Origin of the sequence: Xenorhabdus aichiensis (assembly GCF_028598775.1) — a bacterium.
Lineage (GTDB): Bacteria > Pseudomonadota > Gammaproteobacteria > Enterobacterales > Enterobacteriaceae > Xenorhabdus > Xenorhabdus bovienii.
Map to the genome: position 1 here is coordinate 1 of NZ_JAQRFO010000033.1, position 51970 is coordinate 51970.

Here is a 51970-nt window from a genome sequence, read left to right on the forward strand (position 1 = left end):
ATTTCAATTAGTTTCCAATTACATTCTATGAATATCTTTTTTCCATCCTTTAAGATTGCAAGCTGGATGCATCATCTCTTTGAGGTTTAACAAAGTCAATACAATGAGATTACAAATAATTTACTTTATGATGTTTTTCACAATTTATAAAAGAGGTTTCATTTACAATTTATGCATAGTTTATGCATAAAAAATAATTAAAAAGAGACATAAATGAGGAGATAATAGGAATCAACCTGAATTGTTCAATAACTATTCATTTATCATGTAAGTATTTTACGATCACAATTTCAAAAAAAGTTTGCAAATGGCCATTTTACTTTAAAATTCAACAATACCTTTAAAAATCAATGCATTAATAAATATCATCCTGAAAAATCCAGATTCCAGAGACAAAAACTACGATAAAAGCGGCACAAAGGTTCAGCAATTTGCCTTTAGGTCATTAGTTAGCTAGAGATCTATCCCTGTAAGCGTAATGTTGTACACAGATTGTCCGCAGAAATCGGAGCATGCACGTAGGTAATCAAGAATTAATACGTGAGTAGGGTTCGCTGCGCACCTCCTTTCGAACCGCATTGAAGTACGTTCAAAAGCTATCGCTTTAATCTGAATACAGCCCAAATTCAAAATACCTAATAAAATATCCCTAACGGGATAGGCTTTATACCTAATAGACTTCAAGATTAAAGTTATTTCTAACAGATTATAAATTCTGTTTCCCATGCTGTTTGTATTTCTTACTATGCTATAGATTTTAACTAATAAAAATTATAATTTATGATTAAATATATTTTTTAACTATCATATAAAATAAGGATTTTAATATCAATATATATCATAGAACAATAGGAAGAAAGAAAAATTAATTAGAAGAAATACAACAAATAAAAATAGATTTTACTGAGGATAAATACTATGAAAATTTCAAAGAGAGAATGTATGTCTGGTATTATATCTTTTGATATTAGAATATCAACCTGAGAAATTATTACATTAATAAATTGTATGAATGATTTATTAAGCTATTGTTCTAATGGACAAGTAAATGAAAAAATATTACATAAATACAGAGATAGCTTATTTGATTTGTTAAATTCTAAACAGTCTAATTAAAAAATAACTTTAATAAACATAAACTTAATATTTTTCAAAAAGGTAGAAAATGATTAATCAAGAATTGATAAATTATTTACATTCAGCCTATCCTGAATTAACAATTGATACTAGTTATATTAAAGGTTATTCTGAAGACGAAATACCTAAACTAGAACGTCTTTATGATATTAAAATTAAAGGTCAATTATATGATTTTTTAATTTATATGGGGCGTTGTAGTGGAGGGTTATTTGGAGATTCTCCTTTGAATTTTTACCAAGAACAGGATACTGTTCGAGGTGAAGTGATATTTCAATCTTGTCAGCGGCAAGAGTTAGCAAAAATTCAACGTCATGATTTAATGGCTCAAAAACCATTTTTTATCTCAATAGAAAGTTATACTCAATTTTATTTTTTACTAACTAAATCAGATAATCCTGATTTAGTTTATTGTTTTGATGAAAATGAAGAAGTAGTTGAAGATACGGGCTTAACATTTAATGAATACTTAAGAAGTGTTGTAGATTATGATACCCGTAATGCCGCATGTAAAATACCATTTGACCGTTCAGGTGATTTACTTATTCTCTAATTTTTAGTATTAAATTTTAAAGACTTAAACTTAAATGTTGAAGTTTTTTTGTTGTCATCCTTAAACCACCTCCTATGGAGGTGGTGATCGTTCCTATAAGGCAATGCCCATCACGCCAGAACAAATTGAAATATGTGAATTTGGCTCAGTACCGGGATGTCCGGTGCAAGAAAACGTCGAAAACACTCTGCCGGGCGCTAACGGGAAACTGGCAGCCTGAACATTGTTACGCCAAATTCGTGGCTAATCACACACGATTTTGCCCTTTCTCTTAAGCCAACTTAGACAGGTTCTCGTTGTCTACTTTAATTACAGATGCTATAACCTACCCATCCATTTACCCACAGAGAAGAAAAGGAGGTTAATTATGATGTTAAGTGATGTGATTGAATATTCACATTTCTTTGGTAATCGTCAGCACTCAGGCTTATCCACTAACGCATTGCGTTAATCCTGCCTGAGCGAAGTTTTTACCAATTTAATATCCCTTCCTCAGCTTACAGGGTTATCGCGTTTTATGACCCAAGGCGTTATCACGCCTAAAATTTGAGTAAGCTATGAGTACATTATTATCAACCCAAAATCTGTCATTCCATCACGGTCACACTCCACTGTTAGCCGATATTTCTATCGCCATTAATAAAGGCGAGAAAATCGGTCTGATCGGGTATAACGGTTGTGGAAAAAGTACGCTACTGAAATTACTTTCTGCCCAATTATCACCGAATGAGGGAACCGTAACACTGGCAAATCACTGCATTCTGGCCTACATCGAACAGCATTTACCGGCTACATTGCACAGTATGACGCTGATTGAGGCTGTGTTGGATAAACTGCCCGCAGAACAACGAATTGAGGACAATTGGCGGGCAGAAATTTTGTTAAGTGAAATGGGGTTTCAGCCGGAGCAGCACAATCTGGCGATCTCAGCACTTAGTGGCGGTCAGCATACGCGCTTATTATTGGCGCGGGCGCTTATCATTAATCCAGATTTATTATTGCTGGATGAACCAAGTAACCATCTCGATTTGCCGACAATTCTCTGGCTGGAGCAATTTCTAACACAGTGGTGCGGCAGTTTTATTCTAGTTTCTCATGACAATACGCTGTTGGATCACTTAACGAATTGCACCTGGATATTACGCGACGGTAATGTGTCTCTCTATCGTCTTCCGTGCTCACAAGCCCGTGAAGCGCAGACAGCACAAGATCTCAGTGACGAACACCGCCATAACGCGCAGCAAAAAGAGATTGATCGCATCGCGCACAGTGCCAAGCGTCTGGCTATCTGGGGCAAAGTGTACGATAACGAAGCGCTTTCCCGTAAAGCCAAACAAATGGAGAAACACGTCGATCGCCTGCAGGACTGTCAGGTTGAACTGGCCGTTAGCAGCCAATGGCGGTTGAAACTGACCGGTGATGCTTTACGTGCAGATCGCCTGTGTGCGTTCAATCAACTGACAGTGAGCCCTGCACCGTCCTGCCCACCACTATATATGACGGATAATTTGTCCGTGAAAAGCGGTGATCGCATTGCAATTATGGGTGCGAACGGAACCGGAAAATCATCTCTGTTAAGAATGATTTTGGCACAATCGCAATCTCAGGCTCTGACGCTGCCGGATAGTCCTCTTGTACTGCATCCGCGTGTCAATCTTGGGTATTACGACCAGAAACTGGCACAGTTGTCCGATAGTGATACGCTGTCTGATGCCTTAAAACCGTTTGCTGCGCTGATAGACAAACAGCGGAAAATGGCGTTGATCAGCGCTGGGTTTCCGTATTTGCGCCATCAACAAACTGTTGCATCACTGAGCGGTGGTGAACGCGCCAGACTGTTATTCATCGGCCTGAGTTTGGCGAAATATTCATTATTGATGCTGGATGAACCGACCAACCATTTGGATATGGACGGTAAAAATACGCTTCGCGATGAAATCCGGCTGTTCGCTGGTGGATTATTGCTGGTCAGCCATGATCGTGAATTGATTGAGCAAAGCTGTAACCGTTATTGGTATATTGATGGCCAGCGTTTAACGGAATACCACGATTTGGATGCGGTATATCAGAAAATCCGTCACGCCAATAGCAATACACAAACGGACAGCGCATCCGTATCTACGTTTTCTCTCGTACCATCATCGGAAATGCTCTCTGATGATGACGAAATGAAACTGGCAGAGCTAATTTCATTAGAGGAAAAACTGGCGACGGATTTGCAACGCAAGGCCGCACACCAGAAACCGATATTGCAACAGCAATGGCGCGAGAAAATAGCCCAGTTGCGTCAACAATTGTCGTTGGATTGACATATATCTGTTTTGATCATTCATAGGGAGCCAAATGGCTCCCTGTTTTATTTTCAACTTAAAACCACGCCTACAGGACGTGGTTTTAAGTTGAAAATAAACATCCTGCAAACCAACCCGCCGGATGTTTATAATAATCACTTCAATACCAGCGAAATATCTTCATACCCAACACAAATGTCACAATCCCAATCAAACTCAAGATAATCGCTGCGGGTACGACCTGCAATAGATCACCGCCTTCAATAAATACTTTGCGCATATTGTCGGCCAGAATGGTTAATGGCAGGTATTCAATAATATTCGCCATCCACTGCGGGAAGTTTTTGTAACTGAAAAAGATCCCTGACAACAAAATCTGAATCAAAATGGAGACTTCCAACAATCCATTCGCGGTTTGGGCTTTGCGGGCGCGGGATGCCACCAGCACTGCCACACCGGAAAAGCAAATATTCCCCGTGAGCATCAAGAGCAGGAAGGCGTAAAACGAGCCTTGTATTTCTACATCAAAATAGAGGTCTGCAAACAGGTAGATGATTAATATCTCGGTAATGCTGATCAAAAGGCAGGAGAGGATATGTGCCAGCAGGAATGTGGATTTGCGCATCGGGGTAATGCACATCTGACGAGTAACCCGTGTGATGCGCTTTTCCGCCAGCGCCCAGCCAACCGCAATCAGGCAAGTCTCCATAATCGCCATTGCCAGTAAGCCCGGTACTAGGAAATCCACATAGCGTAGTCCCGGTGTTTCCAGTATAAACAGGTTCTTTTCAGCCTCTATTCCCTCCTGCTGGTTAAGCAGGTAATAGGTCAGTAAGGCGTCACTGTTCTGTGGATCAAGGTAGTGGACGCGTTTTTTCTCTTTATCCTGTTCAATGAACATCTGGATATCCCCTCGTTTCAGCCCGCGTACAACGGCCTCATGATCGGGATAGTAGGTGATGTTGTACCGAACTTTGACCAGCCTTTCACGCTTGATCTCTTCTTTATTGATAATGCCTGAGATCATGTGCTCCTGCGCAGTAAGCTGCTCTCCCCACTGTTTGACTTGCTGCTGTTCTACGGCTTCCACAGGCAGCACGATGCCGATTTCTCTTTCGGGAATATCCTGAGAGGAGAACGAAACCCCTAGTAGCCAGACCAGCAATAGAGGAAAACCAAACGACCAGAACAAAATTTCCGGCTCACGGATATATTGCCGGAATTGAGTTTTCATCAAGTTGAGCAGTGCACTATTCATGTAACCTTCTCCCGGCCAAAGTCATGAACAGGTCATCCAGCGTTTTCTTCCTGACCATCAGTTCAATGATGTCAACCTCGACTTGTTTGGCAAACTCAAAAAGATGAGCAACAAAACTAGTGGAATCTTCAATCAGCATACAGATCTTATCTTTCCTTTCATCGTACTCATAGTTTAAGACTTGAGCATGTTGACTCAGTGCCTGCAGGCGGTCAGGAAAATGGGTACGGAATTCAATGAGATCGCCATCGCAGTGTTTTTTCAACAACTCATCTATACTGCCCTGTGTGATAATTTCTCCCTTATTCATGATACAAATGCGATCACAGAGATATTCAGCTTCCTCCATATAATGGGTAGTTAAGATCATAGTTGAGTGCTTTTCACGGTTGAGTTTACGCAGGATATCCCAAGTATCATGACGAATGCGCGGGTCAAGCCCGGTAGTGGGTTCGTCCAGGATCAGGATTTCCGGCTCATTGATGATGGCCACACCCAATGCGAGACGCTGACGCTGACCACCGGATAACCCCTCCACATAGGTTTTGCGTTTTTCTTCCAGCTCGACCAGTTCCATAACCTCCTGCGCTCGTTTGCGTGAACAACCATAAAAGCTGCCAAACAGGTTAAGTGTTTCTTCTACACTGAGCTTATCGATAAACAGGGTCTGCTGTAAGACGCCGCTGAGGTGCTGACGCAGGTAAGGTGCATCCTGCTGCCAGGTTTTGCCTAATACCCGAACCGAGCCTGAATCCGGCGTTTTCAGCCCTTCCAGTATTTCGACCAGTGTCGTTTTACCCGCCCCATTCGGACCAAGCAGACCAAGGAATTCTCCACGATAGACATCCAGAGAAATTCCTTTTAGCGCTTGATAGTCCTTGTAGTGCTTCTTGACCTGTTCAAACTCAATCACTTTCTCGTTGTGTTGAATACCCATAAAATTCTCTGTATCTCATTTGGTGATAAGTTGTGCTCTCACTAAAGAGTGTGACATAAATATTGGTAACGTCATTTTCCCATCGTGTGAACTTCAAAAGTACTGGCGTCAAGCAGTGTCCAAATGTCATTTTCTGTCGAGTTATTTTTTGTCAAATCAAGATGATGTTTCTCAGCACGAAGCAATCTCATGGCACTCAGTCGCATCGCGCTGGTATGGGATATTTCAACGCCTTTCGAGACACCGGCAGTCTTAGATACGTAGACGATACAAGCCAATGGGTCAGAATGAATACTCACATCCGGGTTATGTAATGGCATGGTCTGGATAAAGGCTTTTTCGCTGTCAATGCAGAGGTAATCTACCTTACTTTCATCAAACAGTGATTGATACTGCAAGACGCCAATGACAAGCTCGATACCCGCATCTTCAATGTAAAAACCGATTCGCTCCGCTCCATGGGTGCTGTTAATGGGCAGGTAAGCCAGTCCCGCTTTCAGGATTGCCAAAATGGATACCAGCATCTCTTCATCATGTTCCAGACAGATGCCGATAACGGGTGAAAAGGCGTCCGTTTCCCCCATCTGCTGCTTGATTTGCAGGATATAATGCGCCAGTTGATTGGCTCTCTGATTAAGCTGCTCATAAGTCAGCCCCAGCCCGTTCTCAGTATTCAGCACAATAGTCTGTGGATAGCGCTGTACCTTCTGCTCAAACGCCTGATGCAGTGTCTGAGTCAATCTCAACTGTTTTTGCTCCAGGGGGGCTTTGGGTTGAAATGTATGTTTTTGCATATGCATACGACCTCCGGCAAATTTCATTGTTATACCTTTCATCTTTCAAGTTACGGCTTTGTTGGCTGCAACTTGAAATCTATTAGGTATGGAGTGAGTTTGATTCAGCATCAGGACGACGTTCCCAAACAATACGATCATGATGGCTAATGCACCTGCTCCCCCTTTCAACGAGGTGAAACAGGCGGCAGTAGCCATCTTCCTTCAACAATGCAGAGTTGCGTTATGCATTACTTCCTAACACATCGTTGTTCAAAACAAAGGGATCAGCATCTTTCAGAAATGGGAAACGTTCCCTGACACCCTGCACATGGGAGAGTGACAGCTGCACGGTTTTCACCACTTCGTGATTCATTTCGTGCAGCAGTACTTCACCCAGTGGATCGATCAACATAGTGTGACCGTCATAGTCTAGTTGGTTGCCATCCTGCCCAACACGGTTAACCCCGATAATGTAGCTCTGGTTTTCAATGGCGCGCGCCTGAAGGAGCGAGCACCAGTGAGCCGAACGTCTTGCTGGCCAGCTGGCGATGTAGATCGCCGCATCATAATGACCATTGACGTTACGCGACCAGACGGGGAAACGCAGGTCATAACAGATAAAGGCAGCGATTTTCCAACCCTTGAAATTCATCACCAGCGGGGCATTGCCTGCGGTGTATTCGTGATCTTCCTGGGCGAAAGTAAAGAGATGCTTTTTGTCATAATGAGCGACAGAGCCATCGGGATTAACCCACAGCAGACGGTTATAAAAGCGCTGGTTTTCCGTGATAATCATGCTGCCGACAATGGCACAATCTTTCTTGGCAGCCATCGCTTTCATCCACTGAATACTTGGCCCTGTCATTGTCTCAGCAATAGCCTGAGGCTTCATGCTGAAACCCGTGGTAAACATCTCCGGTAAGATAATCAGATCACTACCCGTGATCTGATCGATGTGCTGTTCGATATGTTCACGGTTTTGTTCTGCATTTTCCCAAACCAAATCGGTTTGAACCAACGTCACCTTAAGATTTTGTTCAATCATTGAAAGCTCCGATTCAACACATATTTCTGTCATTACTTGTCTTTTATTCGATTGTTTTATAAACAATCCTTGAAGAAGATCAGGATCCAGATGCAGCCATACCGCATCGTATATCCTCATTACAAATCAGCATCAAACAGTTGTTCCAGATAGCTCCCCCGTACAGATGCTTCCCGTATTTCAGCCCTTTCTCCCTGCTGTTGTGGCGACGCAATAAACTCACATTCGATCAGGTAATTGAAGTAATGGAAAAGTAGCGTTCTATCCGACAGGGAGCACTGAATTCCACTGCCACTGAGTAATTCAATTGTCAGTTGTGTGGAATATTTGGCTTTTTCGGTCAGTTCCATACCGGAGTAAAATAGCCCCAGCAGATCGGTAAAGACCGAGCGATAAGGCTGGTCATAACGGTACAGGCGGTTTTGTGCCAGCGCTTCCATGTAATCATTCATGTTAATGGTATCAATACGATAACCAAAATCGCGCAGGAAAGAGACGATGTCATTGAACGTAACCGGGTTAGGATTAGTCAGGTTAAGCGTCTTCCCATTAAATTTCTCGATATTGAAAATGGCATACAGCGAGGCTTTCGCCACGTAATCCACAGGGGTGATATCAAAATCGTCCTGTGCATTGAACGTCAGCCCAGTTTCCACCAATGCCTTAACCATTTCGTAATAGATGCCCTTGACCTTGGTATGCGCTAATGGGTAACGCCCATTCGTACTTTCTCCCCAAATGTTGCCCGGACGCACAATCACCCACTTCAGTCCTTTTTTTCCGGCACTGTGAATAATTTTTTCGGACTCAAATTTGGAGCGCTCGTAATCCATATCATCAAATCGTTGCCCCACGTCCAGATCAGTTTCATGCAGGACAAAACCGTCCTTATACAGGCAATCCCCCGCCATGCTGAAACTGGAAGCATGCAACATCGCTACATTGCCCTGGAGACAGAAATCAATCACATGCTGTGTACCCTGCACGTTAACAGGCGCAATCTTTTTATAAGATGCCACAAGGCTAACGTTAGCAGCGCAATGAATGACCCGGTCAACTTTGTCAGCCAGTTCGCAGTAAAGCTCTTGTGTCAGCCCCAATCTTTTTTTAGAGACATCCCCCAGTACCGGAATAATCCGATGATGAGTGTTCTCACTTTGTTTTTCCTGATCGTAAGCAAACAAGATACCTTTCAGACGTTCTATTGCCTGCTGGCTGTTTTCTGCCCGTATCAGACAGTAAACCTCAATATCCGTCGTCGTCAGAATTTCCAGAAGGATCCTTCCCCCCATCACGCCAGTTGCACCGGTAAGCAAGATACTACTGACGTCCTTTTTATTATGGTCGAACATATTTATCCCCTAAAAGTCATCACATAGCGGCGAAAGTATGAGATCAGGCAGCAAAGCACCTGATCTTACTAACATTTTATTCCCCTACGCGGCTATAACGTTCCGACACGCATTCCGCCATCCAATGGGATCACTGCGGAATTGAGGTAGTTAGTTTTGCAACTCGCCAAAAATCCCACAACTTCAGCCACGTCATCTGGCGTTCCCCAACGCCCGACCGGAACAATGGAACGTACAACCTTATCCTCTCCCGCCGACTCCATCGAGCCTGATTCCACAAACTGCTCCAACATGTCGGTTTTACAGACCCCTGGAGCAACGGCTGTCACACTGATATTCAGTGGACCCAATTCACGCCCCCAGGATTCTGTCGCGGAGATCAGACCCGCTTTTGAAGCGCCATAAGCAGAACTACCTGCCGCTCCCCAAATGCCAGCAACCGAGGCAATGTTGATGATGCGCCCATATTTCAGGCGCGCCATGTAGCGAACAAAAATTGATGTGCTGTTGAAGGCACCTATCAAATTGACGTTTATAACCTTGGTTGTCTCACTAAACCCTTGGCCAGAAAGACAGAATGCTCGATTAATAATGCCGGCGTTGTTCACCAGCACTGTAATGGTGTCACCGAATGTTTCAACAATCTGTTGCGCCGCCTGTTCTACCGAGGCTAAGTCAGTTACATCCATTTCAAAGGTTGCAAGGGATTCAGGGTGTCCGAGACGCTCCTTCAGGAGCGCCAGTTTTTGGCTACTGACATCCGTTGCCGCCACCAGATAACCAATATCCAGCAACACCTTGCTAATCGCTGTGCCGAATCCCCCCGCTGCCCCAGTGACGACAGCAATTTGTCGGCTCATGCATCAATTCCTTCTTTGAATGCGATATCAATGACTTTGCGAGCATTTACCATCGCATCAAAGATCCTCTCTTCAAAGAAACGCACGTCATCCTGTGACATCAACAGGTTAGAGTACATGCGAGACAATGGTGAGAACTGAATGCCATAGCGTTTGGAAATTTCACGAATGATGATGTCGCAGAATTTGACTTTATCGCTGTAGCCTTCCGTAGAACTAACAGGTGTGCTTTGGGAGTGATAAACCAGCGCGGTTGGCATTCCTTGTACGACCAGTGGCAGGTCAACCGCTTTGGCCGCTTTCACGAACACGTCGGAGATCTGACGCATGATATTCCCCATACGGTCATAGCAGCCGGGATCTCGTTCAATCAAATCAAAGGTCGTCTGAATTGCCGCCAGACCCAGTGGGTAACCGTTGAAGGTGCCTGCATGGATCACTTTCCCGCGGGTGTACAGGTTCATGATGTCACTACGACCGACAATGGCAGAGATTGGCATAGAGCCGCCGCCAAGGGCTTTCCCAAAGGTCGCCAGATGTGGCGTCACACCCAGTAGTTTTTGTGCTCCCCCCAGTCCCAAACGAACACCCGTAATGATTTCATCGAAAATCAGCACAATGTTGTGTTTTTCACACAATGCTTTGGTTTTTTCCAGATAGCCTTCTTCTGGGAAGATCCCGCCACCATTGATGCAGAGAGGTTCCATCAGAACAGCGCCGATTTCATTGTGATAACGGTCAATAGTCGCCGTCAGAACATCAATGTCATTCCAGGGCAACATGAACGTTTGTTCTACCATGATTTTGGGGTCACGTCCCAGTGTATCCAGCAGGTCCCCATTGAACTGCTCTGGCACGGGGTAAGTGAGATCCTGCTTTTTACGCCAGCCCATGATATTGTCGGCATTACCGTGGTAATGGCCGTGGAAGCGGATGAAGCGATTTTTGCCCGTAAAGGCACGGGCAAGACGCAGCGCATTCTGTACCGCTTCTGTCCCGCTCAGGCAGAAACGCACCATTTCTGCACAGGGAATATGTTTAACCAACGTTTCGCAAACACCCACTTCCAGATCGCAGGTATCAACCGAAGTCACTTTACCCATGTATTCGATCAGGGATTGGTTATAAGCCTCATTGTGGTGTCCAACCAGCAATGCACCAAATTTACAGAACAGATCGAGATGTTCATTACCATCCAAATCCCACACACGGGAATTGCGCCCACGGTTGAAAGGGATCACCAGCGGGCGCTCAGGATCACCAAAGTTGTAGTGCGTACCACCAGGCATCAGCTCCCAACATTTTTTGTAAAAGTCCTTTGAATTATCCAATACGAGTTTTGTTGAAGCGTCCATAGGTTCTTTACTCCTCACCTGTGATTTTTGAATTGACATTAAGTTAAGATGACGATCATCAACCTGACTGTGGTCAGCAAGATCGTCGTTAGATTGTTCATGACTAAATTCATTTGGCTGGGAATTTTCCCCGCCCGTGTAGAAATGCAACGGTAGATGCCGTTTAATCTGCTCAGGCACAGCAATATTGAATAATTCAAGTAGGGTAATGCGAGTGAGATAGGCCGCTCCCTTCATCAGCAATTGGGCAATTTCGCTGACATGCCTGTTTTCCACTGCTTCAAAAGGCGTTCCTTGCAGCCATTCGTTCATGGCACCCATCGCCGCACCACACCAGATCTGGTAATCTAGATTGCGTACTGGATCACCTGTGATCGCCCAGCGGGATGATTGGCCGAGATACCATTGGAACACCAACGCCATCTTTGTCTTCGGCTGTTTTTCCGCTTTAGTAATGATGTCCAGTTGGTTAATACTCTGGAAATAGGCAATAGTTTCCTGCCAGATTTCTGTCAGTGGTTTGTGGAATATCTGTTTCTCCAGCAGAGCGATTTCCTGTACAGGCAGGGTGTCCAGACTGTCGTGCTGTTTATACAGATTGTACAATTTTTGTGCTCGCACAGCATACATACTGCCCTGTTTCAGTACCTGTACTTTTGCCCCCAGTTCAAACATGTCCGCTGAGGGTGCAGTGGCAACATCATTAATTTGAGCCTGCCCCAGCATTTTTTTCACCGCGCGGGATGTGCCGGCTTCCACACAAGCCTGATTGATCGAGCCAGTGACAACATAAGCCGCGCCCAGAGCAAAAGCGGCCAGAATGGCATGAGGTGTTCCCAGACCGCCCGCCGCGCCGATCCGCACCTGATAGTCATGTTGAGTTTCGTCTGCGATTTCATCCCGTAGCTGGACGACTGAGCGGAAAATGCAGGCGAGCACACCCTGATCAGTATGACCCCCTGAATCCCCTTCTACCGTGATATCATCTGCCATCGGTATTTGGCGAGCCAGTTCTGCCTGCTCAGGTGTGATAAGCTCCTCTACCAGTAATTTTTGCAAAATCTTTTCCGGCGCTGGCCGCAGGAAATTCTGAGCGACTTCGCGACGGGAAACTTTGGCAATCAGGTGATGATGACGCAAGATAGTGCCATCAGGTTGTTGTACCAGACCACTAACGCGGTAATAGACCAGCGCCGAGCTAAGGTTGATGTAGGCCGAAGCTTCAATCACCCGCACCTGATTTTCCATACACAGGCGTACACAGGCCATTTCCCATTCAGGATTACCGGGGTTATGCAGCAGGTTGACGCCGAATGGACCTTCGGGCAATGTCTGCCGGATACGGGCAATCGCCTCAGCAATCCGTGGAATACGCAAGCCACCTGAACCAAAAATTCCAAGAATGCGCTGTTTTCCCAGCGCAATAACCATTTCTTCAGAGTGGATGCCATTTGCCATCGCACCCGCGTAATAGGCATAATTCACGCCATAATCCGCCATGAAACCCGCATCTCCCAAACTGCCTGCCGTCACTGCTGGCAGGCGACCAAGCAGAGTCGTCTGTTCTGCTATTGTGTCATCTGGCAATAACAGTGATATTGATTCACCCACCTTCACAACACGCAGTTCAGTCGCCAGCTCCTGCAAGTGGGAGATCCCTATCGTTAGCGGTAACGCTGTCAGTTGATGGCTCGATTTATTCACAGATAAGCGCTGACTCATTTTAAAGCTTCCTGTTTCAGTTCTGCCGCAATGATCTGGTGTGGCTTGCGTCGCACGTATCTCACGCCCATGTTGTCACTCACGCCAACCACATTGCCGCGATAGAGCGTCTCCGCAATAAAAAACAAAGTAATAGACTCCAGCTTGTCATCAGAATAGATGGCATCAATGGATTTACAGGTCAGCCGGAACTGCACCACATCCCGTTCGCATTTCACTTCACCACGGAATTTAGCACCGGATGTATGTTCAGTCAGCGTATGCACTTCCAGATCAGGCTGTGAGTTCAATCCGAGATAGAGCAGATAGAACTTCATCAATTGTTCAGAGCCTTCTACCAGTAAAGTCCCCGGCATAACCGGATCATTCTTGAAGTGAGCTTTGAATGCCCAATGTGCGGGATCGATATCTAATTCCGCCACAATCTGCCCCAAACCGAATGCGCCACCCACCGTATCGACACTCAAGATCCGGCTTAACATGCGGGTATCCGGGACGCATAATTTGCCTTCCCTGTTATATTGATACTGCGACCCGAAACAGGCAGCGAGATCACCATTCATGACGTTAGTGATGTCCCGCTCATTGAATGTTGTCCGATCACAGTGCAGCAACGGTGTAAAGGGTTTTGCTGGTATGCTATTTTTGCCTTTGGCGAAATATGCGCTGGTATCAAAATTACCTGCGTTCTCAATTTCTTTGCGGCCAAAGAAACCGGAGTTGGCCACCAGCCGGAACACCAGACGTTCCTCCACATAGCAAAGATATTCATAAGCGACTAAAGTCAAGCCGCCGACCCGCACAACAGAGGTGATATTGACGCGTCCACGCAACACATCTCCCGTTTTCGGCATCTCGCTGTAAATCGTGGTATTGCAGTCCACCGCACGGTAACAGCGCTGTCCTTTGAACATCAGGTCACAGCCAATCACCGTAAACGCCACGATCATCGCATGGGACGATTCCAGCGCGACGAACGATGGTACACGGCCATTCACGGCATACCACGCATCTTCAGGCACGTCGTATTCCCATTCGATATAGCAGGGTTCTAACTTGCCTTTGACGGCAGAAAGTGCCGTAATGCGCGAAACAAACATGAAAGGGGGTGATGGCATACGCGTACGTATCTGGTAGCTATCGACTTCTGCATAATCAGCACCCAAAACTTTTTCTACACTGCCGTCTGTCAATTCCAGAACTTGCTGCTCGTCGAAAACGGCGGATGAGGTTGTCACTCTCTTTTTCGTCGATGCAACCAATGCGGATTCTGTGGTTTTAGACTGAATTAAGGGCAGCTCTGCCAAATGCTGTTTAAGCAACTGATAATACGTCTGCTCCAATTGCAGGTAATGCAGTTGAGTATGGGCATTGCGTATGAAGTGATTAAGTTCCATCGGCAATGACATATTCAGGGTTGATACTTCGGGAGATACCACTTTTGTTTCGGCATCTGCCGGTGTCACCGCCATATTGACATGCACAGCCGCAGCCAGTGACGCAAAACGAGCCAATGTCTGTTCATTGAGGATTAACTCTTCAACGGTTTTTTCTCTTGCGGTATACGATAGAACTTTTAAGCCTGCCTGATTTGACTCTGGACGACTCGTTGGGCGAGCGCGCTTTCCGCTCTGTGGTTCACTTAAGATCACATGACTGTAAGCCCGGTCAATACCCAAGTGACTGATTGCTGCACGACGGGGACCTTTTTCCGGTGCAGGCCAGGATTGGGTATGAGCCGGCAGTTGGAATTTCCCTTCTGCATAATGCGCCAATTCCTGATGCTGCGGATAATCTGGCAGTACCGGTAAGTATCGCTGTGTAAGCTGTAACGCGGATTTGATGATTCCAAGCAGGCCCGTGGTCATAAACAGATGTCCGTAGTTGGCCTTAACGGTGCCGATGGTGGCGGTCAGTTGTCTGTTTTGTGAAGCATAAACCCGACCTAATGCAGACATTTCAGCGGCGATCTCGCCTGGTTTCCCACCCGCATACAGTTCAATGTAATCAATCTGATCGGCTGTACAACCTGCCGCTTCTAATCCGGATCTAGCCGCCGCCAGAATCGCGTCTTCGTTTCCTCTGAAATCAATAGAGTGATCAGGCATATAGGTGATGCTGAGCCCATCCAGTACAGCATAAGCAGGCGTATTATCACGAATAGCATCCTGTTCGCGCTTAAGGATAATCACACCACCCGCATCGCCAACGATTTGGTTACCGTGATTAGATTGATGATCCCACAGCACATTTTCCAGACTGCCGCCAAAACTGCTGCTGGCAATCATGACGGCATCAACATGCTGTCTGCTCAACATGAACTGAGCCAGTTCCAGTGCCTTGAACGGGGAATTTTCTTCTCCATAGAGCGTAAACGCCGGGCCATTCAACTTCAAATGAGCCGCCAGACGGCTTGCTACAATATTACCTATACCGCCAGTAATACCTTCAGGATAAGGTTTAGGAAACAGACCATCTTTGACAATTTCCTGCAAGGCTACGGTATCTTCTTCTGACAGATGAATACCTCTGCTGGCCAAACTCTGGCTAAGTTGCCAACTAATTTCATTACGTGCCTGATAGCGCAAAGAGCTATAGTCCACGCCTCCTGCTACAATGACGGCGATATTGCGCTTACTGCCATCCAGCGTATAACCCGCATCAATAAAGGCACGTTCCGCGATGGGCAACAAGAACATATGGCAGCTTAAATGCGCACCTACCACATTGGGCGGCAATTTGAAGTGCTTGCAGTCAAATTCAAACGTTTCAATATAAGAGCCTAAAGGCGGCTGGCTGATCCCCTGCATTGCCAAGACATCGTGACGCTTTTCCATGCCAATCCAGCGGGTTTTCGGCAGTGGGTAAAAATGCTGTATCCCTTGCTGCAATGTCTGATCCAGCGTTTTGCCATCTTCGGTTTTCGCCATATGCACACCAATACCGACGATAGACAGACGCTCAATTTTCTGACGGTTCTCCAACTTCACCTGTGTGCATGCCGCCCGCCGTTCAGGTGTATCTTCACCAATGACCATGTGCGCATTAACCCCACCAAAACCAAAGGCGTTAATGCCGGCACGCTTAGGTCTATTGCTGACAGGCCAGGGCTTGGCTTCCCGCACGACGTGATCAATGTTCAGCAGCCCTTTTTGTGTCAAAACCAATTGTTCGACACGCGGGGTAGCAGGGATCATATTATGCTGCATGGCCAACAGCACTTTCAGTAACCCCCCCATACCTGACGCGGTGAGCATATGGCCATTGATCGCTTTGTTGGCACCAATCAATGGTATTGTTCCACGTTCACCAAAGAAGGATTCAATTGTCGAGAGTTCGACCTGATCACCAATGGTCGTACCGGTCGCATGACATTCAACATAATCAACACGCTGCGGATTATCCCGATAGGCGCGCTCCAGAGCGATGCGCTGCCCCTGTATATCTGGTACCAATAAGTGTTTGGCACCCGCATCGTTGGACAACCCGATCGATTCAATGACACCATAAATCTTGTCATTATCACGTATCGCATCAGAGTAGCGTTTTATGGCAACAATGCCGCTTCCCTCACCCGCTTTCACCCCTTTGGATGATCTGTCAAAAGGAATGGATTCCCCTTTTGCAGGGAATACCTGCAACATATTGAAACCATGATCGATATAGATATGGTCTGTATGACAAATCGCCCCGACCAGCATCATGTCAACCTTGTGGCTGAAGAGATAATCTATTCCCAGTTTGATGGCATACAGTGCTGATGCACAGGCAGCGTCAAGACAATAGCGAGGACCCGATAATCCCAGAGCCAACGCTGCAATCGTAGCATTATGCCCACCCGTAATTAAATTCTGGTCAGAATAATTTGCGGGTGGCCAAACCGAATCAAAATGAAAATCAGGTCGCCCAATTAATTTTTGAATATAAGGCTGTAATATTTTTTGATAAAAAGGACTCATTAATCGTTTGGTTGAATGAGTCGGCATACCAATATTACCGAGAATTAATCCGGTTTTTTCTAATACTTTTTTATTCTGACGATAGCCACTGTCATTCAATGCCTGCTCCGCAGAATAAATAGTCCATTTAAATAAATTATCCAGCGAATTTAATTCTTCTTCCGGTAAGTGATATCCTTTTCCGTCAAAATAAAAATCCCGGACATGTCCATTCTTGACATAATTGATTGTATCCGGTTTACCTGCAACCGGAGAATAATAACAGTCCAGATCAACGCCCAGTTCCAGAGCAGATAAGGGTGTGGTGCAATCCTTTTCCCGCAGCAAGTTATCCCAATATTTATTAAGGGTATCTGCACCGGGAAATAAGCACCCCATCCCAATAATCGCAATATTTTCCATCAAGGAGAGACTCCTGAATATGACAGAGTTCCCCTGAGCGAATACTTTCGCTCAGGTATATTATCAATCTGCTTTCTAATTATAACGATTAATTATTTTCGCTATTCACCCTGTTCGATAGTTGACTGAGGAAAGATAATTTCCTCTATTCAACAAACACGGTAAATTTTGCATTATGAAACCGACTATAAATATAGCCTTGTTCATCATAAAAAATAATATCTGTTATTATTTCCGTTGATATTTGGTTCTTGATTTCAATTGACGCGTAGAATTCTTGACCAAATTTCAACTCAGCATATTGTTCTATTTTTTCAATTGCATTGGGTAAACACATTTCATTTCGTTGCAGCAACCACATTGCAGGCAATTGAAAAGCAATATCGTTAATGAACAAATTAAATAAACGGGTCGAGAACTGCCCCTGCATTTCAAGCTGTACCGGCATAACACAGCACTTCAATGTAATATGATCATCATCAACATGGACGACTTTCTGGACACCATGGAATGATTCCCCATGGAACAGCATGCCCTCTCCCCCGACACCGCCATAGAATGGCAACGTCTGCGGAACCTCAGCGTTCAGATCGATACCGACTGCTTCATGCTTCGCTTCACGGCTTTGCAGGCTCAGGATCAAGGTCGCCTGATAATGTTTCATTCGTTTACTGGTAATGACAACATTCAGTGCCAACCGCCCATCACCCGATTCATCAAATGTACTCGGAACCCATGCCACACAGTAAGATTCAGCCAGCGCGTTATCAAAGACAATACCTTTCAGAACTTTGAAATGAGTGATGGTTTCCAGTTGATAACCAGGGAAACGATCTTCACAGATCCGCGCCATCCAGGCAATCGCCGCCGTCATGGGCAATACGGATTTACCCTCGATAACATGGTGATACAAGAACGGGTTCTTATCGAGACTCAATTGACGGTCAACCTGCTCTCCGATACCCAACACCTTAACTGTCTTCTCAGCCTTGTAGTTTGCCCCGCCAATCGTGATCTGGAGTGAACCGGGATCCCGGAACTCACGCACAAAACGTTGAGTGCCTTCTTCGAGCGGAATAATCGCCATGTTCTGTGCGTCATATGCCCGTTTGAGAACATCACTGACCATACCGCCATCCCACGGTCCCCAGTTCACTGAACGGATTATCTGACTGTTTTTACCTTTGAAAGGCAGGTAGATAAATTTATTCAGTGTTTCGTTCGCCAACGAGTAGTCGGCCTGCCCGGCATTGCCAAAGAAACCGGAAACCGATGAGAACAACATAATATGGCGCAGGGATGTAAAGTCTAATTCGCGGCACAGATTTTCCAGCCCTTTGACCTTGGCATTAAAGACCGAATGTAAATCTGCCAGTGTTTTCTTTTCAATTCGCTTATCCGCCAGATTGCCGGCACCATGAATCAGACCCGTTATCTGCCCAAGTTGCTGCTGTGCTTTGGTCAGTGCGATTTTCACCTGTTTTGGATCAGTGATATCGCAGTGCAGGTACATGACCCGTCCCCCAGCCTGTCTGATTGCCTGCAATGTGCCATTGATTTCATCAATATGCGTCAAGCGGCTCAACATCCCATTAATCTTAACGGGTGTAAGCTGAACGCCCTGCGCTTTCAGGTAAGCCATGGCCGCAGTTTTGCGCTCATCCTGCGTAATTTTGCCTTCTGCCCATTTCGGCAATGGCTCGGTCATATCCGTACGCCCAAGCAGAATGAAAGTGGCCTGACTCTGTTTCGCCAATTCAATAACGCATTGTGCAGTAATGCCGCGAGCACCTCCTGTTACAACCAGCACATCACTCGCGTTGACCTGATTGACAGATGTCGCTGACAATACATTTTCTTCTGTCAGTGCCAATGTCATACGCTCGCCATTCACGCCCCGTCCCACTTCCCCCATATCAGTCCGGCTATCTTGAAGCTCTTCTACCACCATCTTCGCCGCATCGCTGTCTTTGACTCTGGCATCAATATCGACTGTTCGGCAGAAGACATTTTTCCATTCAATATTCAGAGACTTAGTCAGCCCTGTGAGCCCAGCCGAAACGATAGACAGGTGTTCCCGTCCAGAGGTGAGTAACTCACCATCACCGCGCATGATAACCATGAAATAACCGGTCTTCTGTTCATCATGGTTAAGGCTTCCTTGCAGACGTTTTGCCAGCAGGAACGTGGTTTCAACTGAGCGGTAATCCTGTTCATTAAACACATCAGCTAACGCCTTAACGCTCTGCTTAGGTGTCTGCAAGTAAATAACGCCCTCAATCGTGCCATGTTGCTGCTCAATGTCTGCCAAAGCCATGTCCAGCGCTGCTTCGTCCCTCATTACAGCTTGGTTTTTCTCCAGCATCAGAACAGCAACCTGCTGTCCCTGTTGCCTGAGTGCGTTCACTACGTCATCCACGGTGGTTGTCCCCTCATCAACGACCAGCCAGCGTTTAGGAGATGAAAACACCCCCTGTAGACGATCTGGCATAGGCAGGGGTTGTTTCACCACGGCAAAACGCGAAACGGGTGAGCCGGCAAAAGACTCTTCTTCATTTAAGACAATTTCATTCTTTAGTGCAGGCTGAACCACAGAAGGTACAATCAGTTGCGGTTCAGCTAATGGCTTTTTTACGCTGTCAACCTCAGGTGAAGTTACTGTTGATGTGAAAAATCCGAGAGACTGTAATTTGCCTGTTGCTCCCCCGCTATCAGGGACAATGTTGCTTTTGGTGTTTGCGTGTTCACGGGTTTCGACTGATGGCAGTGATTGCTCTGCCACGACTTCATCACCCCCGTTGCCGAGCAAGCCATTCATGACGTCGTCAAGCATTTGCTTAAAGAACACGCCCATCTTGCTGATATTACTCAAGGAATCGACTTCGAAGTTTTCCAGATCTTTATTTCTTGAAGCTTCATTGTAAAGACCCACGTTCGCAGAGAACGCGTCAAACATCGCACCAAAGATTTCCAGCCGCTTAATGGAGTCAATGCCCAAATCAGCTTCCAGATCCATTTCTGGCGTGATCATATCCTGCGGATAACCGGTTCTGTCACTGACGATGGAGATCAATTGGTTGACAATCTTCTCTTCAGTGATTTGTGACAAGAGCTGGAACTGTTTTTCTACTTCGGGATCAAGGATTTTCGCCTTTGTCTCAATCACTACAGGTGTAGGCTGACTGACAGGTGTTTCATTCACTATTGGCTTAACAGGTTCCTCTACCACTGATGGCATGACAGGCATTTCTGGCACCATTGAACGCACTGGCTCAATTTCCTTTATCGTGTCCACAGGCTTGGATCCCTTTACAGGAGCCGTGTCAACCTTCACCGCTGGGGCAGTTGTCGGAATCGGAGTGGGAATTGGCGCTGGCGTTGATACTGGAGCAGGCTCTATTGTCGCCGAAGCGGTCACTTTGGCCAGAGCGGAATAATCCACCACAGGCGATGACATACGGTGAGTAGGTACTATCATCGGTGCCACTTGCCCGGACTGGAACAAGCTCTGCTGAGCCATGAAATAGTGTTCATGGTTGGAATGATATAGTTCAAGGTTCTTGTCCAGTAATTGAACACTTTGACTCAGACTGGATAACATGCTCGGCAGGTTCTGATGATCCTTACAGGTTTCCAGCAGGGTATATTGTTTATCCAACAACATCCCCAGCAGTTGAATATAGTCTTTCTGGTTAGCTTGAAATTGTTGGTGAAGCTGGCTCATAACCTGTTGAGCCTGCAACAGTCCATTTAACATGTTTACATCTACGTTTTCACTCAACTGGTTGTTCTGTTCCATCGTGCTCTCTCGTCTTTGAATGATTGTCAGCATATTTTGTTGAATAAATTGGGCAGAAATTGTTTTGTTTTCGGCGATTTTTTCGACTTTATTTTCAACTTTTTCTACCACAACTTCTTTTGTTGGATGTACTTCTTGTGTTGGTTTGACTTCTTTGCCTGAATGCTCTTCTTTGATGTTGACTTCTTTTTGGGAATGCAAAGGCATAACCGGAGCCATCGGTACAGGTGCAGATTCAGCGATAAATTGCTCGACAATCGCGCTGTCGCCATCACGTAGCGCACGTTGGCGTCGTGCCTTATTTTTCTGGGACAGGTAGAAACCCCCGCTCATTCTGAACGTCAGACGTTTGCTTTTGTCTTCCGCTATCGGTTGAGGGCGTATGTGCTGATTTATTTCTCTGAGTTTGACACCTTCCGCCAGCAATTTGGCTTGAGCACGGGCAAACTGTAACCGATCTTCCCCTTTGTCATTGGGATTAACGGAAATAACCTCGTGTTCTTTGTCTTTCAGGATATCGGCCACCAGTTTGCCCAAGACCCCTTTAGGCCCTACTTCGACAAACAACCGACCACCCTGCTGGTAAATGGCTTCAATGGTTTGGCGGAATTGCACTGGCTTGATCAATTGTTCCGCCAACAATTCCCGAATCGTCTGCGGAGAATTTCCATACGGTTCCGCTGTTGCACTGGAGAACAGTCTGCATTGCGGTGACTGGAAATTGATACCCGCCAGACATTCACGATAAGGCTGATAAGCCGGCTGGATAAATGCGGTATGGAAAGCGGCTGAAACCGGCAGAATACGACAATGCACATCACGTTTTTTCAACTCATCATGGAGCTGGTGAATCAGGGAAGTCACACCGCCGAATACCACCTGCTGCTGAGAGTTGTCATTGGCAATGATAATGCCGGTATAGCGTTCCAGAATCTGTGCGCGTTGTGCAGGGTTGAGCGACGCGGCCAGCATTGCGCCGGCATCAGTATCTGCCCCACGGTGATCGCTGGCAGATGCAGCCGCCCAGCCCCTGGCAAGAGAAACGCGGTGGAAATCCTTATCGGAAAGCACCCCTGCCGCCCAGAGTGCCGTGACTTCACCATAACTGTGTCCGGCAACAAAATCAGGGGCGAATCCCATCCCTTTCAAAATGTTGAAATAACCTGCACTGATAGCGCCCAATGCTGGCTGGGCATTAGCCGTGTCCATCAGCCGTTGTTGCTGTACCTGACGCTCGTCATCTGAAAATGTCGGGACGGGATAAATCACCGGCGATAGTTCATGCCCTAATTCATTGATGGACACATCATCCAGTGTTTCCAGCGATTGCCGCATTTCGGGGTAATCGTTGGCAACGTCGCGCGCCATGTTGACATACTGCGACCCCTGACCGGGGAACAGAGCGACAATTTTGCCATCCAGCATTTTTCCTTGGGGCTGGTAATAGATCCCGCGCGGATGTTCCCAACCATGAGCACTATTCTGCTGCAACTGTTTGATGGCAATCGACAACAAGGCAACTGTCTGTTCTGCGGATTGAGAGACAAACAGCACTCTGGCCTGTTGCGGCTGTAAGCTGTCAATGTCCTGCTGCTCAAGATACTGGCGGATGGCGATATCAGGCAAGTTACCACTGAAATGGATCAGAGCTTCTTCACACTGTACAAGCAATTCCGCCGGATTATGACCTTTAAACAGCATGATCCAAGGTGACTCATTCAGCCGATAACGTCCATGCGTATGTTTTTCATACTCTTCGAGAATGACATGGAAATTGGTGCCACCGAAACCAAAGGCACTCAATGCTGCACGACGCGGTGCACTGCTGAATGAACGCAACCACGGCCTGGCTTCGCTGTTGACATAAAACGGGCTGTTTTCTGCTTTCAGCAAGTTTGTCGGCTTACCCACATTGATAGTGGGAGGCAGGACTTTATGATGCAGTGCCAACGCGACCTTCATCATAGACGCAGCGCCTGCGGCACAACGAGTATGGCCGATCTGGGACTTGATGCTGCCAATTGCCACCGATTTTGCAGGCACCTGGTATTCACCAAACACAGTGTGTAAGCTTTTTAGTTCGGTATCATCGCCTGATGCCGTACCCGTGCCATGCGCCTCAACCAATTGAATATCATTGGGTGAGAGCCCTGCGCTGGCATAAGCCCGCCTCAACGCTTTGGCCTGTCCTTCCAGACGAGGGGCAAAAATACTCTTGGCTCTGCCGTCACTGGAAGCTTCAATGGACTTAATAACAGCATAAATTCTGTCACCATCCAGTTCTGCATCTTCGAGACGTTTCAGTACCAACATTCCCACGCCATCACCAAGCATCATGCCATCAGCACTCTGATCGAAGGGACGGGATAAATTACTTTTTGACAATGCCGGCGTCTTACTGAAGCACAGGAATGAAAAAATGGAGTTCTCCAAATTGACACCCCCCGTCAACACGGCATCACAACTACCAGAATGCAGTTCACCGATAGCGGCCTTGATTGCCGCAAGACTACTGGCACAGGCAGCATCTACCATATAAGACGTGCCACCGAGATCAAAATAACTGGCAATCCGGCCACAGGCGACGTTACCCAAAAACCCCGGGAAACTGTCTTCAGTCCATTCAAGGTACATGCCATGCATCCGTTCGATGATGTCATTTGTCACTTTTTCTGACAGGCCGGATTTGACCATAATTTCACGCAGATAAGGTGCCTGCTGACGTGAAGCCAGTGAAAATGACGTGTTGCCATTTCCTGCACCGCCTAAAATGACGCCGATACGATCACGGTCTACCCTGCTATTCTCCTGTCCAACCAAGCCCGCATCCAGCATGGCCTGTTTAGCAACATAGAGTGCAAATAACTGTGCCGTACTAATTGAGTCAATAATCGCGGGTGGAATTTTGAACTCTACCGGATCGAAGTCAATCGGAGGCACAAAGCCAGCACGATGGCCATAGGTTTTATCTGCCACTGCCGGGTTGGCATCGTAAAAATCCTCTTTTTTCCAATATTCATCTTCTAACATGGTAGAGATATCAGTCAGCGAGTCCTTTTTGCTGATGATATTTTCCCAGAATTTATACAAATCCGGTGCATCAGGAAAATGACTGGCCATACCAACGATCGCAATATCCCCACGAACTTTCCTATCATGCAAAAAATATGTCTCAGACATACATTCCTCGTGTATTGAATAAAACAACCCCGTAATCAGCATATATTTTATATACTGAGTTGAGTGTTTTCACTGCCATACTCAACCAGAAAAAAATTCTGTACCTACCCAATACATTCTCGATATATGATCGAGCCATATATTAGCCAAAGTAGATTATCGAAATATTCTTACAAGAATATTACGTCTATTTTTCTGGGATAATTTTTTTATTCTTTTTTTCCGTAGCACAGTATTTTGAACTGTTATAGCTACTTTTTCACTGTCTGTTATAGCTATTTTTATACTGCCAGCAACTTCAATTATCTTTATCTAAAAACAATATATTTTCTTTGATATCGATCATTGTTCGTTGTTATTCAATAAAAAAGCCCATTACAAAATAATATAGACCACTCCGACTGATTAAAATACCATTAGTGAAACAATAACGCTCATAAATAAATTACAACAAAAAATCAATAGGATAATAATTCAAAACTAATATAACAACGTTATGTGAAAATAAACAAAATAAAAAACCACTAACAAACCATGACAAAAATCTTATTTTTGATAATAAGGAGTAAAAAGGTAGGATTAATAAAATATGAAACGCCAGCACACAGAGGGTAATCAGTCCCCATACCTGATAAAAACCTCGATAACTTCCCTTAAATTCAATTAATGCTATAACATTATTTAACAGGGTCTGATTAAGGTGTTTCGAAGAAAAGGCCTTGATGTTATCATAAATTATTTCAACAGAAATTCTAATGCAAAAAATAAATAAAAACAAGATCAGATAATCACCAATAAATGGAGTATCCCCCCATATATTTATCAGGAAAAAATAAATTCCACCAACAATAGCAATATTAATAATAATATGCCAAATAGCATTAGCGTAACTTATCATGGTTAGACCTCTTTTGAGGTTAAATGCAATCATAAAGCTTTTTCCTTGTTACAATCTTAACAACGGTGATCATCTTATATTTGTCATTTACCATGTTACAAAATTGATTATGAAAATCATTCAGAACATAAAATTTTGGCATTTTTCCTTAACGCTATATTGGTATACCTCTAATTTATTTTTCTTTCAATTCGTTAAAAAAAACCACCTGGATCGTATGTATTTTTTATTTTTTTTAAAAAACAATCAGTTAATAACAAGCCATTAATATATAAAATCGCAATTACTGGTAAACTAGCAAAAAAAAGAATATTAAACCATTACAATACAGAAGATTAGATAATTATTGTCGATAATTTATTTTAACAGACCCGTAAGAAAACATTATATCAGATGTATGATTTTATAAATTATTTCAATATTCCATTATCATAGTTACCTTATCATATCTACCTTATCATCTTCACCATGAATACATCAATTAGGATCATTTAGTAATGAAAACTTGATATGTCATAATTTGCAATTAGTGCTTTAGTCATACCTATTAATTTAATTTACTTAGGATTATAATTTGATTAAGCTCTATATTGTATATAATAACTTTTATATGTAATCACCGAAAATAACAATATTTTCTAATCTAGAAAGGATATTTTTTTTCAAACAGCAGACTAAACTGTTTTATTCATTTTTATTCACTCACATATATTAATTAGTCAGCTATAACCCGAATATTTATAAGGAATATCACAATAATGGTCTCATTAGCCGATCTACTACAAAAAATCCTGATGTTAAACAGACAGACGAGTCATTGAGTATGTGCTGACGATTAATGTCTAATTTTCAGCAAAATTGAATGACACCATTCCAAGTTCATCAATCATAGTGCCAACTAAATCTAATGTCGCTAACTTGCAAAAGAGACAAATAAAAAGCTCCTCGTAAAGAGGAGCTTGCATATTAAGGGGTAATGAAAATTATTATGTCATCAATTTTCAGGCAGTTCCGTCTGTCTGTTACGCGCTAGCCACAAAGACAGGGCTTTCAGAGAATCCGGCGTAAATTCATCACAACGGGCAGTAATTTCTTCTGGCGACAACCAGTAAACAGCCGAGACTTCTTCTTCCTGTAATGCAAACGGCCCGTGGCTGACACAACTGAATAACCCTCCCCATGTCCGGCAGGTTTCTTCTTCATAGTAAAAGATCCCATGTTCAGCAAAAGGTACACCCGCGATCCCCAGCTCTTCTTCCGCTTCCCGGCGGGCAGAATCAAGCATGTTTTCTCTTACCATGACCACGCCACCGGCCGTTGCATCCAATTTTCCAGGGTAAAAATCTTTCGTTTCTGTACGATGCTGAACCAGAATTTTGCCCATACCATCATGTACAACAATGTAAGTCGCACGATGCCTCAAGTTTTGGCTACGCATCTGCTGGCGAGTCGCCTGAGCGATCACTTCATTGTCTTCATTGACGATATCAACCCACTCAATACCTGCTGATTTCTCTTGCACCATCCTAAAAACCTTAATAAACGATTTGCATGCCAGTTTCTACTGTAACGCGCCTAATTAAAAGGCCAAAACGGATAAAGATTGCCATAACTGAATAAAATAAATCCACGAACAGTGAAATGACGGATTTGTGGCATTTTACAGGCAACTCAAACCAGTGGTAATGTACTGGAACTATATTTATCCATCCGTTATTATTACTAGAGGTTATATGATAGACCTGTATTATGCCCCAACGCCAAACGGCTATAAAATATCATTGTTTCTCGAAGAAGTCGGCCTGCCTTACACTGTCCATCCAATCAATATCGGCACCGGCGAACAATTCAAACCCGAATTTCTGGCCATTTCGCCTAATAATAAAATTCCGGCAATTGTTGATCACCAACCCGCTGATGGAGGAGAACCCATCTCCATCTTTGAGTCAGGCGCTATTTTGCTCTATCTGGCGAATAAAACCGGTCAACTGTTGAGCAAGGATGTGCGTGAACGCAATCAGCAATTGCAATGGCTATTCTGGCAGGTTGCTGGCTTTGGCCCTATGCTTGGCCAAAATCACCATTTCAATCATTACGCTTCTGAAGTCGTACCTTATGCCATTAATCGCTATATGGAAGAATCACGGCGTTTAGTCAATGTCCTGAATACCCAACTGGAAAAAACACCGTATCTTGACGGACATGAGTACAGCATCGCCGATATCGCTACCTATCCGTGGGCTAGATGTCATGAACATCAAAAAATTAATCTGAATGATTACCCTGCGGTTGAAAAATGGCTTGAGAAAATTGAACAACGCCCTGCAACACAAGCCGCATACAACAATGGCTAATCATGCTTACTCGGCTAACGACAAAATTTTTCACCGAAAAACTTGATGTTGATAACAGATAACAGCATTTTTCGCTGTTACGTAGGCCATCCCCTGCTATAGTCAATAACCGACTATCTATTTGGTCACTTTGGTCACTGGGGGTGGCTATGCGTATCTTAATTACTGGGGGTACGGGGCTGATTGGTTATCGATTGACTTGCCAATTACTTTCGCTTTCCCATTCCATCACCATTTTGAGTCGTTCTCCACAAAAGGTATATTCTCTGTTCTCCGAACAAGTTGAATGTTGGGCAACACTGAAAAATAAAAATAACCTGAATGATTTTGATGCAGTCATCAATCTTGCGGGTGAACCCATTGTAGATAAGCGCTGGACATCAGCACAAAAAACAGAACTCTGCCAAAGCCGTTGGCAACTCACTGAGAAATTAAGTCATTTGATTAATGCCAGTGAATTTCCGCCTTCTGTATTTATTTCCGGTTCCTCTGTTGGCTATTACGGCAATCAGGGGCAAGCGGTAGTCTCTGAAAATGATCTTCCTCATGACGAATTCGCCCATCAGCTCTGTAAACAGTGGGAAACACTGGCATTACAGGCGGAAAGTGAAAAAACCCGAGTGTGCCTGCTGCGGACAGGCATTGTGCTGGCAAGTGAAGGCGGAGCACTGAAAAAAATGCTGCCACTGTTTCGATTGGGTTTAGGCGGGAAAATGGGTGATGGGAAACAATATATGCCTTGGATCCACATTGATGATATGGTCAATGGTATCTATTACCTACTGGTATCGCCTGAACTGAGCGGCCCGTTCAACATGACAGCCCCTTATCCTGTTCATAATGATCTGTTTAGTGCAACACTGGCAAACGCACTACATCGCCCCGCTTTCATTCGCATTCCTGCCTTTGTATTAAAAATAATCATGGGAGAAGCTGCTATGCTGGTTTTAGGTGGGCAACAGGCTATTCCCAAGCGGCTGGAAGAAGGGGGATTCGGCTTCCGCTATTTTGAATTAGAGGAAGCCTTCAAAGATTTATTAAAAGCGGAAGCTAATTCACCTTAAACTTCAATTTGTTTCGCGCCCTGCCAACGGTTAAATAAATCTTGTGGCAGCTCGATATCAAACTGATCGAGTACTCGGTTGACCGTCTGGTCAATAATGTCCTGAATGTGATCGGGACGGTGATAAAATGCCGGCACAGGCGGCATAATCACCGCCCCTATTTCAGCCGCCTGAGTCATTAATCTCAAATGCCCTAAATGCAAAGGCGTTTCCCTGACACTCAATACCAGCTTGCGCCCTTCCTTCAAAACAACATCAGCAGCACGGGTAATTAAGCCATCAGTGTAACTATGCACGATACCCGACAGGGTTTTTATCGAGCAGGGCAAAATCACCATCCCTAAGGTTTTAAATGACCCTGAAGAGATAGAAGCAGCGATATCGCGGCTGTCATGCACCACATCAGCCAGTGCCTGCACATCCCGCAGCGTATAATCCGTCTCCAGAGCCAATGTCTGCCGGGCGGATTGGCTGATGACCAGATGCGTTTCAATGCCCTCAACCGACTGCAAGACCTGCAATAATCTGACGCCATAGATCGCGCCACTTGCTCCCGTCAGCCCGACAATCAATCTTTTCATGCTTCCCTCTGAGATATTGGAAATAACTTGATGATAATAAGGATGTTATTATCCCTCATTATATATTTCCAGATCCTCAATTTCGCTCTGCCCACGCAATTTCATGGCGTCATCTTTACGAAGGTTCTCCAGATAATCGAGGTAAATCTGGTCGATATCTTTCGTAACATAGATGCCATCAAATACAGAACATTCGAATTTTTCAATATCAGGGTTTTCTTCACGCACCGCGCTGATAAGATCGCTGAGATCCTGATATATCAGCGCATCAGCACCAATGAGCTGGCGAATTTCATCAACTTCTCGACCGTGGGCAATCAGTTCATTAGCATTAGGCATATCTATGCCATAGACATTCGGGAAGCGAACTTCCGGTGCTGCCGAAGCAAAATAAACCTTCTTAGCGCCAGCTTCGCGAGCTAATTCCACAATTTGTTCTGATGTCGTACCGCGTACGATGGAATCATCTACCAACAAGACATTTTTACCACGGAATTCAGCGCGATTAGCATTCAGTTTACGACGAACCGATTTACGACGTTCCTGCTGGCCGGGCATGATAAAGGTGCGTCCCACATAACGGTTTTTGACAAACCCCTGACGGTAGGGTTTATCCAGAATATGAGCTATTTCCAGTGCTGTATCACAAGACGTTTCAGGAACAGGGATCACGACATCAATATGCAGATCTTCCCATTCGCGGGCAATTTTTTCGCCCAGTTTCCGGCCCATTCGTAACCGCGCGTTATATACCGATATTTTATCAATAAAGGAGTCAGGACGGGCAAAATAGACAAATTCAAATAAACAGGGAGTTAATGCAGGATTTTCTGCACACTGGCGGGTAAATAACTGCCCTTTTTCAGTGATGTAGATCGCTTCGCCAGAAGCCACATCACGCAGGAATTCAAAACCCAATGTATCCAGTGCCACGCTTTCCGATGCGACCATATATTCACTGCGCCCATCTTCCAGCGTGCGTTTCCCCAGAACCAAAGGCCGGATACCGTTCGGATCACGGAAAGCCACCAAGCCATGTCCAATAATCAGGGCAACACAGGCATAAGCACCACGGATTTTCTTGTGCATCGCTGCAACCGCCGCAAAGATATCATCTGGCTCCAGTGGAAAATCCGGGAATTGGGTGAGTTCATTGGCAAAAATATTGAGCAGGATTTCAGAATCTGATGTGGTATTAACATGGCGGCGGGCATGTTCAAACAGCATTTTTTTCAACTTATGTGCGTTTGTCAGATTGCCGTTATGCGCCAGTGTGATACCAAAGGGAGAATTCACGTAAAAAGGCTGCGCTTCAGAGGCGCTGGAACTACCCGCTGTTGGGTAACGGACGTGTCCGATCCCGGTCGTTCCCTGTAAACGCAACATGTGCCGTGTTTCAAACACATCCTTGACCAAACCATTGGCCTTGCGTAAACGGAACTCATTGTTACCATCAATAGTTGCAATGCCTGCTGCATCTTGCCCACGGTGCTGAAGCACCGTTAATGCATCATAAATCGACTGGTTAACCGGTGTAAAACCGACGATACCGACAATACCGCACATGTAGTTTTTCCTCATCAGCCAAGCGGAGAGAGTGATTTCTCCGGCAGGAAACTCGACGCGTTTTGCAGGTAGTCAAAAAACCACCTGATAATTTGACTGAACTGTGGGATGAGTTGTGACTGTTGCCAGTCCTCACTTTTAGGGAGCGGTGTGAAAGAATCTGCAATAAATAAAATAGCAGAAACAATCAATACACCACGCAGTGCCCCAAAACAGATCCCCAGCACCCGATCAGTACCTGACAGGCCTGTTCGCTGAACAAGTGAACCAAGTACATAGTTTACGACCGCACCAACAACCAGTGTTGCAATGAATAAGATAGCAATCGCTACCCCATTACGCACCAGTTCATCTTCCAGGCGGGTGAAATAAACCGCCAGATAAGTATAGAAGTGACTTGCAACAAAGAAAGCACATCCCCAAGTGACCAGTGAGAGCGCTTCGCGAACAAAACCACGTATCAGGCTAACCAGTGCCGAGAAACCAATGATGGCAATAATTGTATAATCAATCCAGACCATATTTTAATCCAAAACAGGCTCCCGACATTCAAGTCGGGCGCATTCTAACAGAAAACGAAAACGTTTGCGTAGCAGATTTCTCACTCTACTGAAAATAATTCGTAGCAGGTTCAAAAACGACAATCGCCGCAAGGGCCTAACCTGTAACTATCACGACGGGAAGCCAAACACTTCCCGTAAGACACCAATAGGGTCAGGGACTGTAGTTTTTGATTTGCCCTTGCAAACCCGTCAATTCCTTCAATTCAGGCAAAGTGGATTCAAGGGTTTGCCTTGATGCATTCGGCCCGACATAAATCCGCGTCAATTCTCCCTGTACTGGAGAAGAAGGAATGATATAGACCTGATGACCCGAAAGACGCAGCTTCGCCACAATCTCATCCACTTTACCCGCATTCTTCAATGCACCAAGCTGAACAACATATGCCACTCCCTGCGGCGCCTTCACTGGCGTGGATTTGCTTTCAGACTTAGTTTCAGGTTTGGTTTCAGCCCTCGTTTCCCGCTTAACGTCCACCTTTGGCTGAGGATTGGGTTCAGAGTTAACCGTCGCCTTGGGCGCTTGCGTGATCTCCACAGGCGGCGGTGCCATTGGCGCAGGCTCTGACAATAACGAACTGGACAGCATATCTGGCTGTAGCTCTTGTGCTTGCTTTGCCATTGCTTCCGCCGCCCCTTCCGGTGGTGTCGATGGCATATCCTGCGTCAGGGGTGCGATCAAATCGATATCTTCTTCATCACCAGGCTTTAGTGCCAACGGAATGGAAGCAAACTGGCTTTCATTATGTTTCTTATCGCCGTCAAATAGCACCGGTAACACAATTATACCCAGTGCCACAAGAACGATGGTTCCAACTAAACGATTTTGAAATTTACTTGCCACCTTCCTTCACCTCCTCCATTGCCTCCATAACATGAGCAACAGTATGGAAAGAGCCGCAGACCACGATGATATCCTGCGCTGAGGCTTCTGCCATGGCTTGATGCCATGCCTGCTCAACGTCCACAAATGTTCGGGCATCGCCAAGGTGTTCGGCCAGCATGTTTGCTTCTGCCCCACGAAATTCATGCAATGACGCGCAGTACCATTCGTCAATCTGCTGGGCAAGACAAGCAAGCGTACCCACTATATCTTTGTCTTCCAGCATACCAACGACACCGCGGATCTTACTGTTTGGTGCGCGGGGCAATTCTGCCAGCTTCTGTACTAGATAACCTGCTGCATGGGGATTATGCGCCACATCCAAAATCACCCGCGGGTTTTCCCTGACGATTTGGAAACGCCCCGGTAACTGGGCCTTGCTTAACCCTTCACGGATCGCTCGTTCATTAATGGCCTGACTGACGTTATCATCCTGCTGCTGCAGACAGTAAATCACTCCCATCGCTGTTGCAGCGTTCGCCAGAGGCAGATTGGGGACGGGCAATTCACTGAACTGTTGACCTCCTGTGCGCCAGTACCAACTGTCCGCATCCTGTGAGAAATCCCAGTCAACACCGCGACGAAACAATTTCGCCCCCAGCTCATCAGCCACTTCAGCGATGGTATGTGGCATATCCGGCTCCCCCACCACGGCAAAACGCCCCTGACGGAAAATACCTGCTTTTTCACGGCCAATATGTTCGCGATCCGCACCCAGCCAATCGATATGATCGAGTGCAATGCTGGTGATTGCCGCAACGTCTGAATCCACAATATTGGTCGCATCCAGACGCCCGCCCAGCCCCACTTCGAGAATGACGACATCCAGATCAGCTTCTTTAAAAAGCTGTAACGCAGCCAAAGTGCCGTATTCAAAATAGGTTAATGTGATATCACCACGTTGGGCTTCAATGTCCGCAAATACACGGCAGAAATCCTGTTCCGTCGGCTCGTTGCCCTGTATACGTACCCGTTCGGTATAGCGTACCAGGTGCGGGGAGCTGTACACTCCGACCTTCAGGCCAGCGGCCAGTAGAATGGATTCAAGGGTATGACAAGTCGTCCCCTTACCATTCGTGCCAGACACGGTGATGACTTTCGGTGCCGGATGCAGCAAATCTAACTGATCGGCGAGTGCTCCCACACGTTCAAGCCCCATATCAATGGCTTTTGCGTGCAGGTTTCCAAGATAGGAAAGCCACGTCATCAGTGACGACGTGGCTTGAGGAATTTGCAATATATCAGACATCTTCTTTATTAGGATTGATGTTTATGTCAGTTTCAACATCAGCGGGTTCAGCAACCATCTCCGCTACCGTTTCTACTTTTGCACCGGGATGAGGCTGACGAGTCAACATCGAAAGCAGATTAGCTATTTTCTCACGCATTTCTGGACGACGTACGATCATGTCAATTGCGCCTTTTTCCAGCAGGAATTCACTGCGTTGGAAGCCTGCCGGCAATTTTTCACGCACGGTCTGTTCAATGACGCGGGGGCCAGCAAACCCAATCAATGCTTTAGGCTCAGCAATGTTGATATCACCCAGCATTCCCAGACTTGCGGTCACTCCACCCATGGTCGGGTTGGTCAGGACACAGATATAAGGCAGGCCACGATCTTGCATTTTCGCCAGCGCGGCACTGGTTTTTGCCATCTGCATCAAAGACATCAGCGCTTCCTGCATCCGTGCGCCACCACTGGAAGTAAAACAGACGAATGGGCAGTTGTCTTCTAGTGACTGTTCAACGGCGCGGACAAAACGCGCACCGACTACAGAGCCCATGGAGCCACCCATAAAGGTAAATTCAAATGCGCCTGCCACAACGGGCATTTCGTACAGTGAGCCTTTCATCACGATCAGCGCATCTTTTTCCTGCGTCTGCTTCTGAGCTGCTACCAAACGATCTTTGTATTTTTTAGTGTCGCGGAATTTCAGCAGATCTTTAGGTTCTAGTTCACTGCCTAATTCGATACCGGTCCCTTGATCCAGAAATGTGTGCAGTCGCTCACGGGCTGAAATCCGCATGTGGTGATCACACTTCGGGCACACTTCAAAGTTACGCTCTAATTCAGCACGATAAAGTACCTGAGCACAACTATCACATTTTGTCCAAACTCCCTCAGGTATACTTGCCTTACGAGTTTGCATGATTTTGCTTTTATTTAGAATCTTTTCAATCCAGCTCATTAATGAACCTTTTCCGTCTGATTCTGGCCTATGCCAGCTTTTGTTTTACGTGCCATTAAACCACAATGCCATTACAGTGTGGATAAAAAACTGTTCAAACCTGCTAACGGTTACCTACTTGCCATCTACTGCTTTTTTGGATGCAGCTCGTCGATGACGCCAAATTTCAATGATGCCAGGCAGGATAGAAATAAAGATAATTGCAACAATCAATAATTTCAGGTTCTGCTGTATGATTGGCATATCACCGAATAAATAACCGGCATAAGTGAATAATAGCACCCATATAAATGCACCGATTACATTATAAGCAGCAAAATGGCGGTAAGACATTTTCCCCATTCCCGCAACGAACGGTGCAAATGTTCTAACAATTGGCACAAATCGTGCCAGAATTATCGCTTTTCCACCGTGTTTTTCATAAAACTCATGGGTTTTATTCAAATAACTGCGGCGGAAAATCTTTGAATTCGGGTTGGTAAATAATTTCTCACCAAAAATACGACCAATTGTATAGTTTACAGCGTCACCAATAATCGCCGCTGTAATCATCAACGCCACCATAATATGTACATTCAGATCATTGGAATCTAATGCAGACAACGTGCCTGCCACAAACAGCAGCGAATCTCCCGGCAAAAATGGCGTGACCACCAAACCCGTTTCACAAAATATGATCAGAAATAAGATGCCATATACCCAATTGCCATAATCACTGACCAATTCCTTCAAATGTGCATCAATGTGTAAAATAAAATCGACAATGAACTTAGCAAAATCAACAAAATGAGTTAAAAACTCCATAATATTCCTCGTTATGCTCGAACATCCCTGTCACATTTTGAAAATGTCAGATTAAATCATTAGCTAGAAACAACGGCCCCATAATGGGTTCAGGTAAACCAAAGTGCTCAGGATAATCCACCGCAACTAAATATAATCCCTCAGCTTTGGCTGTTGCCGCCGCTTTTGTTCTGTCTTTCAGTGCCAATAGTTCAGCCATCCAGCCGATATCCTGATTACGACAACCAATTTCCAGCAAACTGCCAACAATATTACGCACCATGTGATGAACAAATGCATTCGCTTTAATGTCCACCACCACATAATGCCCATGCCGGCTGACATTAATGTGCATCATATTGCGCCACGGTGAATTAGATTGGCACTGTACTGCCCTGAAAGAAGTAAAGTCATTCTCTCCCAGTAAACTCTGTGCCGCTTCATGCATTTTTCTCTCATCCAATGGATAGTGAAAATGCGTGACACCCTGTGCTAACACCGCAGGGCGATAGCGATGATTAAAGATTATATATCGATAGCGGCGTGCCGTTGCGCTGAAACGGGCATGAAATTCATCATCCACCGTTTTTACCCAGCGCACTGCGATATCGGGTGGCAAATGGCTACTAACGCCCATTGTCCAGGCAGCATCTTTACGTTGTGCCGAGGTTTTAAAATGTACTACCTGCCCGGTAGCATGTACCCCCGCATCTGTTCTGCCTGCACAGAAAACCGAAATCGGTTCATCTGCCACTTTTGACAGGGCTTTTTCCAGACATTCCTGTACACTTTTTACTTCTTGCTGGCGCTGCCAACCATAATAGCGGCTGCCATCATATTCAATCCCCAGTGCAATTTTCACTTTTTTTGCCTCTGGTACAGACTGACTCGGCTCTGCATCAGACATCAGTAGAATTGCTCCTGCATCAGTTTTTCTGCGATTTCAACCGCCATCAGCGCACCGCCAAAACGGATATTGTCGGCAACAGACCAGAATTGTAGCATCTCCGGCATACCGTAATCATTACGCAGACAGCCAATACTCAACCCGTCACTGCCGGATGCATCCGTGACCTGAGTGGGGTAATCCCCCTCTTCTGAGACCTGAATTTCTGCAAAACGTTCAAGTTCTCCACGAGCTTCTCCTATACCGACTGGACGCAGCGTTTCCACACTCACCATCTGGGCAATTCCGTAGAAAACCGAAGATTGAACACAACTGACTGAAATGGGCAGCCCTTCGTCCTGTAATATTCTGCGAATTTGATCGACAATACGACGCTCTTCGCGTACTGAGCCTTCAACATCAGGCAATAAAGGCAGCAAATTGAAAGCCAATTGTTTGCTAAAAAGACTTTCATCCGGCGGAATGCCGTTCAATAAACGGGCGCTTTGCCCTGCCAATTCATTAATAGCAGCTTTACCATGCACAGAAACCGGCAATAAATTGGTCAGATGTAAACGTGCAATACCTGCGACATCAATCAATGGTTTAATGGCCGTCAAAACCTGGCTTGTTGAGCTGTCCGCCACAGCAATGATGTTACGGTTGCGATATTCAGCCAAAGCGTGTGGGTTAACTCCCGGCACGACCAACGGTACATCAGGCTCTGCGGCAAACAAGCCGCTGCTGTCAATCACCAGACAGCCAGCGTCCGTTGCTTTTTCAATATATTGTGCCGTTGCTTCCATTGTCGCGGCAAAAAACGCAAGCTGTACCTGTGACCAATCAAATTCCGCGGCATCATGAACGGTGATGTTTTTACCGTTAAAACGCTGGATTTTTCCAGCATTTTGCTCACTGGCAAGAAGATGCAGTTTACCAACCGGAAACTGGCGCTCCTGTAATAACGCCAATATCGCTTCACCTACTGCGCCTGTTGCACCCAAGAGCGCAATATTCCAGCCTTCTGACATGTTGGTTTTCTCCACTTCTTTTATTTTGCTGACAGGCAGGAACGCCTGCCTGTATTAAATCGCTTTAGCGTTAAACCCAATTTCAGACAGTAATTGAGCGCTTTTTTCTGAGTCACAATGCACCGTCAGGGAAGACCACTCCCGGCGCTCTGGATAGTTTTTACGCAATCGGTCAAAAGCGCCATCCTGTTCAGCGACCTGACGTAGTGGTGCATCATCACGGCGCACATCATACACTAAATGTATCAAGCGCTTCAGGATGCTTTGTGTCACTTCACCATGTACGGTGATATGGCTGAAATCAGGTTCAGGCAAAAGGTCGGACAATTCCGCCCTGCGCGGCTGCCCCAAAAATTCACAATAAGCTTCAAAGACCTGAGTCGTACCACGTGCTTTGCCTTCCAGAGTGTACCCGGCAATATGGGGTGTACCGATATCAACCAAAGCCAGTAAGGGCAATGAAAGGTTAGGCTCTGGTTCCCAGACATCAAGCACAACACGTAATTTTTTCCCACTTTGTAGTACTGAAAGTAGTGCTTGATTATCAACCACTTCACCACGGCTGGCATTAATCAAAATTCGGTTGTCCGGTAATGCAGAAAGTAATTCTGCATCGGCCAGATGATAAGTCTGATAACAGCCTGATTTATTAAGTGGAGTATGGAAAGTCAGAATATCCGCTTCCTGTACTAATTTCTCCAACGGCCAGAATTCACCTTCATCGCCACGATCGGCACGAGGAGGATCGCACAGTAAGGTTTTCACACCCAAAGCAGTCAGCCGGTCAGCCAGACGCCCTCCGACATTACCCACGCCGACAATGCCGACAGTTTTATCTTTGAGTTGAAATTGATCCCGTTCCGCCAATAACATCAGTGCAGAAAACACATACTCAACAACGGCAATCGCATTGCATCCCGGCGCGGCTGAGAAGCCAATTCCTGCCTGCGACAACCATTGCTGATCAACATGATCCATCCCCGCAGTGGCAGTACCCACAAATTTAATAGAACTGCCTTTCAACAAGGATTCATTAACTTTAGTGACAGAACGCACCATAAAGGCATCAGCCTGTTCTAGAACACCCGCAGGGACTGGGCGCCCCGGAATTGCCCGTACTTCGCCCAATTGCTGAAAAAGTTGTTCAGCGTAAGGCATATTTTCATCAACCAGAATTTTCACTTTTCTCATCCAACGACTTAAATAGGCGTGATCCACTATTCTGCCATTTAATCGACATAAAACCTATTATCAGAAATGGGAGAATTATCTGGATTGCCACATCTGTTGTCTGATTATCACTATATACAAAAAATCGGTCATTGTTACACTAAATACACTATGCACTTACATGAATAAATTAATTCAATGATAAATTTCTTGTTTCCCTTAATTGCTGTTCTGATTTGGTCAATTAATGCCGTTGTCAGTAAAGCAGCCGCCACGTCAATTGAGCCTGCTGCCATTGCTTTCTATCGTTGGTTCATCGCTTTTCTGGTTCTGACTCCTTTCGTTTTATGGCCTGTTCTGAAACAGCGGAAAATGGTTATCCAGTATTGGTGGAAGTTATTGATTCTGGGTACTCTAGGCATGGTACTTAACCAAAGTATGGCCTATTACGCTGCCCATACGGTGAGTGCAACATTGATAGGGATCTTTACCTCACTGATTCCGTTGTTGACGGTGATCATCAGTATCTTTGCCTTACGGGTTGCCCCCACAGTAGGTATCACCCTGGGTACCGTGTTTTCGTTGTTCGGCCTGGTGTGGCTGGTGAGCAAAGGTGAACCCGCTTCTTTATTAGAGCACGGTCTGGGGATCGGCGAAGTGATGTTATTTATTGCATCCGCTTCCTACGCCTTATATGGCGTATTAACAAAACGTTGGGCAATCCCATTACCCAATTGGCAATCACTCTATATACAAATCGGGTTTAGCCTTTTGCTGCTTTTGCCTAATTTCATGATGACAAAAGATGTCCAGTTAACCAGCGATAACATTTCGTTAGTCCTGTTCGCGGGCATCCCCGCCTCAATTGTTGCGCCCTATCTGTGGATACAGGGCGTGACTCGCCTAGGCGCGAATATGACTTCTATATTTATGAATCTGGCTCCTGTATTTACCGCCATCATCGCCATAGTGTTTCTGCATGAGAAAATGCAAAGCTATCATCTGATCGGTGGCGGCATTGTTCTGGCAGGGGTTATACTCGCCCAGCGCCTACGTACCCCTCTCACTCGCCGGAAGTCTGAATAGAATTCTCACCAGCAAACCGCCCAGTGTCGCACTGGGCAAAAGCTGGAGAGTCGCACCGTGGTACAGGCTGATATCTTTGACAATAGTCAGCCCCAACCCAGCGCCTTCCAGCCCCGCTGCATTATCCAGACGGTTAAACGCCATCAGCGATTGAGTTATATTTTCTTGCGCGATGCCCGGCCCTGAATCATCAACTTCGAGGCAACAGTATTTTTTGTCCGCTGTCATGCTCACTCTTGCCGTCACCATTCCCGCAGCAGGCGTATATTTAATGGCGTTATCTAACAAATTAGCACACATTTCTGTCAACAATACTGGCTCCCCTTTGATCCAAAAGACATTTTCCCCTTCATAACCCAAATCAACATTTTTGCTTTCCGCCTGTTGCAAACGAGAAAAACAGGCTTGCTGTAATAATTCCACAATATTGACGGGCTGATAATTCTGGATGGCTTCTTTCTCATGCACTTTCAACTGTGAAAGGTACAACAGACGATCGGTCAGTGAGATCATGTTATCTACGGTCTTGTTGATAGCTTTGATGATTTTTCCACTCGGATGGGGATCTTGGTCATTGAGTGCCACTGCTATCTGCGTTTTTAATACACTCAAAGGTGTCCTGAGTTGATGAGAAGCATCGGCACTGAACCGCGCTTGACGCCCAACCATCAGTTTCAACCGTTCTATGTAGCGATTAAATGCCCGAAGCAATGGTGAAAGCTCTGACCACGGCAAAATATCCGGCAATGGAGTTAAATCATTGGCTGAACGAAGCACCATCATGCCCGATAACCTGCGCAGTGGTTTAAGAAGCTGCTTTAACAGGAAATAAGCAAGAATCAGTGTCAATACCACGACGGTTCCCTGACTTATCAGGGAAGAAATCAGTAATTGTCGCGCTAAATACTGGCGGGAATCCACGGTTTCAGCCACCAGTATCAATGCCATGCCCATTAACCCCCCTTCGTTGATCGGCTGATACAAGGCCGCAACACGGATGGGGTACCCCTGATATTCTGCGTTATAAAAATATACTAAGGCCGTATACAGTTGCGAACGCTGGGTATATTGAGGAATGGAGGGTAAATTATCGTAACCGGAAATGGTTCTCCCTTCCGGTGATATCACCTGATAGTAAAGACGATCATTCGTATTACGTTCAAAACTGTCCAAAACGATATAAGGCACATCGACGTTTAACTGTTTGTTCTTTACTGTCAGACGTTCCGCAACTGTTCTTGCCGATGCCAGTAACGTCCGGTCATAAGCAAGTGTCGCCGCATTTTTCGCACTGAAATAATGGGTATACACAGAAGCCCCGCCCAATAACAACAGTGGCACACCAAAAAACAGGAGTAACTGATGAAACAGTGAGCGTGGTATTTTGAACAGTTTCATTATTTCTGCAACTCCAATCGATATCCCAATCCACGCAACGTACATATTCCTATATCACTGTTGAGGAGCTTTTTCCGTAACCGATGCACATACAATTCGATGCTTTGGGGATTTGCTTCATCGGATAAAGAAAATACCTGCTCAAACAGTTGTTGTTTCGAGACAGGGCGCCCACGACGGTGAAAAAGGGTTGTTAAAACTGAGAATTCTCTGGGAGTCAACGCCAACGGTTGATTATTCAATAAAAAATAACCTGCGTCTTCGTAAGCCAGTGAGCCGAATTGCTGCATTCCTAGCTGCAAACCAACACCACGGCGTAACAGTGCCCGAATACGGGCTTCTAATTCTTCAAAATCAAAAGGTTTAGTTAAGTAGTCATCAGCGCCCGAATTTAGCCCTTTCACTCGGTCTGCAACATCCGCTTTGGCAGTCAATAACAACACCGGCAAATTTTGCCCGCGCTTACGCAGCCGTGATAACAGGGAAATTCCATCCAATCTGGGTAAGGCGACATCCAAGATCAGCAGTGTATAATTTTCCGTCAGCAAAAGCTGATCTGCCGCAATTCCATCTTCAGCAAGATCAACGACAAATCCAGGGCTGCTTAGTGCTTTTTGCAGCCAGTGTGATAAGTCAGGGTGATCCTCAACTAATAAGAGACGCATTTAAATATATCCTATTGTTTTAATTGTAATAAAAAATTTCATCCATGCAGTCCGTAAGATTATCCCATCTTGTACGCATTCTTTATTGCTAAGTCCGAAAACAACCAAACCATAAAGATAATGGTAGGATGCTATACAATTGCAATATTCAGATTACGTAATTGCTAATGGGATAACATAAAATGAGAACCCTCTCGCAAAAGATTATTCTCATTGAGATAAATGAGTTAGTCGGATAGTTGATGGTTCATCTGAATCACTAAGGTCGTTTTTGCTCAATTATACTTGCCCAAGAACATGCTACCGATTAAATAATGGAATACGCCTCGAATCTTTAAGTAAAGCGACTTCTAATTTGATAAATTGCATAGTAAGATGAGGAATAATTTAGTATTAATAAAAAATCAGCATATACTTATCGAAATAAATTAATGTCACTTAGGATAACATTATGGAAAAATTGATCGTTGAGAATTTTGTTTCAATCCGGAAAATGGAAATAAAATTAAACAAAATCAATATATTAATTGGACCTCAAGCGGCGGGAAAAAGTTTACTTGCGAAATTAATTGCTTTTATTAAAGACATTCATGATATTACGACAGATTACATTAGTGATGATAAAAACAATAATAACTCATATGAATCATTATTAGAATTTAGATTTAAAAGAATCTTTCCTGTCTATACTTGGGAAAAAAAATCATTTAATATCGATTATTGTAATAACAAATTTTCATTCAAAATATATAATAAAAATTCTAAATTAAATTTTACATTTAACGACCCAAAATTTTCAGAAAATGTCGAAGAAGCTATAAAACAGCTAAATATAGATAGCAATCAAAACGATTTTAAAGGATATATAAAAAGGCGAAATTTTAGCAATTTTTATGCAAAAAGGACATTAGGATTACATTCAGAAAAACCTCTTTATATTCCTGCGGGGAGATCCTTTTTTTCTGGTCTACAAAAACATATATTTAAACTATCTCGTGATGATATTAATATTGATTACTTCATTTCTAAATTTGCGAATGACTACGGAATGACTAAATCATGTATTGAATTAGGAATTTCAGAACCTACTAATTTACCAGATAGCGTAGAAAAAATAACTAATGAATTATTAAAAGGGAAAATAGAAATAGATAATGATGAAGAATGGATAATTAATAAAAACAGTAGGATTAGATCAGAGCACACCAGTTCAGGCCAACAAGAACTAATACCTATGATTTCAATATTAACATTTTGGCCTTTTACTACCAGTCAAGACGGCTATACTGACTTTATCATCGAAGAACCAGAAGCTCATTTATTTCCTGTAGCTCAAAAAGGAATTATTTCTTTAATATCGATAGCATATAACCATACAAAAGAGGCAAATTTCACAATAACAACCCACAGTCCCTATATTGTTTCCTCTATAAATAATTTAATATTGGCATCTAATATAATCAAAAATAATCCATCCAAAAGGAATAAAATTAATGAAATCATCAAAGATGAAGAAATTGTAGATTTTGATGATGTATCAGCATACTTAATTAATGATGGTATCGCTCATGATATACTCGATAAGGAGGAAAAATTAATCAATGCAGATTTTATTGATGATATATCTAATACTATATCAAAAGACTTTGGTAAATTATTAGACATAGAATTCGGAGATTAATTAATGAACAGTAATGCTTATCGAGAAATCATCAACTCTCCTTATTGCAACACAAAGAATGGGCATATATCTTTGTCTGAAAACAGAAGCAACATCATCATTTTTAATAAAGAAAGATTGAATTTATACGAAATAAAAATAGATGATGGATATATTAATAATAGATTAGAGAAAAAATGTGATTATTTAGTTATTAGGGAGCATGATAAAAAAGAAATCTACATTGAACTAAAAGGTTCTGATGTTAAAAGAGCCATGGAACAAATATATAATACCGTTGAGTTACTAAATTTAAATCCATTAGATAATAAAAAAGCATTCATAATAGCTACAAGAGTACCAAAAATTGATAGTTCTACCCAAATTCAAATGAAAAAATTCAAAAAGAATAGAATAGATCTTGATATAAAATCAACTCCGCATGAAGTCGATATAACAATAATTTAACTAAATAAAATTCATTTAACTTATGGTTAATAATCCTGGTTTTATTTTTTATAATCAGGATTATTTAAGCCCAATGTGTTTTTTCAATATACTTGTAACTATATAAAACCCATTACAATAATAAGAGGATTTTCCTCTTCTATGTAATGTGAAAAACTACGCAAATTAAGTGACTAAAGTCACATCCAGATACTTTTTATTGTTAATGAAAGGTAAATGAAAGGTTTCGCATCTATAAATAAAATGCTCCTGATATTTGTCAACTTATTCCCTTTACTGGAGCTATGTGAGGAATCAAAATGAAAACATTCAAGACCTTATTAGCGACTGCCTGCTTACTTTTCTGTGCCAACACCCTAGCAGCCAATACCCCCGATAGAACCGAATGCATTGCGCCAGCCAAACCCGGTGGTGGCTTTGATTTGACCTGTAAGTTAGTTCAAGTTTCATTATTGGATAGCAAAGCCATCAATACCCCTATGCGTGTAACTTTCATGCCCGGTGGTGTCGGTGCTGTTGCCTATAATGCCATCGTTGCCCAACGCTCTGCTGAACCTGGCACTATCGTGGCTTTTTCTGGCGGTTCTCTGTTGAATCTTTCCCAAGGGAAATTTGGCCGTTACAACGTGAATGATGTGCGTTGGCTGGCAAGCGTCGGTACTGACTACGGTATGATCGCCGTTCGCAAGGATTCGCCTTACAAGACCTTGAAAGATCTCATGGAGGCATTCAAAAAAGAGCCTGCCAGCATTGTATTCGGCGCAGGTGCATCCATCGGCAGCCAGGATTGGATGAAAACAGCATTACTGGCGAAAGAGATTGGGGTTGATCCACGCAAAATGCGCTATGTCGCGTTTGAAGGGGGTGGCGAACCCATCACTGCCCTACTTGGTAATCATATTCAGGTCGTTTCCGGAGATCTGAGTGAAACTCTGCCTTATCTCAGTGGCGAGAAAATCCGTGTCCTTGCAGTTTATGCTGATAAACGCCTGAATGGCAATTTAGCAAGTATTCCAACAGCCAAAGAGCAGGGTTATAACCTCGTCTGGCCAATTATTCGCGGTTTTTACGTAGGGCCAAAAGTCACTGATGAACAGTACCAATGGTGGGTAGAGATATTTAACAAACTGCAACAAACAGAAGAGTTCAAAAAACAACGCGAGCTACGTGGACTCTTTGAATTCAACATGACTGGCAGAGAACTGGACGACTATGTGAAAAAACAAGTTTCCCAATACCATGAACTGGCCAAATCCTTTGGTTTAGCAAAATAACAGGAGGCATCATGAGCGATCGTATATTTGCCGTTGTATGGCTGGTACTGTGTGGGATCGGGCTAACCATTGGCTGGGGCATTCACAGTGAATACAGCTATGAACCCTTAGGACCCCAACCATTTCCAATCGCCATTATTTCGTTAATGGCACTCTGTTCTTTGTTACTGCTATTCAAAAAACCTGAGCTCACCCAGTGGCCTACAGCACAAGTATTACGCCGCTTACTTTTGTTGATTACCTCATTAGTCGTTTATGCATGGACATTTGAGTGGCTGGGTTTTCCTCTGGCAACGACGTTATTGACCATTAGTGTGGCGTTATTATTTAACGCCACACTTCCTGTGGCGGTTATTTCCGGCGTGTTTCTTGGTGTCTCGCTCTTTTTTGCATTTGACCGCCTGTTAGATGTCACTCTGCCACTCGGCAATTGGCTAAGATAAGGGGAATGTCAACGATGGATACTTGGATATATCTGAGTCAGGGTTTTGAAGTCGCATTAATACCCAAGAACTTAGTCATTGCGTTAATCGGCTGTTTTATCGGTACTATTGTCGGCCTGCTCCCCGGCCTTGGCCCAATCAATGGCGTGGCTATCTTGCTACCATTGGCTTTTGCATTAAAATTACCTGCGGAATCCGCCTTAATTTTATTGGCAACGGTCTATATTGGCTGTGAATATGGGGGCCGAATTTCTTCAATTCTGCTGAATGTGCCAGGAGATGCCGCTGCGATTATGACAGCGCTTGATGGCCATCCGATGGCAAAACAAGGAAAAGCCGGTGTTGCTCTCTCTATCTCTGCGGTCAGTTCGTTTTGTGGCTCACTTTTAGCCATTATTGGTATTATCCTGTTCGCGCCTATTCTGGCAAAGTGGTCTTTGGCGTTTGGCCCGGCCGAATATTTTGCCCTGATGGTTTTTGCTATCGCTTGCCTCGGCAGCATGATGAGCCAGAATCCTATCAAATCTTTACTCGCTGCCTTAATCGGTCTGGGCTTGGCTACAGTCGGAGTCGATGCCAATACCGGGGTTTATCGTTTCACCTTTGATAGCGTCCATCTCTCTGATGGCATTCAATTTATTGTCGTCGTTATTGGCCTATTTTCAGTCAGTGAAATTCTGTTGATGCTGGAAAGTACCTCTACGGGACAAAAACTGATAAGTAAAACCGGACGCCTGCTTTTCAATAAAAAAGAAGCCGCAGTTTGTACTGGGCCAATATTACGCTCCTCAGTGATTGGGTTCTTCGTGGGTATCCTACCCGGTGCTGGGGCAACGATTGCCAGCGCAATCACCTATATGACGGAAAAACGGATCAGTGGGAATAGCGACTCCTTTGGCAAAGGTGATATTCGTGGTGTGGCGGCCCCAGAAGCTGCTAATAATGCTTCAGCCTGTGGTTCATTCATTCCCATGCTTACCCTCGGTGTACCCGGTTCAGGGACAACAGCAGTCATGATAGGTGCTCTGACCCTCTATAACATCACACCCGGCCCCGCCATGTTCACAGAACAACCGGATATAGTTTGGGGACTCATTGCCGCCTTACTGATCGCCAACGTTCTATTGCTGATCATGAATATCCCGATGATTGGGTTATTTACCCGTATGTTGAATATTCCCTTGTGGTTTTTAGTTCCTGCCATTGCCATTGTTTCAGCAGTCGGGGTTTATGCCGTACACAGTACGACATTCGATCTTATGCTGATGGTTGGATTGGGCGTTTTTGGTTATATCCTCAGAAAAATGAATTTCCCGATGTCACCGCTTATTTTGGGATTTGTATTAGGTGAAATGCTGGAGCAAAACCTGAGACGCGCACTATCAATCAGTAACGGAAATTTCGAGATCCTATGGAGCAGCACCATTGCCCAAACTTTACTGGTACTCGGTGCATTAGTGATTATTATTCCACCTGTTTTACGGATAATAAATAAACGCCGTAATAAAAACAGGGCCGTATAAATTAAAAAAACCAATCCATCTAATCAGTGGATTGGCTTTCATTTTAACTGATGAGTTTTTCAGTCGTCAGAAAATCAGTTCGAGTATTTGCGCATCACCAGGGATGCATTTGTACCGCCGAACCCGAAGCTATTGGACATCACTGTTCTTAGCTCGCGTTCGGTAGGTTCAGTGATAATATTCATACCTAACGCATTCTCATCCAAGTTATCAATATTGATACTTGGCGCAATAATGCCATGTTCCAGCATTAATAGACTGTAAATTGCTTCATGCGCACCAGCCGCTCCCAAAGAGTGCCCCGTCATCGCTTTGGTGGCCGAAATAGCAGGTGTGTTGTCACCAAACACTTCGCGGATAGCTCCCAACTCCTTCAAGTCACCAATCGGGGTCGATGTTCCGTGGGTATTGATGTAATCCACGCCACCTTCAATACCGTCGAGAGCTAGCTTCATGCAGCGAACAGCCCCTTCGCCAGAAGGTGCGACCATATCTGCACCATCAGAATTTGCCCCATAACCGATGATTTCAGCATATATATGTGCGCCACGAGCCAATGCGTGCTCTAATTCTTCAACCACAACGATACCGCCACCGCCAGCAATGACAAAACCGTCACGCCCCTGATCATAAGTGCGGGAAGCGAGTTCTGGTGTTTCGTTATATTTAGTAGAAAGCGCTCCCATTGCATCAAATTCACAGGCCATTTCCCAGCTCAGTTCTTCACCGCCGCCGGCAAAAATAACATCCTGCTTACCAAGCTGGATCAATTCAACCGCATGACCAATACAATGTGCAGAAGTCGAACAGGCAGAACTAATCGAATAGTTCACCCCTTTGATTTTAAATGGTGTTGCCAGACAGGCTGATACACCAGAAGCCATTGCCCGCGTCACCATATAAGGCCCAACGCCACGCAGCCCTTTGGCTCGCATACCATCCGATCCATTAACCTGATTACGTGGAGAACCGCCACCTGAACCCACAACCAGACCAGTGCGCAAATTGGAAACTTGCTCATCAGACAAACCAGAATCTTTAATCGCTTCATCCATTGCAAGATAAGCATAAATAGATGAATCGCTCATAAAACGCTGAGTTTTACGATCAATTAGACCTGATATATCCAGTTTTATATTACCCCAGACATGGCTACGAAGCCCCATCTCTTTGAATTCTTCAGAAAAAGTTATCCCGGAACGGCCTTCTCTCAGAGACTCCAGCACCTCTTTCTGGTTATTACCAATACTGGAAACAATCCCCAGACCAGTGATTACTGCACGTTTCATTCATTACCTCATCATTTTTACCTGCGGGATTTCTGCCCCGCACTTTAGCGTACACTTGTACGCCGAACAAGTCCGATCAGGTTAAAAATTCACGGAAAAGTTGATCTGGACTCAAGTGTTAACTTTTCTCATGGGTGGTACAACAGTATGAACACCGTTAAAATCTCCAGATTATTCTTGTCAACCATACAGGCATTATTGTGAAAAACAGTGCTATCAGCAGCGCAACCCTAAACTGGAATGAACAGGGTACACCCGTTTCTGAGCAGTTTGATGATGTTTATTTTTCAAATCAAGATGGCTTGGAAGAAACTTTATATGTATTTTTAAAAGGTAATCATTTTCCCCAACGTTTTAATACGCACTCCCGCCCTGATTGTATTATTGCCGAGACTGGATTCGGTACTGGATTGAATTTCCTGACACTTTGTCGAGCTTTTTCAATTTTTAGACAACAACCCCCTGATGCATCTTTAAAACGGCTTCATTACATCAGTTTTGAAAAATACCCATTAACGACAGCAGACTTGAAGACTGCGCATCAGCGCTGGCCAGAACTTCACGTATTTTCTAAAGAATTATGTCAGCAATGGCCTTTACCTCTTGCGGGCTGCCACAGACTAATGCTGAATAATGGCGCTGTCACACTGGATCTCTGGTTTGGTGACGTAAATGATCTATTACCGAGGATAAATTCGAATTTAACTGGAAAAATTGATGCTTGGTTTTTAGATGGTTTTGCACCATCCAAAAACCCGCAGATGTGGAGCGAACAACTGTTCACTGCAATGGCAAGATTTTCTCGTCCGGAAGGAACATTTGCGACATTTACGTCAGCCGGAGTCGTTCGACGTGGATTGCAGGAAGCCGGATTTGATGTCAAGAAAATAAAAGGCTTCGGACACAAAAGAGAGATGCTGACAGGGGTTCTAGCTCCATCAGCACATTCCCCTCTTTCTTCCTCAGGTACTCCATGGTTTGCTCGACAAGCAGCTACTGATACCGATGATATCGCCATCATTGGTGGCGGCATCGCCAGTGTATTAACTGCACTTGCACTATTACGCCGGGGCGCGAAAGTCACACTGTATTGCCAAGATAACCAACCCGCACAAAATGCATCAGGTAATCAGCAGGGAGCCATTTACCCGTTGCTGAATGGCCGTGACGACGTACTGGAACGTTTCTTTATCTCCGCCTTTACCTTTGCCCGCCGTCAATATGATCAGCTAATTGATGAAAATGTTTCCTTTGATTATCAATGGTGCGGTGTCAGTCAGTTGGCTTACGATGAAAAAAGTGACAAAAAAATTGCCAAGATGCTGCAAACATCGTGGTTAGAAGAAATTGCAATTGGAATGGATCGCCAGCAATTGAGCCAAGCGAGTGGATTAGATGTTAATTATCATGGTATCCACTATCCACAGGGAGGATGGTTATCTCCGGCTCAATTGACTCAGGAAGCCATCAATCTGGCAGAACGGCATGGAATGCTCACCTATTTCAACCACAAAATGACTCAATTAGTTCAAGATGAATACGGTTGGCAGTTGCATATTGAACACCAGGGGCAGTCGCTGCGCAAAAACCACAAGGTCGTTATCATTGCTAATGGACACTGCCTACCGCAATTTGCACAAACTGAAAAGCTTCCCGTTACTGCTGTTCGTGGACAAGTCAGCCATATCCCGACCACTACCCATCTCAGCCAACTGAAAAACGTGCTGTGTTACGATGGCTATCTGACTCCTGTTAATCCTCACAATCAACATCATTGTATCGGTGCTAGCTATCAGCGAGGGAAAGTTAATACTCAGTATTCTTCCGCAGAACAACAAGAAAATCGTGATCGTTTATTGAAATCTTTACCCGATGTCGATTGGGTGAAACAGGTCAATATTTCAGAAGCGAAATCCCGCCAAGGTATACGATGTGTTATTCGAGATCATATGCCAATGGTTGGCAATGTGCCTATTTTCAGTGAAATTATGGCCAAATATGCCGGTTTATCTCAACGGATAAACACTGATGAGACAATTGAAGAATCTCCTTGTTATCCTGATTTATTTGTCATTGGTGCATTGGGTTCCCGTGGATTATGTTCTGCTCCGTTGAGCGCAGAATTACTCGCAGGGCAGATTTTTGGTGAAGCTCTACCACTTGATGATGAAACATTGGCGGCCTTGCACCCAAACCGATTCTGGGTCAGAAAACTATTACGAGGCAGAGAAGTTAAAGCTGGAAAGCCTTAAATCACACACTATAAAATCATATATCTGCATCAGGCACAGTAAAACGGTGTTTGATGCAGAGTAACAACCCGCAGTCTCTATTCTCAAAACTCAATCGTGACAATCTGTTGTAACAACCAAACGCTTCATTGCACAGCGTTGATTTTCTGCAAACCCATATTCAATTTCACGTTGCAGGATCTGACACAAAGCACCAGTAATTTGCCGAGGTTCTAAGATAGAAAACCCCAGTCGCTGATAAAATGGAGCGTTCCAGTTTATATGACGAAAAGTTGTCAACGTGACAGCCTGAAAGCCGCGCTGTTCAGCGACCTGCATAACGGTATCAATCAGCGCTTTTCCTATACCTTTCTTCTGCCAATCCCTATGCACCGAAAGTTCCATAATATGTAAGCCATCATCCAACGGTTTTACCAAAATAAAACCGACAGGCTGATTATCGTCATTCAAGGCAATCCAACTATTCTGTTGCGAAATATAATCTAAATGCTGCTGTTCCGTGTGGGTATGACCATCAGCAATCCATGACAATTCAGGTGTCGAGAGAAATAGCTGGCCCGCTGATCGTTCTATTGCTGGTAATACTCCGGCATCTAATATCTGTGTTGGACGAATAAAAAACATGTCTTACCCTCAGCCTGTTAAAGCCATTTATCAAATCCATTAATACTAATGATAAAAAGAGTAAATAAATAATGGTTTAATCAAAAAATAATTAATTTATCATTGTGATCATTCAAATCATAAATTTCATAGCTGCGATAACGATCCCAGAGAAACCAAACATTATTGTCACCATCCATTTGGTTTGATCCGCTATTTTCTTATATATTAATGATATTTCTTTATGAATAGCCGCAGTGTTTTTATGCCCTGATGCTATTTCCTTATGTATAGAAGATATATCTTTGTGTATAGAAGATATTTCCTTTCGCATCAAGGACATTTCTTTATTTACAGTTGTTATTTCTTGATGAATAATGTTTTTAACTGACGAAATCTCGTTATGAATAATACTCTTAACCGATGAAATTTCGTTATGAACTAACGCTTTCACAGATTCAATATCGGCTTTTGTCGCATAGTTGGATTTTATCACTGACACATCCGTTTTTAACTGGGCAGCATCCGACTCCAGGTTTTCTACTCTTTTTTCAATTTGTTCACTCATATCTCTTCTTTCTATCTCTGTTGACTGGCTGAAATTAACGGGTTTAGATAATAAAAATGCGGCCTTATCTACAGCATAATCCTTCCCAATATTAACGGAGTGAGTTGCCTGCTTCATGGTATCACCTCCTGAAATATCTGTTTTTAGCTT

The 51970-nt window shown here is 44.4% G+C and carries 37 protein-coding genes; 11 read left to right on the top strand and 26 right to left on the bottom strand.

Annotation, left to right across the window (positions count from 1 at the left end):
- Nucleotides 1-1165 precede the first annotated feature (1165 nt).
- Nucleotides 1166-1690 carry a hypothetical protein gene (locus PSI22_RS14425; protein WP_273580348.1) on the top strand — a complete coding sequence of 175 codons (525 nt, stop codon included), beginning with the start codon at nt 1166-1168 and terminating at the stop codon, nt 1688-1690.
- A gap of 557 nt (nt 1691-2247) precedes the next feature.
- Nucleotides 2248-3999, top strand: a complete 1752-nt coding sequence (locus tag PSI22_RS14430) for an ABC-F family ATP-binding cassette domain-containing protein (protein ID WP_238125656.1) — start codon at nt 2248-2250, stop codon at nt 3997-3999.
- A 142-nt stretch (nt 4000-4141) separates the two neighbouring features.
- Here the strand turns inward: PSI22_RS14430 and PSI22_RS14435 are convergent, their stop codons facing one another.
- The 11 genes from PSI22_RS14435 to yfcD all read right to left on the bottom strand — a co-directional run bounded on the left by PSI22_RS14435 (nt 4142) and on the right by yfcD (nt 27049).
- Nucleotides 4142-5239, bottom strand: coding sequence for an ABC transporter permease (locus PSI22_RS14435; RefSeq protein WP_273580349.1), 1098 nt, complete (start codon nt 5237-5239; stop codon nt 4142-4144).
- On the bottom strand, nt 5232-6176 hold the full coding sequence (locus tag PSI22_RS14440; RefSeq protein WP_273580350.1) for an ABC transporter ATP-binding protein: 945 nt from the start codon (nt 6174-6176) through the stop codon (nt 5232-5234). The genes PSI22_RS14435 and PSI22_RS14440 overlap by 8 nt, the downstream gene beginning before the upstream one ends.
- Nucleotides 6177-6247: 71 nt before the next feature.
- The gene (locus PSI22_RS14445; protein ID WP_273580351.1) at nt 6248-6976 is read right to left on the bottom strand and encodes an AMP-binding protein; all 729 of its coding nucleotides are present in this window, start codon (nt 6974-6976) and stop codon (nt 6248-6250) included.
- Nucleotides 6977-7193: 217 nt separating this feature from the next.
- Nucleotides 7194-7997 carry an amidohydrolase gene (locus PSI22_RS14450; protein WP_273580352.1) on the bottom strand — a complete coding sequence of 268 codons (804 nt, stop codon included), beginning with the start codon at nt 7995-7997 and terminating at the stop codon, nt 7194-7196.
- Nucleotides 7998-8116: 119 nt separating this feature from the next.
- Nucleotides 8117-9349: an SDR family oxidoreductase gene (locus PSI22_RS14455; RefSeq protein ID WP_273580353.1), complete on the bottom strand. Its 1233-nt coding sequence runs from the start codon at nt 9347-9349 to the stop codon at nt 8117-8119.
- Between the two features lie 92 nt (nt 9350-9441).
- Entirely contained in the window at nt 9442-10209 is a 768-nt protein-coding gene (locus PSI22_RS14460; RefSeq protein ID WP_273580354.1) for an SDR family NAD(P)-dependent oxidoreductase, read from the bottom strand.
- A complete protein-coding gene (locus tag PSI22_RS14465; RefSeq protein ID WP_273580355.1) occupies nt 10206-13286 on the bottom strand; it encodes a PfaD family polyunsaturated fatty acid/polyketide biosynthesis protein in 3081 nt (1026 codons plus the stop codon). Before PSI22_RS14465 ends, PSI22_RS14460 begins: the two co-directional genes overlap by 4 nt.
- Nucleotides 13283-17647 carry a polyketide synthase family protein gene (locus PSI22_RS14470; protein WP_273580356.1) on the bottom strand — a complete coding sequence of 1455 codons (4365 nt, stop codon included), beginning with the start codon at nt 17645-17647 and terminating at the stop codon, nt 13283-13285. Before PSI22_RS14470 ends, PSI22_RS14465 begins: the two co-directional genes overlap by 4 nt.
- 145 nt (nt 17648-17792) lie before the next feature.
- Entirely contained in the window at nt 17793-24626 is a 6834-nt protein-coding gene (locus PSI22_RS14475; protein ID WP_273580357.1) for a type I polyketide synthase, read from the bottom strand.
- A gap of 445 nt (nt 24627-25071) precedes the next feature.
- Nucleotides 25072-25557, bottom strand: a complete 486-nt coding sequence (locus tag PSI22_RS14480) for a DUF6347 domain-containing protein (RefSeq protein ID WP_273580358.1) — start codon at nt 25555-25557, stop codon at nt 25072-25074.
- Nucleotides 25558-26518: 961 nt separating this feature from the next.
- A complete protein-coding gene (yfcD, locus tag PSI22_RS14485; protein WP_273580359.1) occupies nt 26519-27049 on the bottom strand; it encodes an NUDIX hydrolase YfcD in 531 nt (176 codons plus the stop codon).
- A gap of 208 nt (nt 27050-27257) precedes the next feature.
- Here yfcD and PSI22_RS14490 point away from each other — a divergent pair, with 208 nt between their 5' ends.
- Together PSI22_RS14490 and PSI22_RS14495 are read left to right on the top strand one after the other, a co-directional pair.
- Nucleotides 27258-27878: a glutathione binding-like protein gene (locus PSI22_RS14490; protein WP_273580360.1), complete on the top strand. Its 621-nt coding sequence runs from the start codon at nt 27258-27260 to the stop codon at nt 27876-27878.
- Between the two features lie 149 nt (nt 27879-28027).
- Nucleotides 28028-28942: a TIGR01777 family oxidoreductase gene (locus tag PSI22_RS14495; RefSeq protein ID WP_273580361.1), complete on the top strand. Its 915-nt coding sequence runs from the start codon at nt 28028-28030 to the stop codon at nt 28940-28942.
- On the opposite strand, the gene PSI22_RS14500 is transcribed toward PSI22_RS14495, so the two are convergent.
- From PSI22_RS14500 to pdxB, 10 genes are all read right to left on the bottom strand, one after another.
- On the bottom strand, nt 28939-29523 hold the full coding sequence (locus tag PSI22_RS14500; protein WP_273580362.1) for a UbiX family flavin prenyltransferase: 585 nt from the start codon (nt 29521-29523) through the stop codon (nt 28939-28941). The genes PSI22_RS14495 and PSI22_RS14500 overlap by 4 nt on opposite strands.
- A gap of 48 nt (nt 29524-29571) precedes the next feature.
- On the bottom strand, nt 29572-31089 hold the full coding sequence (gene purF / locus PSI22_RS14505) for an amidophosphoribosyltransferase (RefSeq protein WP_273580363.1): 1518 nt from the start codon (nt 31087-31089) through the stop codon (nt 29572-29574).
- Nucleotides 31090-31103: 14 nt separating this feature from the next.
- A complete protein-coding gene (gene cvpA / locus PSI22_RS14510; RefSeq protein ID WP_273580364.1) occupies nt 31104-31610 on the bottom strand; it encodes a colicin V production protein in 507 nt (168 codons plus the stop codon).
- A gap of 193 nt (nt 31611-31803) precedes the next feature.
- Complete coding sequence (gene dedD / locus PSI22_RS14515; protein WP_273580365.1) at nt 31804-32493, bottom strand: cell division protein DedD; 690 nt, start codon at nt 32491-32493, stop codon at nt 31804-31806.
- Complete coding sequence (folC, locus tag PSI22_RS14520) at nt 32483-33781, bottom strand: bifunctional tetrahydrofolate synthase/dihydrofolate synthase (RefSeq protein ID WP_273580366.1); 1299 nt, start codon at nt 33779-33781, stop codon at nt 32483-32485. The genes dedD and folC overlap by 11 nt, the downstream gene beginning before the upstream one ends.
- Complete coding sequence (gene accD, locus PSI22_RS14525) at nt 33774-34721, bottom strand: acetyl-CoA carboxylase, carboxyltransferase subunit beta (protein ID WP_273580367.1); 948 nt, start codon at nt 34719-34721, stop codon at nt 33774-33776. The genes folC and accD overlap by 8 nt, the downstream gene beginning before the upstream one ends.
- Before the next feature lie 114 nt (nt 34722-34835).
- Nucleotides 34836-35525 carry a DedA family protein gene (locus PSI22_RS14530; protein ID WP_273580368.1) on the bottom strand — a complete coding sequence of 230 codons (690 nt, stop codon included), beginning with the start codon at nt 35523-35525 and terminating at the stop codon, nt 34836-34838.
- A 46-nt stretch (nt 35526-35571) separates the two neighbouring features.
- Nucleotides 35572-36411, bottom strand: coding sequence for a tRNA pseudouridine(38-40) synthase TruA (gene truA, locus PSI22_RS14535; RefSeq protein WP_273580369.1), 840 nt, complete (start codon nt 36409-36411; stop codon nt 35572-35574).
- Nucleotides 36411-37421 carry an aspartate-semialdehyde dehydrogenase gene (locus PSI22_RS14540; RefSeq protein WP_273580370.1) on the bottom strand — a complete coding sequence of 337 codons (1011 nt, stop codon included), beginning with the start codon at nt 37419-37421 and terminating at the stop codon, nt 36411-36413. Before PSI22_RS14540 ends, truA begins: the two co-directional genes overlap by 1 nt.
- A gap of 54 nt (nt 37422-37475) precedes the next feature.
- The gene (gene pdxB / locus PSI22_RS14545) at nt 37476-38603 is read right to left on the bottom strand and encodes a 4-phosphoerythronate dehydrogenase PdxB (RefSeq protein ID WP_273580382.1); all 1128 of its coding nucleotides are present in this window, start codon (nt 38601-38603) and stop codon (nt 37476-37478) included.
- A gap of 186 nt (nt 38604-38789) precedes the next feature.
- Here pdxB and PSI22_RS14550 point away from each other — a divergent pair, with 186 nt between their 5' ends.
- Nucleotides 38790-39677 carry a DMT family transporter gene (locus tag PSI22_RS14550; protein WP_273580371.1) on the top strand — a complete coding sequence of 296 codons (888 nt, stop codon included), beginning with the start codon at nt 38790-38792 and terminating at the stop codon, nt 39675-39677.
- On the opposite strand, the gene PSI22_RS14555 is transcribed toward PSI22_RS14550, so the two are convergent.
- Together PSI22_RS14555 and tctD are read right to left on the bottom strand one after the other, a co-directional pair.
- Complete coding sequence (locus tag PSI22_RS14555; protein ID WP_273580372.1) at nt 39642-41075, bottom strand: sensor histidine kinase; 1434 nt, start codon at nt 41073-41075, stop codon at nt 39642-39644. The genes PSI22_RS14550 and PSI22_RS14555 overlap by 36 nt on opposite strands.
- Nucleotides 41075-41740 carry a transcriptional regulator TctD gene (gene tctD, locus PSI22_RS14560; protein WP_273580373.1) on the bottom strand — a complete coding sequence of 222 codons (666 nt, stop codon included), beginning with the start codon at nt 41738-41740 and terminating at the stop codon, nt 41075-41077. The genes PSI22_RS14555 and tctD overlap by 1 nt, the downstream gene beginning before the upstream one ends.
- A 451-nt stretch (nt 41741-42191) precedes the next feature.
- Between tctD and PSI22_RS14565 the strand changes: the two genes are divergently transcribed.
- From PSI22_RS14565 to PSI22_RS14585, 5 genes are all read left to right on the top strand, one after another.
- On the top strand, nt 42192-43421 hold the full coding sequence (locus PSI22_RS14565) for an AAA family ATPase (protein ID WP_273580374.1): 1230 nt from the start codon (nt 42192-42194) through the stop codon (nt 43419-43421).
- A 3-nt stretch (nt 43422-43424) separates the two neighbouring features.
- On the top strand, nt 43425-43868 hold the full coding sequence (locus PSI22_RS14570) for a hypothetical protein (protein WP_273580375.1): 444 nt from the start codon (nt 43425-43427) through the stop codon (nt 43866-43868).
- A gap of 299 nt (nt 43869-44167) precedes the next feature.
- The gene (locus tag PSI22_RS14575) at nt 44168-45142 is read left to right on the top strand and encodes a Bug family tripartite tricarboxylate transporter substrate binding protein (RefSeq protein ID WP_306310595.1); all 975 of its coding nucleotides are present in this window, start codon (nt 44168-44170) and stop codon (nt 45140-45142) included.
- A gap of 11 nt (nt 45143-45153) precedes the next feature.
- Nucleotides 45154-45585: a tripartite tricarboxylate transporter TctB family protein gene (locus PSI22_RS14580; protein WP_273580376.1), complete on the top strand. Its 432-nt coding sequence runs from the start codon at nt 45154-45156 to the stop codon at nt 45583-45585.
- A 14-nt stretch (nt 45586-45599) separates the two neighbouring features.
- The gene (locus tag PSI22_RS14585) at nt 45600-47108 is read left to right on the top strand and encodes a tripartite tricarboxylate transporter permease (protein ID WP_273580377.1); all 1509 of its coding nucleotides are present in this window, start codon (nt 45600-45602) and stop codon (nt 47106-47108) included.
- A 74-nt stretch (nt 47109-47182) separates the two neighbouring features.
- Here PSI22_RS14585 and fabB read toward each other — a convergent pair whose 3' ends face one another.
- Nucleotides 47183-48397, bottom strand: coding sequence for a beta-ketoacyl-ACP synthase I (gene fabB / locus PSI22_RS14590; RefSeq protein ID WP_273580378.1), 1215 nt, complete (start codon nt 48395-48397; stop codon nt 47183-47185).
- Nucleotides 48398-48597: 200 nt separating this feature from the next.
- Here fabB and mnmC point away from each other — a divergent pair, with 200 nt between their 5' ends.
- On the top strand, nt 48598-50649 hold the full coding sequence (gene mnmC / locus PSI22_RS14595; RefSeq protein WP_273580379.1) for a bifunctional tRNA (5-methylaminomethyl-2-thiouridine)(34)-methyltransferase MnmC2/FAD-dependent 5-carboxymethylaminomethyl-2-thiouridine(34) oxidoreductase MnmC1: 2052 nt from the start codon (nt 48598-48600) through the stop codon (nt 50647-50649).
- Nucleotides 50650-50739: 90 nt separating this feature from the next.
- On the opposite strand, the gene PSI22_RS14600 is transcribed toward mnmC, so the two are convergent.
- Complete coding sequence (locus PSI22_RS14600; RefSeq protein WP_273580380.1) at nt 50740-51273, bottom strand: GNAT family N-acetyltransferase; 534 nt, start codon at nt 51271-51273, stop codon at nt 50740-50742.
- A gap of 112 nt (nt 51274-51385) precedes the next feature.
- Nucleotides 51386-51970: hypothetical protein (locus tag PSI22_RS14605; protein WP_273580381.1), on the bottom strand; the 585-nt coding region annotated here is incomplete at its 5' end.

Bases quoted from the DNA above. Each gene is read 5' to 3' on its own strand.
- PSI22_RS14425 (WP_273580348.1), top strand. From the start codon at position 1,166: ATGATTAATCAAGAATTGATAAATTATTTACATTCAGCCTATCCTGAA.
- PSI22_RS14430 (WP_238125656.1), top strand. From the start codon at position 2,248: ATGAGTACATTATTATCAACCCAAAATCTGTCATTCCATCACGGTCAC.
- PSI22_RS14435 (WP_273580349.1), bottom strand. From the start codon at position 5,239: ATGAATAGTGCACTGCTCAACTTGATGAAAACTCAATTCCGGCAATAT.
- PSI22_RS14440 (WP_273580350.1), bottom strand. From the start codon at position 6,176: ATGGGTATTCAACACAACGAGAAAGTGATTGAGTTTGAACAGGTCAAG.
- PSI22_RS14445 (WP_273580351.1), bottom strand. From the start codon at position 6,976: ATGCATATGCAAAAACATACATTTCAACCCAAAGCCCCCCTGGAGCAA.
- PSI22_RS14450 (WP_273580352.1), bottom strand. From the start codon at position 7,997: ATGATTGAACAAAATCTTAAGGTGACGTTGGTTCAAACCGATTTGGTT.
- PSI22_RS14455 (WP_273580353.1), bottom strand. From the start codon at position 9,349: ATGTTCGACCATAATAAAAAGGACGTCAGTAGTATCTTGCTTACCGGT.
- PSI22_RS14460 (WP_273580354.1), bottom strand. From the start codon at position 10,209: ATGAGCCGACAAATTGCTGTCGTCACTGGGGCAGCGGGGGGATTCGGC.
- PSI22_RS14465 (WP_273580355.1), bottom strand. From the start codon at position 13,286: ATGAGTCAGCGCTTATCTGTGAATAAATCGAGCCATCAACTGACAGCG.
- PSI22_RS14470 (WP_273580356.1), bottom strand. From the start codon at position 17,647: ATGGAAAATATTGCGATTATTGGGATGGGGTGCTTATTTCCCGGTGCA.
- PSI22_RS14475 (WP_273580357.1), bottom strand. From the start codon at position 24,626: ATGTCTGAGACATATTTTTTGCATGATAGGAAAGTTCGTGGGGATATT.
- PSI22_RS14480 (WP_273580358.1), bottom strand. From the start codon at position 25,557: ATGATTGCATTTAACCTCAAAAGAGGTCTAACCATGATAAGTTACGCT.
- yfcD (WP_273580359.1), bottom strand. From the start codon at position 27,049: ATGGTGCAAGAGAAATCAGCAGGTATTGAGTGGGTTGATATCGTCAAT.
- PSI22_RS14490 (WP_273580360.1), top strand. From the start codon at position 27,258: ATGATAGACCTGTATTATGCCCCAACGCCAAACGGCTATAAAATATCA.
- PSI22_RS14495 (WP_273580361.1), top strand. From the start codon at position 28,028: ATGCGTATCTTAATTACTGGGGGTACGGGGCTGATTGGTTATCGATTG.
- PSI22_RS14500 (WP_273580362.1), bottom strand. From the start codon at position 29,523: ATGAAAAGATTGATTGTCGGGCTGACGGGAGCAAGTGGCGCGATCTAT.
- purF (WP_273580363.1), bottom strand. From the start codon at position 31,089: ATGTGCGGTATTGTCGGTATCGTCGGTTTTACACCGGTTAACCAGTCG.
- cvpA (WP_273580364.1), bottom strand. From the start codon at position 31,610: ATGGTCTGGATTGATTATACAATTATTGCCATCATTGGTTTCTCGGCA.
- folC (WP_273580366.1), bottom strand. From the start codon at position 33,781: ATGTCTGATATATTGCAAATTCCTCAAGCCACGTCGTCACTGATGACG.
- accD (WP_273580367.1), bottom strand. From the start codon at position 34,721: ATGAGCTGGATTGAAAAGATTCTAAATAAAAGCAAAATCATGCAAACT.
- PSI22_RS14530 (WP_273580368.1), bottom strand. From the start codon at position 35,525: ATGGAGTTTTTAACTCATTTTGTTGATTTTGCTAAGTTCATTGTCGAT.
- truA (WP_273580369.1), bottom strand. From the start codon at position 36,411: ATGTCTGATGCAGAGCCGAGTCAGTCTGTACCAGAGGCAAAAAAAGTG.
- PSI22_RS14540 (WP_273580370.1), bottom strand. From the start codon at position 37,421: ATGTCAGAAGGCTGGAATATTGCGCTCTTGGGTGCAACAGGCGCAGTA.
- PSI22_RS14550 (WP_273580371.1), top strand. From the start codon at position 38,790: ATGATAAATTTCTTGTTTCCCTTAATTGCTGTTCTGATTTGGTCAATT.
- PSI22_RS14555 (WP_273580372.1), bottom strand. From the start codon at position 41,075: ATGAAACTGTTCAAAATACCACGCTCACTGTTTCATCAGTTACTCCTG.
- tctD (WP_273580373.1), bottom strand. From the start codon at position 41,740: ATGCGTCTCTTATTAGTTGAGGATCACCCTGACTTATCACACTGGCTG.
- PSI22_RS14565 (WP_273580374.1), top strand. From the start codon at position 42,192: ATGGAAAAATTGATCGTTGAGAATTTTGTTTCAATCCGGAAAATGGAA.
- PSI22_RS14570 (WP_273580375.1), top strand. From the start codon at position 43,425: ATGAACAGTAATGCTTATCGAGAAATCATCAACTCTCCTTATTGCAAC.
- PSI22_RS14575 (WP_306310595.1), top strand. From the start codon at position 44,168: ATGAAAACATTCAAGACCTTATTAGCGACTGCCTGCTTACTTTTCTGT.
- PSI22_RS14580 (WP_273580376.1), top strand. From the start codon at position 45,154: ATGAGCGATCGTATATTTGCCGTTGTATGGCTGGTACTGTGTGGGATC.
- PSI22_RS14585 (WP_273580377.1), top strand. From the start codon at position 45,600: ATGGATACTTGGATATATCTGAGTCAGGGTTTTGAAGTCGCATTAATA.
- fabB (WP_273580378.1), bottom strand. From the start codon at position 48,397: ATGAAACGTGCAGTAATCACTGGTCTGGGGATTGTTTCCAGTATTGGT.
- PSI22_RS14600 (WP_273580380.1), bottom strand. From the start codon at position 51,273: ATGTTTTTTATTCGTCCAACACAGATATTAGATGCCGGAGTATTACCA.